The sequence below is a fragment of the Streptomyces sp. NPDC001902 genome (genome assembly GCF_042891295.1).
Classification (GTDB): Bacteria; Actinomycetota; Actinomycetes; order Streptomycetales; family Streptomycetaceae; genus Actinacidiphila.
Map to the genome: position 1 here is coordinate 15,690 of NZ_JBIATA010000022.1, position 56,378 is coordinate 72,067.

At 73.0% G+C, this 56,378-nt stretch carries 48 protein-coding genes and 3 pseudogenes (1 of these 51 only partly in view); 30 read left to right on the forward strand and 21 right to left on the reverse strand.

All coding sequences use genetic code 11. The features are described 5' to 3' along the window. Positions 1-291: 291 nt before the first annotated feature. From ACFYYN_RS29935 to ACFYYN_RS29970, 8 genes are all read right to left on the reverse strand, one after another. Positions 292-888 (reverse strand): class F sortase, encoded by a 597-nt coding sequence (locus ACFYYN_RS29935; RefSeq protein WP_500548222.1) that lies wholly within the window; start codon positions 886-888, stop codon positions 292-294. Positions 889-938: 50 nt separating this feature from the next. Further along, complete coding sequence (locus tag ACFYYN_RS29940; protein ID WP_500327456.1) at positions 939-1,619, reverse strand: DUF4142 domain-containing protein; 681 nt, start codon at positions 1,617-1,619, stop codon at positions 939-941. 363 nt (positions 1,620-1,982) lie between these two features. Next, the gene (locus tag ACFYYN_RS29945; protein ID WP_500548223.1) at positions 1,983-2,714 is read right to left on the reverse strand and encodes a helix-turn-helix domain-containing protein; all 732 of its coding nucleotides are present in this window, start codon (positions 2,712-2,714) and stop codon (positions 1,983-1,985) included. A gap of 113 nt (positions 2,715-2,827) precedes the next feature. After that, complete coding sequence (locus tag ACFYYN_RS29950; RefSeq protein ID WP_500548224.1) at positions 2,828-4,105, reverse strand: MDR family MFS transporter; 1,278 nt, start codon at positions 4,103-4,105, stop codon at positions 2,828-2,830. Further along, the gene (locus tag ACFYYN_RS29955; RefSeq protein WP_500548225.1) at positions 4,102-5,253 is read right to left on the reverse strand and encodes a PLP-dependent cysteine synthase family protein; all 1,152 of its coding nucleotides are present in this window, start codon (positions 5,251-5,253) and stop codon (positions 4,102-4,104) included. Before ACFYYN_RS29955 ends, ACFYYN_RS29950 begins: the two co-directional genes overlap by 4 nt. Positions 5,254-5,369: 116 nt before the next feature. After that, entirely contained in the window at positions 5,370-5,810 is a 441-nt protein-coding gene (locus tag ACFYYN_RS29960; RefSeq protein WP_500548226.1) for a hypothetical protein, read from the reverse strand. 61 nt (positions 5,811-5,871) lie between these two features. Then, complete coding sequence (locus ACFYYN_RS29965; RefSeq protein ID WP_500548227.1) at positions 5,872-8,271, reverse strand: glycoside hydrolase family 65 protein; 2,400 nt, start codon at positions 8,269-8,271, stop codon at positions 5,872-5,874. Between the two features lie 154 nt (positions 8,272-8,425). Beyond that, positions 8,426-9,304, reverse strand: a complete 879-nt coding sequence (locus ACFYYN_RS29970) for a universal stress protein (protein ID WP_500548228.1) — start codon at positions 9,302-9,304, stop codon at positions 8,426-8,428. Positions 9,305-9,529: 225 nt separating this feature from the next. Between ACFYYN_RS29970 and ACFYYN_RS29975 the strand changes: the two genes are divergently transcribed. The 7 genes from ACFYYN_RS29975 (at position 9,530) to ACFYYN_RS30005 (ending at position 18,377) form a co-directional block, all read left to right on the forward strand. Next, positions 9,530-10,207 carry a CBS domain-containing protein gene (locus ACFYYN_RS29975; RefSeq protein WP_500548229.1) on the forward strand — a complete coding sequence of 226 codons (678 nt, stop codon included), beginning with the start codon at positions 9,530-9,532 and terminating at the stop codon, positions 10,205-10,207. Between the two features lie 223 nt (positions 10,208-10,430). Beyond that, positions 10,431-13,130 (forward strand): bifunctional acetate--CoA ligase family protein/GNAT family N-acetyltransferase, encoded by a 2,700-nt coding sequence (locus ACFYYN_RS29980; protein WP_500548230.1) that lies wholly within the window; start codon positions 10,431-10,433, stop codon positions 13,128-13,130. A gap of 27 nt (positions 13,131-13,157) precedes the next feature. After that, on the forward strand, positions 13,158-13,880 hold the full coding sequence (locus ACFYYN_RS29985; RefSeq protein WP_500548231.1) for a CBS domain-containing protein: 723 nt from the start codon (positions 13,158-13,160) through the stop codon (positions 13,878-13,880). 10 nt (positions 13,881-13,890) lie between these two features. Then, a complete protein-coding gene (locus ACFYYN_RS29990; protein ID WP_500548232.1) occupies positions 13,891-14,160 on the forward strand; it encodes an SHOCT domain-containing protein in 270 nt (89 codons plus the stop codon). A 79-nt stretch (positions 14,161-14,239) separates the two neighbouring features. Then, complete coding sequence (locus ACFYYN_RS29995; protein WP_500548233.1) at positions 14,240-17,068, forward strand: cation-translocating P-type ATPase; 2,829 nt, start codon at positions 14,240-14,242, stop codon at positions 17,066-17,068. After that, complete coding sequence (locus ACFYYN_RS30000; RefSeq protein WP_500438995.1) at positions 17,065-17,724, forward strand: NAD-binding protein; 660 nt, start codon at positions 17,065-17,067, stop codon at positions 17,722-17,724. Before ACFYYN_RS29995 ends, ACFYYN_RS30000 begins: the two co-directional genes overlap by 4 nt. Further along, positions 17,721-18,377, forward strand: a complete 657-nt coding sequence (locus tag ACFYYN_RS30005; protein WP_500548234.1) for a potassium channel family protein — start codon at positions 17,721-17,723, stop codon at positions 18,375-18,377. Before ACFYYN_RS30000 ends, ACFYYN_RS30005 begins: the two co-directional genes overlap by 4 nt. Positions 18,378-18,405: 28 nt before the next feature. On the opposite strand, the gene ACFYYN_RS30010 is transcribed toward ACFYYN_RS30005, so the two are convergent. After that, the gene (locus ACFYYN_RS30010; protein WP_500548235.1) at positions 18,406-19,839 is read right to left on the reverse strand and encodes a sensor histidine kinase; all 1,434 of its coding nucleotides are present in this window, start codon (positions 19,837-19,839) and stop codon (positions 18,406-18,408) included. Beyond that, on the reverse strand, positions 19,836-20,573 hold the full coding sequence (locus tag ACFYYN_RS30015) for a response regulator transcription factor (protein WP_500357991.1): 738 nt from the start codon (positions 20,571-20,573) through the stop codon (positions 19,836-19,838). Before ACFYYN_RS30015 ends, ACFYYN_RS30010 begins: the two co-directional genes overlap by 4 nt. 156 nt (positions 20,574-20,729) lie before the next feature. Here ACFYYN_RS30015 and ACFYYN_RS30020 point away from each other — a divergent pair, with 156 nt between their 5' ends. From ACFYYN_RS30020 to ACFYYN_RS30030, 3 genes are read left to right on the forward strand one after another with little or no spacing between them, the layout of a single operon-like run. Further along, entirely contained in the window at positions 20,730-22,091 is a 1,362-nt protein-coding gene (locus ACFYYN_RS30020) for a ferredoxin reductase family protein (RefSeq protein ID WP_500548236.1), read from the forward strand. A 13-nt stretch (positions 22,092-22,104) separates the two neighbouring features. Next, positions 22,105-22,548, forward strand: a complete 444-nt coding sequence (locus ACFYYN_RS30025) for an FMN-binding protein (protein ID WP_499508988.1) — start codon at positions 22,105-22,107, stop codon at positions 22,546-22,548. Then, a complete protein-coding gene (locus ACFYYN_RS30030; RefSeq protein ID WP_500548237.1) occupies positions 22,541-23,308 on the forward strand; it encodes an FAD:protein FMN transferase in 768 nt (255 codons plus the stop codon). The genes ACFYYN_RS30025 and ACFYYN_RS30030 overlap by 8 nt, the downstream gene beginning before the upstream one ends. Here the strand turns inward: ACFYYN_RS30030 and ACFYYN_RS30035 are convergent. The 3 genes from ACFYYN_RS30035 to ACFYYN_RS30045 are packed head-to-tail and all read right to left on the reverse strand — an operon-like array spanning position 23,289 to position 27,129. Further along, positions 23,289-25,976, reverse strand: a complete 2,688-nt coding sequence (locus ACFYYN_RS30035; protein WP_500548238.1) for a cation-translocating P-type ATPase — start codon at positions 25,974-25,976, stop codon at positions 23,289-23,291. The two genes, ACFYYN_RS30030 and ACFYYN_RS30035, sit on opposite strands and share 20 nt — an antisense overlap. Then, positions 25,973-26,446, reverse strand: coding sequence for a CBS domain-containing protein (locus ACFYYN_RS30040; protein WP_500548239.1), 474 nt, complete (start codon positions 26,444-26,446; stop codon positions 25,973-25,975). Before ACFYYN_RS30040 ends, ACFYYN_RS30035 begins: the two co-directional genes overlap by 4 nt. Then, positions 26,443-27,129 (reverse strand): OsmC family protein, encoded by a 687-nt coding sequence (locus ACFYYN_RS30045; RefSeq protein ID WP_500548240.1) that lies wholly within the window; start codon positions 27,127-27,129, stop codon positions 26,443-26,445. Before ACFYYN_RS30045 ends, ACFYYN_RS30040 begins: the two co-directional genes overlap by 4 nt. A 172-nt stretch (positions 27,130-27,301) precedes the next feature. On the opposite strand from ACFYYN_RS30045, the gene ACFYYN_RS30050 reads away from it, so the two are divergent. The 6 genes and pseudogenes from ACFYYN_RS30050 to ACFYYN_RS30075 all read left to right on the forward strand — a co-directional run bounded on the left by ACFYYN_RS30050 (position 27,302) and on the right by ACFYYN_RS30075 (position 31,454). Then, entirely contained in the window at positions 27,302-27,943 is a 642-nt protein-coding gene (locus ACFYYN_RS30050; RefSeq protein WP_500548241.1) for a CBS domain-containing protein, read from the forward strand. Between the two features lie 260 nt (positions 27,944-28,203). Then, a pseudogene (locus ACFYYN_RS30055) lies at positions 28,204-28,500 on the forward strand (alcohol dehydrogenase); the annotation flags it as partial. Positions 28,501-28,524: 24 nt separating this feature from the next. Continuing rightward, a complete protein-coding gene (locus ACFYYN_RS30060; protein ID WP_500548242.1) occupies positions 28,525-29,187 on the forward strand; it encodes a helix-turn-helix domain-containing protein in 663 nt (220 codons plus the stop codon). A 24-nt stretch (positions 29,188-29,211) separates the two neighbouring features. Then, positions 29,212-30,132, forward strand: a complete 921-nt coding sequence (locus tag ACFYYN_RS30065) for a universal stress protein (RefSeq protein WP_500548243.1) — start codon at positions 29,212-29,214, stop codon at positions 30,130-30,132. 194 nt (positions 30,133-30,326) lie between these two features. Next, positions 30,327-30,791, forward strand: a complete 465-nt coding sequence (locus tag ACFYYN_RS30070; protein WP_499508996.1) for a Crp/Fnr family transcriptional regulator — start codon at positions 30,327-30,329, stop codon at positions 30,789-30,791. A gap of 30 nt (positions 30,792-30,821) precedes the next feature. Further along, positions 30,822-31,454 carry a CBS domain-containing protein gene (locus ACFYYN_RS30075; RefSeq protein ID WP_500327483.1) on the forward strand — a complete coding sequence of 211 codons (633 nt, stop codon included), beginning with the start codon at positions 30,822-30,824 and terminating at the stop codon, positions 31,452-31,454. Between the two features lie 34 nt (positions 31,455-31,488). Here ACFYYN_RS30075 and ACFYYN_RS30080 read toward each other — a convergent pair whose 3' ends face one another. Next, entirely contained in the window at positions 31,489-32,061 is a 573-nt protein-coding gene (locus ACFYYN_RS30080; RefSeq protein WP_500548244.1) for an Rv1733c family protein, read from the reverse strand. A 221-nt stretch (positions 32,062-32,282) separates the two neighbouring features. On the opposite strand from ACFYYN_RS30080, the gene ACFYYN_RS30085 reads away from it, so the two are divergent. From ACFYYN_RS30085 to ACFYYN_RS30095, 3 genes are all read left to right on the forward strand, one after another. Then, entirely contained in the window at positions 32,283-32,951 is a 669-nt protein-coding gene (locus ACFYYN_RS30085) for a helix-turn-helix domain-containing protein (RefSeq protein WP_500327487.1), read from the forward strand. Between the two features lie 112 nt (positions 32,952-33,063). After that, positions 33,064-33,768, forward strand: a complete 705-nt coding sequence (locus tag ACFYYN_RS30090) for a response regulator (RefSeq protein WP_500548245.1) — start codon at positions 33,064-33,066, stop codon at positions 33,766-33,768. 102 nt (positions 33,769-33,870) lie between these two features. Then, on the forward strand, positions 33,871-34,926 hold the full coding sequence (locus ACFYYN_RS30095; RefSeq protein ID WP_500548246.1) for an Acg family FMN-binding oxidoreductase: 1,056 nt from the start codon (positions 33,871-33,873) through the stop codon (positions 34,924-34,926). Here the strand turns inward: ACFYYN_RS30095 and ACFYYN_RS30100 are convergent. Continuing rightward, the gene (locus ACFYYN_RS30100; RefSeq protein WP_500548247.1) at positions 34,838-36,571 is read right to left on the reverse strand and encodes a sensor histidine kinase; all 1,734 of its coding nucleotides are present in this window, start codon (positions 36,569-36,571) and stop codon (positions 34,838-34,840) included. The genes ACFYYN_RS30095 and ACFYYN_RS30100 overlap by 89 nt on opposite strands. Positions 36,572-37,098: 527 nt before the next feature. Between ACFYYN_RS30100 and ACFYYN_RS30105 the strand changes: the two genes are divergently transcribed. Beyond that, entirely contained in the window at positions 37,099-37,734 is a 636-nt protein-coding gene (locus ACFYYN_RS30105; RefSeq protein WP_500438989.1) for a hypothetical protein, read from the forward strand. 102 nt (positions 37,735-37,836) lie between these two features. On the opposite strand, the gene ACFYYN_RS30110 is transcribed toward ACFYYN_RS30105, so the two are convergent. From ACFYYN_RS30110 to ACFYYN_RS30130, 5 genes and pseudogenes are all read right to left on the reverse strand, one after another. Further along, positions 37,837-38,997: an LLM class flavin-dependent oxidoreductase gene (locus ACFYYN_RS30110; RefSeq protein WP_500548248.1), complete on the reverse strand. Its 1,161-nt coding sequence runs from the start codon at positions 38,995-38,997 to the stop codon at positions 37,837-37,839. A gap of 26 nt (positions 38,998-39,023) precedes the next feature. Beyond that, a pseudogene (locus tag ACFYYN_RS30115) lies at positions 39,024-40,220 on the reverse strand (SfnB family sulfur acquisition oxidoreductase). After that, entirely contained in the window at positions 40,217-40,774 is a 558-nt protein-coding gene (ssuE, locus tag ACFYYN_RS30120; protein WP_500548249.1) for an NADPH-dependent FMN reductase, read from the reverse strand. Before ssuE ends, ACFYYN_RS30115 begins: the two are co-directional and overlap by 4 nt. A 107-nt stretch (positions 40,775-40,881) precedes the next feature. Next, a pseudogene (locus ACFYYN_RS30125) lies at positions 40,882-41,025 on the reverse strand (dimethylsulfone monooxygenase SfnG); the annotation flags it as partial. Between the two features lie 183 nt (positions 41,026-41,208). Then, a complete protein-coding gene (locus ACFYYN_RS30130; RefSeq protein WP_500327502.1) occupies positions 41,209-41,349 on the reverse strand; it encodes a putative leader peptide in 141 nt (46 codons plus the stop codon). A 76-nt stretch (positions 41,350-41,425) separates the two neighbouring features. On the opposite strand from ACFYYN_RS30130, the gene ACFYYN_RS30135 reads away from it, so the two are divergent. From ACFYYN_RS30135 to ACFYYN_RS30175, 9 genes are all read left to right on the forward strand, one after another. Continuing rightward, on the forward strand, positions 41,426-42,334 hold the full coding sequence (locus ACFYYN_RS30135) for a LysR family transcriptional regulator (RefSeq protein ID WP_500548250.1): 909 nt from the start codon (positions 41,426-41,428) through the stop codon (positions 42,332-42,334). 278 nt (positions 42,335-42,612) lie between these two features. Beyond that, positions 42,613-43,713 (forward strand): LLM class flavin-dependent oxidoreductase, encoded by a 1,101-nt coding sequence (locus ACFYYN_RS30140; RefSeq protein ID WP_500548251.1) that lies wholly within the window; start codon positions 42,613-42,615, stop codon positions 43,711-43,713. Further along, the gene (locus tag ACFYYN_RS30145) at positions 43,710-45,110 is read left to right on the forward strand and encodes an NtaA/DmoA family FMN-dependent monooxygenase (RefSeq protein WP_500548252.1); all 1,401 of its coding nucleotides are present in this window, start codon (positions 43,710-43,712) and stop codon (positions 45,108-45,110) included. Before ACFYYN_RS30140 ends, ACFYYN_RS30145 begins: the two co-directional genes overlap by 4 nt. A 12-nt stretch (positions 45,111-45,122) precedes the next feature. Beyond that, entirely contained in the window at positions 45,123-45,239 is a 117-nt protein-coding gene (locus ACFYYN_RS30150; protein ID WP_500548253.1) for a putative leader peptide, read from the forward strand. Between the two features lie 231 nt (positions 45,240-45,470). Continuing rightward, complete coding sequence (locus tag ACFYYN_RS30155; protein ID WP_500548254.1) at positions 45,471-47,090, forward strand: ABC transporter substrate-binding protein; 1,620 nt, start codon at positions 45,471-45,473, stop codon at positions 47,088-47,090. Positions 47,091-47,093: 3 nt separating this feature from the next. Beyond that, the gene (locus ACFYYN_RS30160; RefSeq protein ID WP_500548255.1) at positions 47,094-48,053 is read left to right on the forward strand and encodes an ABC transporter permease; all 960 of its coding nucleotides are present in this window, start codon (positions 47,094-47,096) and stop codon (positions 48,051-48,053) included. Then, on the forward strand, positions 48,050-48,988 hold the full coding sequence (locus ACFYYN_RS30165) for an ABC transporter permease (protein WP_500548256.1): 939 nt from the start codon (positions 48,050-48,052) through the stop codon (positions 48,986-48,988). Before ACFYYN_RS30160 ends, ACFYYN_RS30165 begins: the two co-directional genes overlap by 4 nt. 26 nt (positions 48,989-49,014) lie before the next feature. Continuing rightward, positions 49,015-50,694, forward strand: a complete 1,680-nt coding sequence (locus ACFYYN_RS30170; RefSeq protein ID WP_500548257.1) for a dipeptide ABC transporter ATP-binding protein — start codon at positions 49,015-49,017, stop codon at positions 50,692-50,694. A 10-nt stretch (positions 50,695-50,704) separates the two neighbouring features. Next, positions 50,705-51,769, forward strand: coding sequence for an LLM class flavin-dependent oxidoreductase (locus ACFYYN_RS30175; protein WP_500548258.1), 1,065 nt, complete (start codon positions 50,705-50,707; stop codon positions 51,767-51,769). Positions 51,770-51,810: 41 nt separating this feature from the next. On the opposite strand, the gene ACFYYN_RS30180 is transcribed toward ACFYYN_RS30175, so the two are convergent. Further along, positions 51,811-52,602: an SAM-dependent methyltransferase gene (locus ACFYYN_RS30180; protein WP_500548259.1), complete on the reverse strand. Its 792-nt coding sequence runs from the start codon at positions 52,600-52,602 to the stop codon at positions 51,811-51,813. Between the two features lie 494 nt (positions 52,603-53,096). Here ACFYYN_RS30180 and ACFYYN_RS30185 point away from each other — a divergent pair, with 494 nt between their 5' ends. Then, a protein-coding gene (locus ACFYYN_RS30185) for a S8 family serine peptidase (RefSeq protein ID WP_500548260.1) crosses the window boundary here: on the forward strand, positions 53,097-56,378 show its 5' portion. It continues 444 nt past the right edge of the window; only the first 3,282 of its 3,726 coding nucleotides appear in the window; it begins with the start codon at positions 53,097-53,099; its stop codon lies beyond the right edge, outside the window.

Consider the following 56,378-nt stretch of genomic DNA (forward strand, 5'->3'; position numbering starts at 1 on the left):
CCGCGGGCCCGCCGGGCCCCACCGCCCCCGCCCACCCGGCCGCCCCCGGGTGCCACGCCCGCGCGGGGGGGGGCCCCCCCCCCCCCCCGCGGGCGGGGGGGGGGGGGGGGGGCCCCCCCGCCCCCGCGCCCGTCCATGCCGGCCGACGTTGCTGACGAACCCGAGCTTGCCCTTGGCCGCCGCTCCGACCCTCATCGTGACGTCGCGAAGTCCCGGCGCTTGGTGTGGTGGGTGAAGCGCGTCGCCCGTGGGCCGGTACACCAGGGCCCGGCGCTCAGCCACCAGCTCCGGCTACCCCCACCGCATGCTCGGGCTCAGCGGGCCGGGGGTGCGTTCTTCGGTCGGCGTTGCGTACAGGACGAGGTTGCGTTCGTAGCGGCGTGCCGCGCGATCGTAGGGACCGGCGCAGGTGATCAAAGCCAGCCGGTGGGGGCCGGCGCGTGTGAAGAGGTCACGTGGCAGACGCTCCTGCTGGTACGTGCGCCGGGCGGTGACCCGGTAGGGACGTACCTTGGCGTCCGCTCCTGTCACGGTGATGGGGCCTCCCACCGGGATGTCGTACAGTGCGGCGAAGGTGCCCAGCCCGTCTTCGCGGCTGTCGACATGACCCGCTATCAAGACCGTGCCGGTCGCCGCGCCCAGCGGGGCCCCCAGTGCCCACCATCCGCCGGTGTGGAGGTCTTCCGGCAGGTCGAGAGCACCGTCGGCCCGGGCGGCGACGGGTACGACGACGGCGTCGAGACCGGCCGGGCCATGGATGCGGGTGGGTGGCGACGCCTCTTGGTCGTCGGAGGCGGGGCGGTGCACTCCGGCGGGCAGGGTGCCCGAGTCGGTGACGCCCAGTTGCGGCGTGGTCCACGTCAGCCAGCCGGCGGCCGCCGCGCCCACACCGCAAAGTGTCATCACAGCGGCGGCCGACCGGTGGCGTTCCACGGGTTCTAGCTCTTCCCGGCCGTTCGGCGGCGGATGCGCAGGAGCCAGGCCGCTCCACCGGCGGTGAGCAACGCGCCTCCGGCCACGCCGACCATGCCCGCGGTGGTGGCCGAGCCTTGCGCAGCGGCGAACTGGCCCCCGGATCCGGCGTGGACCATGCCGGTGCCCGAAGGGGCGTGGCAGGTGCCGCCGCGGACCATTTCCAGGTGCATCGCCACCACCGGACGGGCGCTGCGGGCGGCTGCCACCACTTCGGCGTTGCTCCCCGCCTTGATCTCCCGGTCGATCAACGCGAGGGTCTCGCGGTGCCCGACGTCCTCGGTGCTGAGCCATGCCGCGTCGTACGCCGGGCTGCCCGCCTTCGCCTGCACCTCGGCCAGCCCCTTGTCCTGCGCGCTGGACGGCGACGCAGGCAGCGTCACCTTCAGCTTGCCCGCGAGCATCTTCACATCCGCGTCGAGCTTGCTGTGGTCTTGGACGAGCACCTCGCCGACCTGCTTCACGCACTCGCTCGTCGCGTGGCTCTGTGCGTCGTTCCCAGCCGCGATCTCGGCGAGGTTCCCTTGGTGGACCTTCGCCAGGAACGTCGTGTCCTGGTCGGTCAGCCCCGCAGCGAACGCCTGGGGCGTTGCTATGCCGGACAATGCCGCCGCTGCCACGGCGGCAGCAAGCAGTCGTGTACGCATCGGTACTGCTCCCTTCGAGCCGGTGGGGCTGCCAAGGCGGCACCACACCGGTGGTCAGAACGGGGCGCATGGCACAGCGCCCCCGGACAGATGGCTGCCACCCCGGCGCCCCGCCGTACCGGTGAAGTCCGGTGGCTCACCCGTCGAGCCGATGTGCGCGTGCGCCGGCCGTGAAAGACCGCCCAGCCGCATGGCCGGATCTGTCCGTCGCACGGTTTCGCTGGGCGGCCGGCCCGTGCCGGCTACGGGAGGAGGACGCGGTGGAGCGGCCCTGGTCGTGCCCTCGGCGCGAACCGCGTCGGAGTGTGACTTCGGGCCCCGGGCCAGGGCTATGGGGTTCGCCCGGGGGCTGGCGCGCCCGTGTTACCCAGTGCGCTCCGGCCCCTCGTCCTCGGCCGCCGGCAGTGACCGGATGGCGCGGCCGCTCACCTCGCGCGGGACGACGCGGATCCACAGTTCCCGCGTCCCCCCGGCCCAGGGCTCGGCTCCGGGACGCCGGGCGAGGGACTCCACGACGGCGGCGTCGGTGATCCGGTCAGCGGTGCCCGCCACCAGGACGCTCCAGCCGACACGGCTGGTCTCGTCGACGTGGTCGGTCTCGAAGGCGAGCTTCGTGCCGGACGCGACCGCTGCCGCGCCGGCCGGATCCGTCCGGTAGACGACCGTTCGCCCGTCCACCAGGAAGTTGACCGGCACCAGCACGGGAGGCTCGTCCCGGGTGTCCGGCTCCGGCGCATGGGCCACCCGGCCGATGCCGTGCGTGCCCAGCCGTTCCCAGCACTCCTGCTCGGACAGCCGCTGCAGCACCGGACGGGCCGCCGGTCCGCCCCGTCCCGGCGGCGCCTCGCGCGAGCCGAGCGCCAGCTCCTCGTACGACACCCCCAGCACGGCGGCCAGCCGCATCAGCGAGGCGGGGTCGAAGTCGGTGCCCAGCTCCTCGACCTGCCGCAGGTACACGATCGACATCCCGGCCCTGGTGGCCAGCTCCTCGCGGGACATGCCCAGCTGCTCCCGCCGCACCGCGACGCGGCCGGCCACGCTCTCACCGTCGAAGGAGCCGCCGCCCGCCGAGCCGGGCCGGTCCGGACCACCCATCACTGCCGCTCACCACCTTCGTCCCGTCTCCTTTCAGCGCAACAGACCCATGGGCAGCCCGCCAGTCCAGGGAGCCGTCCCCGGCCGGAAACGCCCCGGGGGGCGACGTTCGGTCAGGCGAGGGCCGGTTCGCGTGTGACCGCGGCGAGCCCCCCGGCCCGGGACAGGAGCTGGACGCAACCGGCGCACAGCAGGCCGGTCGCGGTCAGCGTCAGCCAGACCAGCCACGGCCTGCCGCTGTGGTCGGCGAGGTCCCAGATGGCCCCGGTGGCGAGGTTGCCCAGGGTGATGCCCAGCCCGGAGACGGTGTTGTACCAGCCGTAGTGCGTGGCGACGAGGCGCTCTCCGGAGAGGGTGACGATGGTGTCCATCTCGAAGGGGTAGACCACCGCGCTGCCCACGGCCAGGACCGCGACGGCGATCACGAGCAGGGCCACCGCGAGGACGGCCTCGAACGTCCCGCCGGACGGGTCGGGGCTCACGGCCAGGGGCGTGAAGGCCAGGCCCATGAGGAGGATCCCGCCGACGATGGCCTGCGGCCCGGACCAGCGGGCACGCACCCAGTGGGTGATGCGGAGCTGGCCGAGGACGGAAACGACCGCCGAGACGATGAACAGGCCGCTGGTGACGGCCTGTCCGCCGGGGCCCAGGAGTGCGTGGGCCTGTAGGGGCAGGGCCAGGTAGAGCTGGAAGGACAGCACGTACGAGCCGATCATGGCCAGGGAGAACAGCATGAACGGCCGGTTGCCCAGCACCTGCCGCCAGGAGCCGAGGACACCCGCCGCCGCCCCGGGGCCCGTGCCGGTGCCGCGTTCCGGCCGCCGGTCGGGCAGGGCCCGGCACTGCAGGACGGTCAGCACGGCGAAGACGGCCGCGGCCGTCAGGCACACGGCGCGGAAGTCCAGGGCGAGCAGCGCCAGGCCGACCAGGGGGCCGATCAGGACGCCCGCCTGGTAGAAGACGTTGAAAAGGGCGAAGCCCTCCACCCGCCGCTCCCCGGCCTCCACGGCCAGATAGGCGCGGACCGCCGGGTTGAACAGCGCGCCGGCGAACCCGGCTGCGGCCGAGGCCGCGACCAGCGCGGGCAGGGAGTCGACCAGCCCGAGCAGCGCGAAGCCGAAGGTGCGCAGGGTGCAGCCCATCACGATGGGCGTCTTGTAGCCGAAGCGGTCCGCGATGGTGCCGCCGAACACGAACATGCCCTGCTGGGAGAAGTTCCGTACGCCCAGGACGAGGCCGACGGCCCAGGCGGCCAGGCCGAGACCGCCGGCCAGGTGGTCGGCGAGGTAGGGCATGAGCATGTAGAAGCCCAGGTTGATGGCGAACTGGTTGGCCATCAACAGCCGGGCCGGGGTGTCGAAGGAGCGGGCCTGCCGCCACAGCCCCCTCACCGGGCGGCCTCGAAGGACAGGCCGCCGAGTTCGCCGGCCGGCGCGTCGGCCGGCGGGTCCACCACGGTGGTGCAGCGGGTCCAGCGGTCGACCACGGTCTCGCCCGGGTGGGCGATCTCCTGCGGGTCCTCGGCCGGTTCGTGGTGGAGCAGGCCGTGGCCCCGGCAGTATGCGTCGTCGAAGACGGTGCCGACGTAGCGTTGCGGGCCGTCGGGGAAGATCGTCACGATCCGGGTCTCGGCCGGCAGCGTACGGGCCAGCCAGCGGGAGACCAGGGCGACCGCGCCGACGCTCCAGCCGCCGGTGGCGTAGTGGTAGCGGGCGAGGCGCCGGCAGGCCCACACCGCCTCGCCGGCGGCGACCCAGTGCACCTCGTCGAAGGCCCCGTGGTCGACGTTGCGGGGATGGATGCTGCTGCCAAGGCCCCGCATGAGCCGGGCGGCGGGCGGCTGGCCGAAGATCGTCGATCCCGTGGTGTCGACACCGACCAGCCGCAGGTTGGGGAAGAACGCGCGCAGTCGGCCGCTGACCCCGGCCGAGTGTCCTCCGGTGCCGACACTGGCGACCAGGACGTCGATGCGGCCGAGCTGGGCGACGAGTTCGTGGGCGAGGGCCGCGTAGGCGGCGACGTTGTCAGGGTTGTGGTACTGGTCCGGGCACCAGGCGGTCGGATCGGCGGCGAGGAGTTCCCGCACCCTGTCGCGGCGGGCCTGCTGCCAGCCGCCGACGGCGTGCGGTTCGGCGACGATGTCGACGGTCGCTCCGTAGGCGGTGAGCAGGGAGACCATGGGCGGTTCCATGCCGGGGTCGGTGACCGCCGTGACCGCGTGTCCGTGCACGGCCCCCGCGAGGGCGAGCCCGAGGCCGAGCGTGCCGCTGGTGGACTCCACGATGCGGGCACCGGGGAGGAGTTCACCGCGGGCGCGGGCCGCCTCGATCATGTACAGCGCGGAGCGGTCCTTGATGCCGCCGGGGTTGAAGCCCTCGAGTTTGGCCCAGAAGCCGCGGCCGTCGGGGACGAAGGGCGATCCGACCCACAGCACGGGCGTGTTGCCGACCAGTCCGGCCGGAGTGCGGCGCGGGGGCGCGGTGGCGGCGAGGAGTGCGGCCGGGGACGCGGGCGTGCCGGGGTGAGGGAGGGTGCTCATACGGGTTTCTCCTGCGGCCGTCGCCGTGGCGCGGCCGTTGGTCGTACGGATCCGGGGGCGCGTGCAGCCGTGCCCGCTGCGCGGTGCGCGGTGCGGCGGGCGGGGCTGGGGCCCTGTCAGGTCCGCGATACGCAGAGCAGGCTCAGTGTTCCGGGGCCGGAACGTGCGGGTGCGCAGGGCCGTCCGGCGCCTGCGGCCTCGGCCTTCGGGGGGTGGATGGCCGGCGCCGGTACGGCAGGCGCCGCCCCGATGCCGGAAACCGTGGGGGTGTCGGCCAGCCGGGGACGGGGATCGGGGAGCCGGTCGAGTGCGACTCCGCACAGGGCGTGGTGGTCGGCGGGAGGTCCGTCGCCGCGTGCGACGTCCTGGTCCGGGCGGGTCGCGGCGTCCTGCGGCTGGCACGGGGCCGCCGCGGCGGGACCGGCGGTGAGGGTGTCGCCACCCGTACGGTCCGGCCCGTGCGCGCAGGCCACCAGGTGGATGCTCGTGAACACGAGCACGCCCAGCAGCAGGAGCACTCCACGGAAGGAGATGCGCCGACCCGCTCGCCACGTCATGTCACGGATCGTAGTCGATCAGTTGCCTTGTGCAGTGAAGGGCCCGCGCCGCGGACCGATTTCATCGGGCCGGCAGGTCGAGTAGCCGGAAGCGGCCGGGCGGGACGGACCAGGTCCGGCCGCCGATGCGGATCCGGACCGGTGCCCCCGCGGAGGCGGGGACGGCGACGCTGATGCGGCCTCCGTCGACGTGGATCCGCACGCCCCAGTGACCCCGGTAGCGGACCGTGAAGGCGAAGCGCGACAGCTGCGGCAGCGGCGCCGGATCGAGCCACAGGGCGTCCTCACGGGCTTCCAGACCGGTCAGGCCGCGCTGGACGAGGTCGAGGGTGCCGGACATGGCACCCAGGTGTATGCCTTCCTCGGTGGTGCCGCCCTGGACGTCGGTGACGTCCCCTAGCAGTGCCTCCTGCGCGCAGGACCATGCGTCGGCCGGGTGGGCCCGGGTCAGCACCCAGGCGTGCACCACCCCGCTGAGGGTGGAGCCGTGGCTGGTGCGGCGCAGGTAGTAGTCGACCGTTGACTGCCATGTGCCGTCGTCCAGCCGGTACCCCAGGCGCCCGAACAGGCGGTGCAGTTCGGTGGGTGGGAACAGGTAGCCCAGCATGAGCACGTCGGCCTGCTTGGACGCCCGGTAGCGGTTGACCGAGTCCCCCTCGGCCTCCAGGATCCGGTCCAGCCGGCGGATGTCCCCGTACCGGGCCCGGTAGCCCGCCCAGTCGATCTCCTCCAGCCCGTCGTAGCCCGTGAACTGGCTGATCACGCCGGCATGCCAGGGGACGTACAGCTTGCGCGAGACGTCCTCCCAGCGGTCCGTCTCCTCCGGGCCGAGGCACGTCCGCTCGCGGAGTTCGTCGCGGCGCGGCGCGGGGAGGGTCCGCCACAGCTCCAGGGTCCGCTCCAGTACCCAGGCGGCGGTGACGTTGGTGTACGTGTTGTCGTCGACTCCGGGTGTCGCGGAGCCGGGGTAGGCGTCGTGGTACTCGTCGGGTCCGACGACGCCGCGGATGCGGTAGCGGCCGCCGGTGTCGCAGTCGGGGTCCCAGGTGGCGCGGCAGGCCCAGAAGCGGGCGATCTGCAACAGCATCTCGGCGCCCTTGGTGTACAGGAACTCCGTGTCGCCGGTGGCCTGGCCGTACCGCCAGATGTTGTAGGCCACGGCGGAGCCGACGTGGTGCTGGAGCCGGGTGTGGTCCGGCAGCCAGCGTCCCGAGCGCGGGTTGAGGTGGAGGGTCTGGGTCTCCTCGCGTCCGTCGCTGCCGCTCTGCCACGGGTACATCGCTCCCGTGCACCCCACCTGTTCCGCCGCCCGGCACGCCTCCTCCAGACGGCGGTGGCGGTACTCCAGCAGCGCCCGGGACACCTCGGGGAAGTGCAGGTCGAGGTAGGGCAGGACGAACAGTTCGTCCCAGAAGACGTGTCCTCGGTAGGCCTCTCCGTGCAGTCCCCTGGCGGGCACGCCCACGTCCAGCTCGGCGGTGTGCGGGGAGAGGGTCTGCAGGACGTGGAAGGCGTGCAGCCGCAGGATCCGTCCGGCTTCGCCGGGAATGTCCAGGCCGGCGCGGCGCCACAGCCGGGCCCAGGCGGCGGTGTGCGTGGCGAGGAGGCCGGCGAAGTCCGGGGCCCGTTCAACACGGTCGAGGGCGGCGTGCAGCGGGTCGCTGATCGCCGGGTCCCGGGAGGTGTGCAGGGCGACGGTCTTCTCGACGACGGCCGGCCGGTCCGGCGCGACCGGGACGGTCAGCCGGTGGACCACGGTGCGCTCCCCCGGCTCCAGTGTCCGTACGGCCGTCGGAGACGTCGTGGCGCGTGTCCGCGCGGCGAGCGCGATGCGGATGTCGGAGGCGGTGGTACGGCACCGCAGCCAGACGGTGTCCGGTTCGGAGGTTCCGGTGTGCATCCGGGTGAGGTGACGGCCGTTCAGGTCCCCGTAGCGGGCGACACCTGCGTTGCCGACGTCGCCGTCGAGCGCGGACTCGACCTCCAGGTCGGCGGACCAGTCGCCCTCCACGCGGAAGACGGTGCGCAGTGCGGCGAGGTGCGGGGCGTGCATGTGCACCAGCCGGGTCTGCTCGACGGCGAGGACCCGCCCGCGCGGGTCACGCAGCCGCAACGTCCGCGTCAGGGTGCCGCGTCGGAGGTCTAGGTCCTGCCGGTGCTCCAGCAGTGAGCCGTCGTCGGGGGCGAACCACGCCCCGCCGTCGCCGATCCTGAACCGCAGGGGCAGCCAGTTGGGCAGGTTGACCATGTCCTCGTTCTGCACCTTCCGCCCGGCGACGGTGGAGTGGAGCCGGTTGTAGCACCCGGCGGCGTAGGTGCCGGGGTAGTGGTGGGGGCCGGCCACGGTCTCCGGGGCGGCGCCGCGGGTGGCGAAGTAGCCGTTGCCAAGAGTGCACAGGGCCTCGCGCAACCGTTCCTGGGCTGGGTCGTAACCCTCGTACGACCAGGTCCACTCCCCCATCGTCGCCCCTCTCCAGGGAATCCGGCGGCCGGGCCGGGCCCGCCGCGCGGCCCCCTCCTGCGCCTCGGGGTCGTGCGACAGGCCTTCCTCTCCAGTCTCCCTTCGACCCCGCTGCCCCGCCCCGGGAGCGGGGCAGGGCCGGCTCAACCGCGGATCACGCGGGCTGGGGGACGAGGGCGACCGGGCACGGGGCGTGGTGGATCACCGCATGGTTGACGGGGCCGAGCTGGAGCCCGAAGGGGCTGTTGCGGCGACGGGCGCCGACGACCAGCAGGTCAGCGTCGTCCAGCGTCGCGAGCAGGACCTTGCGGGCATGGCCCTCCTGCACATACCGGTGGTGGCGCACGCCGGGGCGGGCGGTCGCCGCGGCCCGCAGGGCCTGGTCAAGGTGTTCCTCGGCACGACGTCGGTGGTTTTTGGCCGCCTCGTCCTCGTAGCCGTACTCGGCGCTCCCGCCCGGCGGCATCCGCCAAGCGTGAACGGCCCGCACACCGCATCCGCGCAGTTGGGCCTCGTGGAAGGCGAACTCCACGGCGGCGGCGGAGTTCTCGTCCGGCCCTACACCGAGCACGATCCAGCCCTGGCCGGAGCCGGCGTCCCGTTCCTCTCGGTCGCCCCTCACCACGACCACCGGGCACTCCGCACGGCCGGCCAGGGTCAGACCGACGGAGCCCAGCAGCAGGCCCGCCATGTCGCCGCGGCCACGGTGGCCCACCACCACGGCGGTGGCGCGGGTCGCTTCGCGCAGCAACGCGTACGTGGTGTCCTCGGCAAGGACCTCGGCCGACACCTCGAGGCCGGGGCGGCGCAGGCCGGCCCGCTCCCGTGCGGAACTCGCGATGTGCTGGGCCAGGATCTGCGCTTCGGGAGGTACCCGGCTGAAGGAAGGGGCCCGTCCCTCGTACCGCTCCCACAGGGAGGCGTGCACGATCCGCAGCGGCAGCCCGCGTACCTCGGCCTCGTCCGCGGCCCAGTCGACCGCCTTCAGGGCGGCATCCGAGCCGTCGGTGCCCACGACCAGGGGAAGCGTCATGGCTTCCACCGCCTCTCGATGTTGTGGTTCCCGTACCGACGACCCTGCCGGTCGGTGCCCCATGCGCACATGGGCCAGTCGGCCCGTCCCAGGGGACCCTCGGCCGTACCGGTGGCCCCACCGGCCCATGCGGGGCACGGTGGAAACGACCGACAGTGGACCTGACGAGGCGGGGCCCGTCCACGGCGGACCCGGCCTGAGACGACAGTGCAGGGAGGCGGGGAGATGTACCACCGCAACGTCGGCGATCTGATGACCAGGGCAGTCGTGTCGGCGCGGCCGGACACGCCGTTCAAGGAGATCGCGAAGCTGCTGGCGGAACACGACGTCACGGCCGTTCCCGTCGTGGACGAAGGGAACCGGCCGGTGGGCGTGGTGTCCGAGGCGGACCTCCTGCACAAGGAGGCGGGGCAGCCGGATCCGACCGGCCTGCTGCCGGCCCGGCATCCGCGGCCGGGCGAGCGTTCCGGCCTCGCCGCCACGACCGCGGAGGGGCTGATGAGCAGCCCGCCCGTCGTCGCGCGGCCCGAGTGGTCCGTGGTCGAGGCGGCCCGGGTGATGGAGCGTCGAGGGGTGAAGCGGCTGCCGGTGGTGGACGAGACGGGCCGACTGGTGGGGGTGGTCAGCCGCGCCGACCTGCTCCGGGTCTTCCTGCGCAGGGACCGCGCCATCCGTGAGGAGATAGCCGGTGACCTGCTGGTGAAGACGCTCGGGCTCGCCCCCAACGCCGTCACGGTCCAGGTGGTCGACGGGAAGGTCACCCTCGAGGGCGTGATGGATCGCCGCAGCCTCGTGCCGGTGGTCACCGAGCTGTGCCGCGGCGTCGACGGCGTCGTCGACGTCGAGGCCCGGCTGGGCTACAAGGCCGACGACACCGTCCGGCCCGCCCCGGCGCACCGCTGACCCTGCGGGAGCAGGCAGTGGACGGTGCCGTGTCCTCGCCCTCCACGAGCTCTCGTCTGACGCCGCGGCCGCGCGTTCCGGACGGGGCACCGCCTGACCCTCGTCCGCCCCGGCCGGCGCCGGATGAGGGGCCTTTCGGCCCCCGTCGGAGCCCCGGCCGACCCCTGGGAGCACCTCGGTCCCCGCCCGATGGTGGGAGGGAGCCGAGGAGAGGGGAACAGCGATGACGGACACCGCGTTGCGCCGGCCGCAGCCGACCCACGCGCTGCTGGCGGACGGCAGGACCGTGGAGATCCGCGCCGCGGGGCCGGACGACCACGACCGGGTCGAGCACCTGTACGCACGGATGTCGCCGGAGAACGTGCGGTTGCGGTTCTTCTGCGTGGGCCGGCGTTCGGGACAGCTCGCCGCCGACCGTCTCCACGAACCCGCCCGGCCTGGTCGGCTGACCTTGCTCGCGCTGCTCGGCGACCGGCTGGTGGGCCTCGCCGAGTACGTCACCGGACAGGACCCCGAGGCGGCCGACGTCGCTCTGGCCGTGGCCGACGACGTCCACCACACCGGCGTCGGAACCCTGCTGCTGGAGCACCTGGTGCACGCGGCCCGCTCCGACGGCATCAGGACCTTCGAAGCCGACGCCCTCGCGGACAACCACGCCGTGCTCAAGGTCTTCGCAGATCTGAGGCTGCGGACCGCCCGCCACTTCGACGGCCCCGAAGTGCAGTGCACCATCCGCCTCGATGCCGACGAGCGGTACCTGGCGGCCTGTGACGAACGAGGCCGTGGCGCCGACACCGCGAGCATGCGGCCGCTCCTGCGCCCGCGCTCGGTGGTGGTCGTCGGGGCCGGCACCAAGCCGTCGTCGGTGGGGCGGGCGGTCCTGCGCAACCTGCTGCGCGGCGGCTTCACCGGTCCTCTGTACGCGGTCAACCCGCACGCCGGCACCATCGCGGACGTTCCCGCGTACCCGTCCGTGGCCGAGCTGCCGCAGGTTCCCGAGCTGGCCGTGCTCGCCATCCCGGCCGCGGCGGTGCCGGAGGTCGCGCGCCAGTGTGGTGCCGTCGGGGTGCGCGCGCTGGTCGTCGTCACCTCCGGGCTGGACTCGGGCCAGGCCGTGGCGCTGCTCGGTGCCTGCCGCCACTACGGGATGCGCCTGGTCGGCCCGAACTGCCTCGGCATCGCGAACACCGAGGAGGACGTACGGCTGGAGGCCACCTTCGCCGCGCACCGGCCGCTGCCCGGTACCGCCGGTGTCGCCGTCCAGTCGGGCGGGGTGGGCATCGCGCTGCTCGGCGGCCTGGCCCGGCTGGGCATCGGGGTCTCGGAGTTCGTCTCGCTCGGCGACAAGTACGACGTCAGCGGCAACGACCTGTTGCAGTGGTGGGAGGGCGACGGCCGCACCGACATGGCGCTGCTCCACCTGGAGTCCTTCGGCAACCCGCGCGCATTCTCCCGCACCGCCCGCCGGGTGGCACGCGTCATGCCCGTGCTGACCGTCGACGCGGGCCGTTCCGAGGCCGGGCGGCGTGCCGCGGCCTCGCACACGGCTGCCGCCGCGACGCCGACGATGACCCGGCAGGCGCTGTTCACCCAGGCGGGGATCATCGCGACGCGCACGATCGGCGAACTCCTCGAGACCGCCGCTCTCCTGCACTCGCAGCCACTCCCCGACGGCACCCGTGTCGCCGTGGTGTCCAACGCGGGTGGCGCCGGGGTACTGGCGGCGGACGCCTGCCAGGAGGCCGGGCTCTCGGTGCCCGTCCTACCGGAAGCCGTGACCCGGGAACTGCTCGGTCTGCTGCCCTTGGGTGCGAGCGCCGCCAATCCGGTGGACACGACCGCCGCGGTGGGCGAGAGCGCACTGCGCGCCTGCGTGGACCGGCTCGCCGGCCACCCGTCCGTGGACGCCGTACTGCTCGTCCTGGTCCCCACCGCCCTGGCCGCGGCGACCGGTGACGACCCGGTGCGGGCCCTCACGCACGGCCTTGGCGACGGCCGGGCCGCAACCGTGGCCGCGGTCCTGCTCGACCAGCCCGAGGGCGTACGGCTGCTGCACACCGCAGGCGGTGGGGCAGTACCCGCCTACAACGACCCGCGGGCCGCGGCCCAGGCACTGGCCCACGCGGCGGCGCGGGCCCGCGGGCTGGCCCGGCCGCCGGGCACCGTGCCCGTCGTGAAGGGCACCGACGCGGCCGCCGCGAGGGCCTTGGTCGAGGGGTTCCTCGCCGCACACCCCGACGGAGGCTGGCTCGCCCCGTACGCCTGCGCCGAGTTGCTCGACCACTACGGCATCCCGCACGTGGCGCAGGCATGGGCGCAGGACGAGCAGCAGGCCGTCGAGGCGGCGGGGCGGCTCACCGGACCCGGTGGACGGGTGGCGCTCAAGGCCCACTGGCCGGGCCTGGTGCACAAGAGCGAGCACGGGGCGGTCTTGCTGGACCTCCAAGGCGAGGAGCAGGTCCGCGCCGGGTACCGCGAGCTGGCCGGACGTTTCGGCGAGGTGCTGACGGGCGTACTGGTGCAGCCGATGGCGGGCCGGGGCACCGAACTGTTCGCAGGTCTCGTCCAGGACGAGGTGTTCGGGCCGCTGGTCCTGTTCGGCCTGGGCGGCACCGCCACCGAGGTGCTGGCCGACCACGCGGCGCGGCTGGCCCCGCTCACCGACCTCGACGTCCACGACCTGATCACCGCGCCGCGGTGTGCCCCGCTCCTGTTCGGTCACCGCGGCAGCACGGCGGCCGACCTGGAGGGGCTCGAGCAACTGCTGCTGCGGCTGTCGGCGATGGCGTCCGACCTGCCGCAGCTCGCCGAGGCCGACCTCAATCCCGTGGTCGCCCGCCCGAGCGGCGTGGAGGCCCTCGACGTCCGCATCCGCGTGCTCCCGCGGCAAGCCCGGGACCCGTACCTGCGCCGGCTTCGGTGAGCCTGCCGCGGCCAGGAGGAGACGACGATGAAGCACCGCAAGACCGGTCACCTGATGACGGCGGACGTCGTCAGTGTCCGTGAGGGCACTCCGTTCAAGGACGTCGTCGCGTTGCTCGCACGGCACCGGATCAGCGGCCTGCCCGTGGTCGACGACGACGACAAGGTGCTCGGAGTCGTCTCCGAGAGCGACCTGATGCTGCGCCAGGCGGCCCGGCAGGAGGGCTGGCGCGGGCGGCGCCTGCAGGCGCTGTCCCCCTCCGCCCGGAGGAATGCCGTCCGTGGCCGCGCACGCACCGCCGGGCAGCTGATGTCCACTCCGGCGATCACCGTACGCGCGGGGGAGAGCATCGCCGTCGCCGCACGCACCATGGCGGACCACCGCGTCAACCGACTGCCCGTGGTCGACGACGAGGACCGTCTCGTCGGCATCGTCACCCGTGGCGACCTGCTCCAGGTCTTCCTCCGCCCGGACCGCGAGATCCGGACCGAGGTCGTCGACGAGGTCGTCGTCCGCGCCCTGTGGCTGGCCCCGCGCGCGATCGGGGTGAGCGTCCACCTCGGGGTGGTCACCCTCGAGGGCCGCTTGGAGCGCCGCAGTGAGGTGCCCCTGGCCGAGGCCATGACCCGGCACGTCGACGGCGTGGTCGCCGTGGTGAACCGGCTCACGTACCGGATCGACGACACGCACGGACGGCCCGCGGATCCCACGGTCCACGGCGTCACCGCCGAACGGCTACGCACTCCGTGAGGAGGACACGATGTTCGTCTACGACCACATGAACGGCTGGGGCTGGGCCCTGATGTCACTCGGCTGGCTCGTGCTGCTGGTGCTCGTCGGCCTGGCCGTGACGGTACTGGTGCGCCGCACCCACGACACCGGTCCGGCCCGGTCCGCCGAGCGGCAGCTCCCGAGCCCGCGGGAGCTACTGGCCGAGCGGTACGCCCGCGGCGAGATCGACGACGTGGAGTACCGGCAGAGGCTCGAGGTACTGGAACAGGCGACCGGTCACCGGCAGGACTCGAGGTGATCGGACACGGTGCACTCCTCGCGGGCCGCGACGGCACACCTCCCGCCGGTCCCGGCGGTCTTCCCGGGGACGGGCTCGGATGAAATCCGCCCCCGTCGTCCCCCGGAGGCTTGCGCTTGCCCCGGGCGCCCACGACGTCGACCCGGCGGACGTGCCCTGCCTGCCCCCGGAGCAGGTGTTCCCGGCACTGGGCAGCTCGCCGCGCGGTCTCACCCCCGCCGAGGCCGCAGCGCGCCTGGCACGTCACGGCTCCAACGAGTTGCCCGCAGCAGCCGGGCGGGGACCGTGGCCGCGGCTGCTGTCCCAGTTCACCGATCTGTTCGCAGTGGTGCTGCTGGTCGCCTCCGCCATCACGTTCCTCGCGTACGGGCTGCAGGAGCCCCGCGACGAAGGGACGCTCCAGCTCGCCTTCGCCATCGCCGCGGTGGTGCTGCTCAACGCCGTGATCGGCTTCGCCCAGGAGTACTCGGCCGAGCGCACCGCCGAGTCACTTCAGGCGATGGTGCCGCACACGTGCACCGTGCTGCGCGACGGGGAGCGGGTGCCGCTGCCCGTACGGGAACTCGTGCCGGGTGATCTGCTGGTCCTGGAGGCGGGCGACGCGGTGCCCGCCGACTGCCGGCTCGTCGAGGCACGGGCGGTCGAGCTGAACAACGCCGCACTCACCGGGGAGAGCGAGCCCGTGCGGCGGACCGCGGAGGCGGTACCGGCCGGCCCGCTGCTGCAGGCGCGTGACTGCCTGTTCATGGGTACCGACGTGGTGGCCGGCTCGGGCAAGGCCGTTGTCTTCGCGACCGGCGCGGCGACCGAGTTCGGCCGGATCTTCCGGCTGACGGCACGGGCGCCCCGTCAGCGGACCCCGTTGCAGGTACAGGTCGCGGCGATGGCCCGGCGGGTCGCGCTGGCGGCCCTGGTGATCGGAGCCCTGCTGTTCGCGATCCGGATCCCGTCGGGGCAGCCGGTGGTGGCCTCGTTCGTCTTCGCGCTCGGCGTCATGGTCGCCCTGGTCCCGGAGGGACTCCCGGCGACGTTGTCGGTGTCGCTGGCCATCGGCGTGCGGCGGATGGCCCGGCGCAACGCGCTGGTGAAGAAGCTGCTGGCGGTGGAGGCGCTCGGGTCGACGACGGTGATCTGCACCGACAAGACCGGCACCCTCACCCAGGCCGAGATGACCGTGACCCGGCTGTGGGCACGCGGGGCCTGGCACGAGGTGTCCGGTGTCGGATACGAGCCCGTCGGCACGCTCACCGATCCCGGCCCGGTACGGGAACTGCTGCGGGTGGCCGCCCTGTGCTGCGACGCACGCCTGTTGCCCCCGGGTGAGCGGGGCGGTACGCGCATCCTGGGCGACACCACGGAAGGCGCCCTGCTGGTGGCGGCCGCCAAGGCCGGAGTGGACACCGCCGGCGAGGAGCAGCGCACACCGCGGGTGACGGAGTTCCCCTTCGACTCCGACCGCAAAGTCATGAGCACGGTGAACGCGCTCCCGGACGGCGGCAGCCAGATCTGCGTGAAGGGTGCGGCGCAGGAACTGCTCGCGCGCTGCACGCATGCCGTCGGCGAGTCGGGGCCCGAGCCGCTGACCGCCCGGGCACGGGAAGCGATCACCGAGGCGAACGACGCGATGGCCGCGCAAGGACTGCGGGTACTGGGGGTGGCACAGCGGACGCTGCCGCCCGGGCAGCCGTCAGGATCACAGGAGGAAGCCGAGTCCCACCTGGTGTTCCTGGGGCTGGCCGGAATGCAGGATCCGCCGCGCCCGGAGGTCACCGACGCCGTCACGGCTTGCCGTCGGGCGGGGATCCGCATCGTGATGGTCACCGGCGACCATCCGCTGACCGCCGAGGCGGTCGCGCGGCGGGTGGGGATCGTCCGCGGGGCGGCACCCTTGGTGATGACGGGCGCGGACCTGGACTCCATGGACAGCGAGGCACTGCGCGAACTGCTGGGGCGCCCTGGCGAGTTGCTGCTGTGCCGGGTCAGCCCCGAGCACAAGATGCGGGCTGTCGCAGCCCTGCAGGGGACCGGCCACGTGGTGGCGGTCACCGGGGACGGCGCCAACGACGCTCCCGCGCTCAAACACGCCGACATCGGGGTGGCCATGGGAGCCGGGGGCACCGACGTGGCCCGCGAGGCCGCCGAGATGGTACTGCTGGACGACTCCTTCGCGTCGATCGCGGCGGCCGTCCGTCTGGGCCGCTCGGTCTACCGCAACATCCGCAAGTTCCTGGTCTACCTGTTCAGCCACAACGTCGCCGAGCTGGTCCCGATCCTCGTCGCGACCTTCGTGGGGTTCCCGCTCGTGCCGATCACCGCCGTGCAGATCCTCGCCATCGACCTGGGATCGGACGTGCTGCCCGCGCTCGCGCTCGGCGCCGAGCCCCCCGAGCCCGATGTGATGGACCGACCGCCGCGTTCCCGGCGCGAACCGCTGTTCTCCGCGGCAGTGGTCCGCCGCTTCCTGTTCCTCGGCAGCATCCAGGCGCTGGGGGTGTGCGCGGTCTTCTTCTGGCACGTCAACTCCGCGGGCGTCCCCTACGCGGACTTCACCGCCGGCAACCCCGTCTACCGGGAGGCGATCACCATGGTCCAGGCGGGCATCGTCGTCAGCCAGTTCTTCAACGCCCAGGCGGTGCGCACCGACCGCGAGAGCGTCTTCCGCATCGGCCTGTGGACCAACCCCGCGCTCATCGCCGCGGGCTTGCTGGGGGTCGCCATCATGGCGGCGATCTCCTATCTGCCCTTCCTGCAGGCCGTGTTCCACACCGCGCCGCTGGACGCCGCCGACTGGGCCGTGCTCGCCGCGTTCGGCGCACTGCCGCTGGCCGCCGAGGAACTGCGCAAGTGGTGGCTGCGGCGTTTCCGGCCACTGCCCGGCGCGGGGCGACGGGAAGGGGCGGGGGCATGAAGGTGATCATCGTGGGCTGCGGGCGGGTGGGTTCCGCGCTGGCCCTGCGCCTCACCGCCGAGGGCCACGACATCTGGGTGGTCGACCGTCGTCCGCAGGCCCGGAAAGCCCTTCGTGAAGGTTTCGCCGGGCACTTCCTCGAGGGCAACGGCTACAGCCGCGCGGTGCTGGACGCGGCGGGCGTCGGACACGCCGACGCGCTGCTGGCGGTGACCGGCCGGGACAACGGCAACATCGTCACCGCGCGAGTGGCGAGGCAGACGTACCGGGTGCCTGTCGTCCTTGCCAGGGTCGACGACCCGCGCAGGGCCGAGGTCCACCGGGGCCTGGGCATCCGCACCATCAGCAGCGTCAGCTGGACCGTCGACCGGCTGCACCGCCTTCTGCTGCACCGGCACCTCGCGCCGGAACTGGGGTTCGGCGACGGCGAGACACTGCTCGTCCGTTCCAGCCTGCCCGACTACCTCACCGGCCGCCCACTGTCGGTGTTCGAGGTCGACGGCGAGATCCGTGTCGCGGAGGTCACCCGCGGCGGGCACTCGCTCGTTCCCTCGCGCCACACGCTGGCCGAGCCCGGGGACGTGGTCACCTTCACCGTCGCCACCACGGCCCTCGGTCGCCTGCGCGGTTTCCTCGGCAAGGAGCTCGGGACATGAGAGCGATCGTCGCGGGCGCCGGACGGCTCGGCGCCCAGGTGGCCCAAGTGCTCGCCGCCGCACGGTACGACGTGACCGTCCTCGAACGGGACGAGGCACGCGCCGCCGAACTCGGCCCGCGACTCGCCGTCCGGATGCTGACCGGCGACGCGTGCGACCCGGACCTGCTCGAACACGCGGGCGCGCTCAACGCCGATCTGGTCATCGCCACCACCGGGGAGGACGAGGACAACCTGATCGTCAGCCTCCTGGCCAAACGCCACTTCGGCGTCCCGCGCGTGGCCGCCCGCGTCAACGACGAGGAGAACGCCTGGCTGTTCGACGGCACGTGGGGGGTGGACAGCGCGGTACCCGCCGCCACGCCGCTGATCTCGCTGATCGAGGAGGCGACGGGAGCCACCGACACCGTGGCCCTGCTGCGGCTGAGCAAGGCAGGGGTCAACGTCATCGAGACCGCCATCCGTGCCGCGTCCCGGGCCGCCGGCCGCCCGCTGGCCGAGGTGGTCCTGCCGGAGGGCAGCGTGATCGCCACCGTGGTCCGCGAGGGCCGGCCCAACGTGCCGACGCCGCAGATGGTGCTGCGGCCCGGCGACGAACTGCTCGTGGTCTCCCACTCTGCGACCGAACAGGAGATCCACACGGCCGTCCAGTGAGACGGGCGGCTCGTCGGCCGGCACGTGGTCAGCCGGAGCGAGCGGGGAGCGACACCCGGAACTCGGTGTGCCCGGGGCGGCTGGTGACCTCGACGGCGCCGTGGTGGGCGGTGACGATCGCGTGGACGATCGCGAGTCCGAGGCCGGTACTGCCCGTACTGCGCGAACGGGCCTGGTCGGCACGGACGAAGCGGGTGAAGACCTCGGGCTGGAGTTCCGCCGGGATCCCGGGCCCGTCGTCGCTGACGGTGAGACGTGCGCCGTCCGCGTCCGAGGAGAGGGCGACCGACACTTCCGTACCGGCCGGGGTGTGCGTGCGGGCGTTGGCCATGAGGTTCCCGAGGGCCTGCTGTAGACGATGGCCGTCTCCGGACACCACGACGGGCTCCTCGGGAAGGTCCAGGAACCAGCGGTGGCCCGGTCCCGCGGCGCGGGCGTCGTCGACGGCGTCGAGGACGAGCCGGGTCAGGTCGACCTCCTCGTGCTCGAGAGGGCGACCCGCATCGAGACGGGCCAGGAGCAGGAGGTCGTCGACGAGGTGCGTCATGCGCTGCGACTCGGACTGGATGCGATCGAGGGCGTGGCGGATCTCGGCGGGGACAGGGCCCCGATGGCGAAGGGCGAGTTCGGCGTGGCCCCTGATGTTCGCGACGGGGGTCCGCAGTTCGTGGCTGGCGTCGGCGGCGAAGTGCCGGAGTCGCTCCTCGCCGGCCTGACGCCGGACCAGGGCGTCCTCCACGTGCCCGAGCATGTGGTTGAGCGCGGCGGCGACCTGGCCGACCTCGGTGCGGGGGTCGGTGTCCGGCAGGGGCCGCGGCATGGCGACCTCGCCGGTGGCCAGGGGCAGGCGTGCGACACCGGACGCGTGCTCGGTGACCCGGTGCAGGGGTCGCAGGCTCACCCGTACCCACAACGTCCCCGCGACTCCGGTGGCGAGGAGGGCCGCGCCGAAGACCACGGCCTCCACGGCTTCGAGGCGGTGCAGCGTCGCTTCGACGGGGTGCAGTGGAAGTCCGGTGAGCAGGACGTCGCCGTCGTCGCCGCGGACCGCCGTGACGCGGTAGGCGCCGAGCGAGGCGATGCGGATGCTGTGCCCCCTCCCGTCGACCGGGACACCTCCCAGGGCGCGTCGGTCTCCGGCGGAGAGCGCCAGGGGGCGGTCGGCCGCGTCGTCGACCACGGCGGCGTGGGTGACGTCGCCGCCCAGCAGTCGGGCGCCGAAGGTCGCGTCGGCCTGCCCCCTGGTGTCGGGGCGGTTGTCCGCGTCGGGCGTCCTCTCGTGCTCCAGACTGGCCGCGAAGCGCCCCCCGGTCGCCGTCAACTGCTCGTCCAGTCGTCCCAGCAGGAATCCCTTGAGCGCGAGGACGGTGGTGACGCCCACGGCCGCGCAGGCCACCGCCAGCAGGACGAGGAGCCCGGCGGTGAGCTGACCCCGCAGGGTGCGGGGAGGGAGTCGTCTCATGGGGCCTCGGACCTCAGGACGTATCCGACGCCGCGGACCGTGTGGATCATCGGGGAACGTCCCGCGTCGATCTTCTTGCGGAGATAACTGATGTAGAGCTCGACGACATGGGCCTGGCCGCCGAAGTCGTACGCCCAGACCCGGTCGAGGATCTGGCTCTTGGACAGCACCCGGCGCGGGTTGCGCATGAGGAACCGCAGCAGCTCGAACTCCGTCCGGGACAGCTCGATCAGGGTCCCGGCACGGCGGACCTCCCGGGCCTCCTCGTCCATCGTGAGGTCGCCGACGACCAGCCGGTCCACGTCGGTGGCGGCGGTCATCCCGGCCCTGCGGAGCAGACCGCGCAGCCGCGCGATGACCTCCTCCAGGCTGTACGGCTTGGTCACGTAGTCGTCGCCGCCCGCCGTGATGCCGGCGACGCGGTCCTCGACCGCGTCGCGAGCCGTCAGGAACAGCACGCACACGCGGTCGGCGTCACGCCGCAGCTCGCGCAGGACGTGCAGGCCGTCGACGTCGGGCAGCATCCAGTCCAGGACGACCGCGTCAGGGCGGAAGTCGCGGGCGGTCGCGAGCGCGGACGCCCCGTCTGCGGCCGTCCGTACCCGGCAGCCCTCTCCGGCCAGGGCGGCGGAGAGCACGTCGGTGACATCGGGCTCGTCGTCGACGACCAGGATGCGCACCGGGCTCCCGTCGGGACGGTGCATGCCGGGGGGTGGTGTGCGGCTCTCTTCCATGGTGAGTACAGCATCCCTCGCACACGTCCCCACGGCGGCCCCGGAAACCTCTGCGTTTCCTCTGAGTTCCCGCTGGGCTGCCCGGATCAGAGGAAACGCAGAGGTTCGATGCCGATGCTGGGGGCGCCCGACGACGATCACGCTCCTGGGAGCCTCATGGCCGCCACCTCCACCACCGCCCACGCCGGTCGCGGACTGCGCCACCGGCGGCCGCGCCGCAGCCTCGTCCCGGTGCTCGCGCCGCTCGCGATCTGGGCGGGCGCCGCGGGAGTGCTGGCGTTGTGGTGGTCCGACACCACCTCCGTCGTCGGTCCGGCGGGGTGGCTGACCGGTGCGGGCCGCATCACGGGCCTCCTCGCCGGATACGCCTGCGCGGTCCTGCTCGTGCTGATGGCTCGCGTGCCCCTCCTCGACCACAGTGTCGGAACCGACCGGCTCGCCCGCTGGCACGCCTGGGGCGGGCGCTGCACCGTCTCCCTGGCCCTGGCCCACACGCTGCTGATCATCTGGGGTTACGCCGCCGCCTCGCACGCCTCCTTCGTGGGACAGACCATGACACTCGTCCTGGACTATCCGGACCTCCTCAAGGGCACCGCCGGATTCCTGCTGTTCGTCGCCACGGGTGCGGTCTCCGCGCGTGCGGCCCGCCGGAAGATGAGCTACGAGACCTGGCACTACCTGCACTTCGCCACCTACCTCGCGGTCTTCCTCGCCTTCGGGCACCAGCTGTCCAACGGAGCGGACTTCGTCGGGAACCGGGCAGCCCAGACCGCCTGGTACGCGCTCTACCTCGGCGCCGCCGTCCTGGTCGCCTGGTACCGATTCGCCGTCCCGCTCCGGCGCGGCCTCCGCCACGGGCTCACGGTCGTCGCCGTCCACCCGGAGGCACCCGGGATCGTGTCCGTCCACCTCACCGGTGAGCACCTGGACGAGCTGGCGGGTGCGCCGGGACAGTTCCTGCGCTGGCGCTTCCTGACCCGCGGGCTGTGGTGGACCGCCAACCCGTACTCCCTGTCCGCCCCGCCCCACCCTCGGCACCTGCGCATCACCGTGAAGTCCGCGGGCGGCCACAGCGGCGCCCTGGCCCAGCTGACCCCGGGCACCCGCGTGTGGGCGGAAGGCCCCTACGGCGCGTTCACCGCGGACCGTCGCACCGCGTCGAAGGTCCTCCTGCTGGCGGGAGGTGTCGGCATCACCCCGCTGCGGACTCTCTTCGAGACCCTGCCCGGCCCGGTGACCCTCGTCTACCGGGCACGCCGTCCGGAAGACCTCGCCCTGCGCGGCGAACTCGACGCGATAGCGCACAGGCGCGGCGCCACGGTCCATTACGTGGTGGACGACCCCGCTCGCCACCACTCCCCCCTGACCGCGCAGGCACTGTCCGCCCTCGTCCCCGGGCTGGCCGGTCACGACGTCTACCTCTGCGGCCCGCCGCCCATGACGGAAGCCGCGGTGCGGGCCTTGCGCGAGGCGGGAGTGCCCGCCCGCCGCATCCACCACGAGTCGTTCGCGTTCTGAGGAGAACCACCGCATGCGTCGCGCCGTGCTCACCACCACCGGGACCAGTGCCCTCATCGCCGGGATGCTCTTCCTCAAACCCCACCAGCCGTCCGTCGTGGCGGGCGGTCCGGATCCCTCGGCTGCCTCGCCCACGCCCCAGCGGTCGGAGCAGGCGTCCCCAGGCGGCCACGGCGCCGCCAACGGCACCTTCACCGGTGCGCCCGTGGACACTCCCTACGGGACGGTGCAGGTGGCGGCCACGCTCGCCGACGGAAGGATCACCGCCGTCCGGGTCCTCCAGGCGCCGGACGAGAACGGCAGGGACCGGCAGATCGCCGCCTACGCCCTGCCCCGCCTGACGCAGGAGGCCCTCGGCGCCCAGAGTGCCCGCATCGACGCCGTGTCCGGGGCGAGCTACACCAGCCAGGGGTACGTCCGGTCCCTGCAGAGCGCTCTGGACCAGGCCCGTGCGTGACCCCGCCCGCGGGCTGCACCACGTCGAACACGTGATGGGCACCGTCTTCTCCTTCGACGTCCGGGACCGGGCCACCTGCGCCGTCCGCGATGCCCTCGACCGTGCCGTCCGCCATCTGCACACCGTGGACGCCGTGTTCTCCACGTACCGTCCCGACAGCGCCGTCAGCAGGCTCGGCCGCGGCGAGATCGGCCTCGATGACTGTCCGGGCGAGGTGCGCGACGTGCTGGAGCTGTGCGCCCGGGCGAGCCACGAGACGGACGGCTGGTTCAGCATCACGGCCGGCGGCACCCTCGACCCCTCGGGTCTCGTCAAGGGGTGGGCCACCGAGAACGCCTCCCGGATGCTCCACGAGGCCGGGGCACACCACACCTGCGTGAACGGGGGCGGCGACGTCCGCCTCCGGGGCCAGGCGGCCCCGGGCACCCCTTGGCGCATCGGCATCGCCGACCCGCTTCACCCGGGAGCGCCGGCCGTCGTCGTGTCCGCGAGCGGCGACCTGGCCATCGCGACCTCGGGCACCGCGGAACGCGGCGCCCACATCCTCGACCCGCACGGCGGCACCCCCGCCGCCGCCCTGGCGTCCATCACCGTCATCGGGCCGGGCCTGACGATGACCGACGCCTACGCCACCGCGGCCTTCGCACGTGGCAACGGATCCCGCGCCTGGCTGGAGACGCTGGACGGGTACGAGGCGCTGGCCATCCTGCCCGACGGCCGTACCTGGCGAACGCCGGGATTCAGCGCCCACGTCGCCTGAGCGGCGAGCCCGCGGACCCACGCGCGCCCGACGGCATCCGCGGGTCCTTCGACGACGCGGGAAAGAGCCGTGCCTGCAGGCGCATCGCCAGGTAGCCGAGGGCCGACAGACCGCACGCGATGCCGAGGTCTCCGGCCGAGAGCGGTTCCGTGCCCAGCAGCGCGCGCAGCGGGGGCAGACAGACGCCCGCGATCTGCAGGGCAAGTGCTGTCGCGACGGCGACCAGCAGGAAGGGGTTGGCCCAACTGCCGTGGCGGGCCCGGGATGCGAGGGCGATTCCGAGCTGGGTGGCCCCGAGGACGAGGAAGACCATGCTCTGCCACGGACGCCCGGTGTCGTGCGCCCACATGCCCGTGAGCAGCGTGAGGACGGTGACGAAGCAGCCCATCAGCAGGATCCGCGGCCACAGCCCGGCGCCGAGCACGCTTTCGCCCGGCGGGCGGGGCGGTCGGCGCATGACCGCGGGGTCGGCCGGCTCGGCGCCCAGTGCCACCCCGGGAAGGCCGTGGGTGAGCAGGTTGATCCACAGGATCTGGGCCGGGAGCAGCGGCAGTGGCATGCCCAGGAAGGGGCCGAGGAGCATGACCAGGATCTCGGCCGTTCCCCCGCACAGGGCGTAGAGCAGAAAGCGGCGGACGTTGGCGTAGACCCGGCGGCCCTCCTCCACGGCGGAGACCACCGTGCCCAGGTCGTCGTCGGCCAGGACGAGATCGGCGGCCTGCCGTGCCACCTCTGTGCCGCGGCGTCCCATGGCGACGCCGATGTCGGCGTGGTGCAGAGCCGGGCCGTCGTTGACGCCGTCGCCGGTCATCGCGACGACGTGACCGCTGCGGCGCCATGCCTGGACGATGTCGAGTTTCTGCTCGGGGGTGGTACGGGCGTACACCCGGGTGCCGGTGGGATCGCCCACGAGGCCGTGGTCGATCCGGTCTCCGGTCGTCACGCGGCTGCCGTCGAGGATGCCGAGGCGACCCGCGACGGCGCCCGCGGTCAGCGGATGGTCCCCGGTGATCATGACGGGGACGACCCCCGCGGTGCGGCAGGCTGCCACGGTGTCCGCGGCTGTGGGCCGTGGCGGGTCGAGGACGGCGACGAGACCGAGCAGCGACAGCCCGACGGACTCCCAGTCGCCAGGGGTGCCGGTCGAGGACGGCGGGCAGTGGTCGGCAGCCGCCACGGCGAGCACACGGTACCCCTGGCGCGCCAACTCCTCGGCACGACCGGCGGCCGCAGCGAGCACGGGAAGCGGGTCGTCGAGGACTTCGGCCCGCAGCATGACCTCCGGTGCGCCCTTGGACACCACGAGGCAACCGTCGACTGGTCCACGGTGAACGGTGGTCATGCGTTTGCGGCCGCTGTCGAACGGAACCTCGTCCACGCGTGGCAGCTCCCGTAGGAGTGCCTCGCGGTCCAGGCCCAGCCGTGCCCCGGCGACGAGGAGGGCGGCCTCGGTGGGGTCGCCCAGGGCATGCCAGGTCGTCGCACCGTCCGCGCCGGCCGAGGGCTCCAGCCCGGCGTCGTTGCACAGTACGGCGGCGCGCAGCAGTCGGGCCAGATCAGGCGCATCGTCGGGAATGACGGCCCGGCCGTCCCGCACCAGGCTCCCCTGCGGTTCGTAGCCCTTGCCACGAGCCTCGGCCTCGCCCTCAGGGGTCCAGAACCGTTCGGCGACCATGCGGCCCTCGGTGAGGGTGCCGGTCTTGTCCGTGGCGAGGACGGTGACGGAACCCAGCGTCTCCACCGCCGGCAGGTGGCGCACGATGGCGTTCCGGGCGGCCATCCGCCGGGCGCCGAGGGCCAGCCCGAGCGTCACGACGGCGGGCAGGGACTCGGGTACGGCCGCGACGGCCAGGCTGATCGCCGCCACGACCATCAGCTCCACCGGCTGCCCTCGCAGCAGCCCGATGGTCAGCACCACGGCGCACAGCACCACAGTGACGGCGGCGAGGACCCGTCCGAAACCGGCGAGCCTGCGCTGCAGCGGGGTCAGCGCGGGCGCCGTACCGATGAGCGAGGCGATGCGGCCGGTCGCGCTCGCGGCTCCCGTCGCGGTCACGACGACCGTGCCCCGGCCGCGGACGACGACAGTGCCCGACGCCGTCGAGGCACCGGCGTCCTTGTCCACCGGAACGGACTCGCCCGTGATCGACGACTCGTCCACCAGCAGCGCCGCGGCCTCCGTCACCTCGCCGTCCGCGGGAACGATGTCGCCCTCCCCCAGCAGCACCACGTCGCCCGGCACCACCTCCACCGCCGGCACCCGACGCTCCTCACCGTCGCGGACCACACGGGCGGCGGGTGCGCTGAGAGCCGTCAGGGCGGCCACGGCCTGTTCGGCACGGACCTCCTGCGCCACGCCGACGGCCGTGTTGACGGTGATGACGAGCAAGATGACGCACGCGTCGGGGAAGTCGCCCGTGGCGAGGGTGAGGACGGCGGCCACGACCAGGACCAGGATCAGCGGGTCCTTCATCTGCTGCGCCACGCGACGCCACAGCGGGGTCGGCGGGCGCGGCGCCACCTCGTTCCCGCCGTAGCGGGCGAGTCGTCGTTCCGCATCTTCTTGTGAGAGCCCTTGTCGGGCCACAGCCGTGTCGTGGTGGGTTGCGGGTCCCACGGGATCACCTCTCCGCCGTCGGCGCTTCCCCGGTCGCGGTGGTGCGATCACCCCGGCCAGGCCGGGGGTCCGGACGCCACCAGCCCTGCCGTGCCGTCCTCGGGCGGTTCCTTCAGTACCGTCCAGGCCACGGGTCCCAGGAGATCGGCCAGGTGCTGGAAGACGTCGAGGAAGAGATCGTCGACGGTGAGCACCCCTGCGAGCCGGTGCCCGTCCAGCACGGGCAGGCGCCGCACGCCGCAGCGGCGGAACGTCCGGTAGGCGTCCGCGAGGTCGTCGGTGACGTCCAGCGTGGTCACGGGGGCCGACATCAGTTCGGACACCGGCATGTCCGGGTCGCCACCCTGCGCCAGGCAGCGTATGACCAGATCACGGTCGGTGACGATACCCAGCAGGCGATCCGCGCGGGCGACCAGTACGGATCCGACCCCGGCGTCCTCCATCCGCAGGGCGGCCTGCCGCGCCGAGGTGCCGGGCTGCACGGTGACGACGGGCGCGTTCATGAACTCGGAGACCTTCACGGTGCGCTCCCGACGGCGGTCGTGAGGTCGAGGGTCACCTCGGGTGGTGCCGACAAGGTGTTGTGGATCGTGCAGTGCCGCGCCACGGCCAGCAGTCCGGCGGCGCGTTCGGGCGGCAGAGGGGGGACCGTCAGCCGAAGGGCGACCGCACTGATCCGCGCGCCGGGTGCCTTGGTGAAGCGGGCGCCGACCCGCAGTTCATCGCCGGGCAGGTGGTGCCGGTCCAGGTAGCGCCCGGCGTAGTGGGCGACGCATGACGCGAGGGACGCCACGAACAGCTCCACCGGGGTGGGTCCCCGGTCCGTCCCCGGGCCGCCGAGCGGCTGGTCGGTGTCGATCCGGTGCCCGCGTACGACGGTGGCGTAGTGATCGCCTTCCACCCGGCGTACCTCCACGGGAAGGTCGCCCCGGTCATCCGCGTCGCCCCGGTCATCCGCGTCGCGCAGGGCTTCCCGCTCGACGGCGCGGGCCTGGGCCGTCAGCATCGCGGCCAGGTGGCGGGCCTCGGCAGGGGTGAGGCCCGCCCGGCCGCGCCATCGGTCGCAGGACGACCGTGCAACGTCCAGGCCGATCCGCCCCGTCCCGACAGGGCGCTCGACGGGATCGACTCGGGACACGGTGATCTCGCAGCCGCTTCGGGTACGCATCGGGCCCGGGCGGGTGAACTGCCGGTCTCGCAGCATGTCGGCCTCCCTCGGTCGGGCTTTCCCTTCGTCCAGCAGACCGCCGCGGCTCTGTACGACGGCAGGGGGCGTTGGGCCCGTCCACGGGGCCGGGTGGCCCAATGGCGGCGGTTACCGGCGGGTCCCAGACTGGGTGCGGGAGGTTTTCCGTCCCTCGTCGAAGGAGGCGGCCATGAACGCCAACCTGCAACCGGCGACGGTGAGCGACGTGATGACACGCAAGGTCGTCGCGGTGGCCCTGGGCACGTCCTTCAAGGAGATCGTGCGGACCCTGGAACAGTGGAAGGTCAGCGCGCTGCCCGTGGTGGCCGACGGCACCCGGGTCGTCGGCGTGGTCTCCGAGGCGGATCTGCTGCGCAAGGAGGAACACCGCGAGGACGTCGCCCCGCCGATCGGCGCGGGCCCGGACAAGGCGGCCGCCGTCACCTCCGAGCAGCTGATGACGGCCCCGGCGGTCACCGTGCGCGAGGACGCCCCCCTGGCGCAGGCGGCACGGACGATGGCGCTGCACCACGTGAAACGGCTGCCCGTGGTCGACGCCGACGGAACGTTGCGCGGCGTGGTGAGCCGCGGCGACCTGCTCAAGGTGTTCCTGCGGACGGACGAGTACATCGCCCGTGACGTGCAGAACGTCCTCGCGGGCGAAGTCCTGCCGGGCGCGTGGCAGTTGGTGGACGTCGAAGTCACCGACGGAATCGTGACGGTGAGCGGCCTGCTCGCCGACAGGTCGCTGGTCCCGGTCGTGGCACGGATGGTGCGCTCCGTCGAGGGTGTCGTGGACGTGCGCTTCGACCTCACGTCGAGTCGCGTGTGAGGCTCCCCTGAGGCAACCGGTCGGCCCCCTCGACGGGCCCGGCCGGCCCAAGCGGACGCCTGGCGCCGCGCAACACCCTGACGGCAGGACACGACTCCGTCCGAAGGAGGGAAGGCCGTGAAGGCGTGGGTTTTCCAGGGGCCCGGACAGGCCCGCCGGCAGGAGGTGCCGGATCCGCAGGTCAAGGACCCCGGCGACGCGATCGTGCGCGTCGGCGCGGTCACCGTCTGCGGAACCGATCTGCACATCCTCAAGGGTGGCCGGGCGGCCATACGGCCAACGTCGGCGTCCACGGCGCGCCGGTCACCCTTCACCTGGAGGACCTGTGGAGGAGGAACGTGACCATCACCACGCGGCTGGTGGACACGTACTCGACCCCGGTGCTGTTGCGCATGATGGCTTCCGGACGCCTTCCGGCCGCTTCCCTCGTCACCCACACCTTCGAACTCCACGACATGGAGGAGGCCTACGGCGTGTTCGGCCGGGCGGCCGACACCGCGGCGCTCAAGGTCGTGCTCGGCGGCCCGCACCACTCGGCGGTGGCGCTCACCGACTGAGCTCTGAGGAAAGGACCGACGGTCATGACGAAGCACTCCTCAGCCACCGCGCCCGGGGACATGGGCCGGCGCATCACGATGCGCCGTGAGGAATTGGGCCTGTCGCGGGAGGAAGTGGCGGCCCGTACGGGCATTGCCCCTGGCTATCTGCGGTACGTGGAGGAGGATTCCACCGCAGCTCCCGGCATCGCGACACTGCGCGGCCTGGCCATGGCGCTGGACACCAGCGTCTCCGCGCTCAGCGGAGGCGAGGCCGATCTGCCGCCGGGCCGCGGACAGGCCGCAGGCCGCGCCGAACTGGTGGAACTGGGCGGTGAGGAGTGCTGGAGACTGCTGTCCTCTCACGGGGTGGGAAGGCTCGCCCTGTCCATGCCCGAGGGACTCACCGTCGTACCGGTCAACTACAGCATCGACCAGGGCACGATCGCCTTCCGCACCTCGCCGGCCGCCACCCCCGCGGAGGCCTCCGACACCAAATGCGCCTTCGAGGTCGACGAGGTGGACGACGCCCTGAGCCAGGGCTGGAGCGTCCTCGTCCGTGGGATGGCGCACACCGTCACCGACCCCGCGGGCGTCCGGCGGCTCAACGAACAGGCGTACACCGGGCCGTGGGCCGGCGGGGACCGCGACCTGTGGGTGCGCATCACACCGGCGAACGTGACGGGCCGCCGCATCGTGGTGGGCTGACATGACGACCAAGGGAGGCAGGGCATGACGGACAGCGGATACGCAGCGGGGCCGCCCCGCGCACCGCACGGGGAGGTCGTCGTGGGGGTCGACGGATCGGACCCTGCCGTGCGCGCCCTGGACCGGGCGGCCGACGAGGCACACCGGCGGGACGCCGCCCTGCGGATCGTGCTCGGTCTGCCGTGGCCCGATCCGGGCGAGGTCGGATTCGGCCTGGAGGCCGATGGCGAGCGCCCGCCGGGCGAAGCGGCCCGTACGGTACTGGACTTGGCCGCCAGACGCGTGGAGGACCGGCACCCGGGGCTGTCCGTCGCACTGGAGCAGGCAGCCGAGCCGGCGGCCTCGGCGCTGGTGCGCCTGGGCCGGACCGCGACCCTGACCGTGGTCGGCACAAGAGGCCGTGGCGGTTTCGCCGGCCTGCTCCTGGGCTCCGTCAGCCTGCGGGTGGCCGCCCACACCGTTGGCCCGCTGATGGTCGTCCGCGGCGAGGACGCGGCCGTCCGACGGGGGCTGCTGCACGACAAGGTGCTGCTCGGCCTGGAGGACGAAAGCGACGCCGAGGCCGCCCTGTTCGCGTTCGAGGAGGCCGAACGACGCGCCGCACGGCTGAGGGTCCTCCATGCCTGGGCCCACCCGCACATCTCCATGGGAGAGTGGCCCACGTCCCACCGCCAGGACCTGGCCTCCCAGGCACGGCAGCACAAGGAACTGGCCCGGTTCGCCGTCTCAAAGCTGACCGAACGCTTTCCGGATGTCGCCGTGCGGGTGGACTCCGTTCCGGGACACGCCGCCGCCGCACTTGTGGAGGCGAGCCGCGCGGCGGACGTGGTGGTGGTCGGCGCCCATCGCCGCGAGGACCGCCCGCTCGGCATGCGCCTGGGACCGGTCACCCACGCGGTGCTCCAGCACGCGCACTGCCCCGTCGTCCTGGTCCCCATCGGCTGAGCGCCGGACCCCCTGGTCAGCGGTGGCTCCGACGTGCACCCGCCTTCGGTACCGGGCGGGCCAGGACAAGGGGCCGGTAGGCCCCTGCGGCCGGAGGGTGCCGGGGTGCAGGCTGAGGACGAGGCCGCCGCCAGGGCTGCCCGGTCGTCCCCCGTCACATCGTGTGGACGGTCCTCAGGACGGAGGTGCCGGTGATGACCACCGCCACGACGAACGGCCTGCTCGACGTACTGCCGGCCCAGGCCCGACAGCGCCTGACGGAACTCGGCCGCGAGGTGTCCTTCCCGGCCGGGACCCGGATCTTCGAGGAGGGGCAACGAGCCGACAGGTTCTGGATCATCCACACCGGATCTGTCGCACTCGACCTCCACGTCCCCGGGCGCCGCCCCGCCGTGCTGGAGACTCTCGGACACGGCGACCTTCTCGGCTGGTCGTGGCTGTTCCCTCCGTACAGCTGGCATCTGGGCGCCCAGGCGCAGAGCCCGGTGCGGGCGACGGAGTACGACGCCACGATCGTGCGGGCGCTGTGCGAGGCCGACCCTGCCTTCGGCCGGGCCGTGTCCCGCCGGGTGGCGGAGATCGTCGCCCACCGCCTGCTGCAGACCCGCACCCGTCTGCTGGACCTCTACGGTCCTGCCGGCAGCGGCACCGCGCACTGACGCTTCCGCCCGCCAGGAGGAGAGGGACCGATGCACGGCAGCCCGCACATCGTCAGCGACGTGATGACCCGTTCCGTCGTCGCCGTCGGCCGGGACGCCTCGTTCAAGGAGATCGTCACGACCATGGAGCGGTGGAAGGTCAGTGCACTCCCCGTGCTGGAGGGCGAGGGGCGGGTAGTCGGCCTGGTGTCCGAGGCCGACCTGCTGCCCAAGGAGGAGTACCGCGACAGCGCTCCCTCCCGCAACGAGCAGATGCGGCGCCTGCCGGATCTGTGCAAGGCCGGCGCCACCACCGCCGACGAGCTGATGAGCGCCCCCGCCGTGTGCGTGCACGCCGACGCCACGCTGGCCCAGGCGGCGCGCGCCATGGCGTTCCGGAACGTCAAGCGGCTGCCGGTCATCGACGCCGAGGGCATGCTGTGCGGCATCGTCAGCCGCGGCGACCTGCTGAAGGTCTTCCTGCGTCCGGACGAGGAGATCGCCGAGGAGGTCAACCGCGAGATCGCCGGGTACCTCTTCCCCGGCGAGCCCTCACCGGTACGGGCACGCGTCGAGGAGGGCGTCGTCCACTTCTCCGGCGCGCCGGGAGACCCGTCGCTGGTCCCTGTGGCGTCACGGTTCGCCCGAGCCGTGGAGGGCGTCGTCGACGCCGTGTGGGACTGAAGCACACCGGAAGCACCCCGGGCGTTGGGGGTGATCATGCCCGCCGGTGGCCCCACGAGGGTTCCACTTCGGCCCACTCCCGCTCCCACGCCGCCGCCCGATGACGGTCGATCCGCAGCCGGACGGCCCAGCGTCCTGCCAGGACCAGCCCGCACGCGCCGGTGGCGGCGAAGACACCGAACACCTGGCCCTGCACCTGTGCCTGCACCGGTGTGAGCGGTGGTTCCCTGATCTCGTCGTGCCGGTCCACCCAGACGGGTGTGGTGGACCCTGTCCGGCTGTTCGCCTCCACGCGAGCGCTGCCGACGTGCGCGACGCCGTCCGGGGCGGTCCACCGCACGGTGGCCCGCACCGTACCGGAGGACCCCGTGTAGGAGTTCTCCACCGCGTCCGCCGCGTCCTCGGTGAGGATCGCCGTCACCTGGCGCATGCCGTCACCTTGGTGCAGCGCGTCGTGCTCCACGGCGACCGCGGAGGCGACCCCCGCGGCGGGACCACCGACGGCCATCAGGACCGCCGCCACCACTCCCGTCCACGCCTCCGCGACATCCGTTCCGCGTCGCATCGAATTGCGCCGCCACCGCCAGAACATCACCCGACCGCTCATGGCCACGCCCCCTTTCCCTGCGGCGACGGTCGCACGGAGGCGGGGTTGAGGAGCAGGGGCCGAAGAGGCCGCCCGGGTGGGCCGGGCAGGCCGTTCTCACCGGCTGCCGGGTCCGTTCGGCCCTGTCTCAGGAGCCGCCGGTGGGGGACGATCGTAAGGGTCCGACCCGCACGCGGCAGTGCGCGGTCTCTCAGATCCTCGGGACCAAGGACGTGAGCAGCATGGCACCGAATCCGTATCCGGCCGCCCCTGGTGACATGGGGCGCCGTGTGGCGAAGCGGCGCGACGAGTTGGGTCTGACCCGTGAGGAAGTCGCGGCCCGGGCCGGCATGGCCACCAGTTACCTGCGGTTCATCGAGGAGCAGTCCACAGCCGCTCCCGGTCCGGGAACGCTGGGAACGCTCGCGGCCGCCCTGGACACCACGGTCGTGGCGCTCAACGGAGGGGAGGCCGACCTTCCGCCCGGCCGCCTCGGGCGCGCCTCATCGCACGCACGCCTGGTGGAGCTCTCCCCCGAGGAATGCTGGTCGCGCCTGGACGGCCACGGCGTGGGCCGGATCGCAGTGACCGCTCCCGGCCGCGAGGCCATCCTGCCCGTGAACTACAGCGTGGTCGACGGTTCCGTCGTCTTCAGGACCGCCCCCGGTTCCGGGCCGGCCGAGGTCACCGGAACGGAGGTCGTCTTCGAGGTGGACCACGTGGACGAGGCGCTCAGCCAGGGCTGGAGCGTCCTGGTACGGGGCCCGGCCAGGCGCGTCGAGGACCCGGAGGCCGTGCGGCACCTCGCCCGGCGGGCGTACAGCGGCCCGTGGCCGGGCGACGACGACCGCAGCGAGTGGGTGCGGATCGACGCGGCCGCGATCACCGGCAGGCGCATCGACGTCCCCTGACGGGCCCGCCCCGTTCCGATGGGTCCGTTCGGCCCTGGCGCGCCCGGCCCTGGTGGGTGAGGATCACCGGGACACGGGAAGTCAGGGCAGCGACACACGGCAGGGGGCCGGCATGACCGGTGCAGAGGAGTTCTCACCGCGGGCGCCGATCAGGGTGTTCCTGGTCGACGACCACGAGGTGGTACGGCGGGGCGTGCACGACCTCCTCGACGCCGAACCCGACATCGAGGTCGTCGGGGAGGCCGGCACGGTCGGCCACGCACTGGCGCGGGGACCGGCCCTGCGGCCGGACGTGGCGATCCTCGACGTGCGTCTCCCGGACGGCGACGGCATCGGTGTCTGCCGGGAGCTGCGCTCGCGCATGCCGGAACTGGCCTGTCTGATGCTGACGTCCTTCGACGACGACGACGCCCTGCTGGACGCGATCATGGCGGGCGCCGCCGGCTACGTGCTGAAGCAGATCAAGGGCTCCGACCTGATCTCCGCCGTCAGGACCGTGGCCTCGGGCCAGTCGATGCTCGACCCGGCGACCACCGCCCGGTTGATGAGCAGCCTGCGCCACCAGGAAGAACCGGCGAGTCCGCAGGACGAGACCCTCGCCACGCTCACTCCGCGCGAGCGGGAGATCCTGGAACTCATCGGAGAGGGCCTGACGAACCGGCAGATCGGCAAGCGGCTGTTCCTGTCGGAGAAGACGGTCAAGAACCACATCTCCCGGATGCTGGCCAAGCTCGGCGTGGAACGCCGCATCCAGGCCGCCGTGCTCGCCACCCAGCACCAGACCGGGGGCGGCGGGGACGCCGAGTCACGACGCTGAGATGGTGCCGCGTGGCTCCTGCCTCAGGGACGAGCGGCCCCTCCCCCGCGAGCACGGCGGGGCGGAACCTGGAGCCAGGTTCCGGGCCGGGAGGAGACCACCATGATGCCGACGACCCTCGACGGCGCGACGTTGGAGAAGCTCATTTCCGCCGCCGTCGCCGCGCCGTCCTTCCACAACAGCCAGCCGTGGCGTTTCCGCCTGGAGCCGGACACCGCCACGGTCCTGGTCCGTGCCGCGGGTGAGCGCGGGCTGCGTGAGGCCGACCCGCTGGGCCGGGCGCTGCACGTGTCCGTCGGAGCGGCGGTGTTCAACCTGCGGGTCGCGGTGGCCCACTTCGGCTGGGAGCCCGTCGTCCGGCTGCTGCCGGTCCCGGCGCAGCCGGACCTGCTGGCTTCGGTACGGCTGGCCGGACCGTCCCGCAGCGGTGGGGAGCACCGTGCGGACCTGTACCAGGCGTTGTGGCGCCGGCACAGCAGCCACGCTCCCTTCTCGGCGCACCGGCCCCCGGGGCCGGTCCTCGCCGAACTGGCGGACGCCGCCCACTCGGAGGGGGCGAAACTGTACGTGCCGGACGTCGGCGAGACCCAGCGGATACTGCGGCTGACCTCGGAGGCGGAGCAGCGGGGTGTGACCGACCCCGCGCGCCGTACCGAGAGCCGGGGCTGGATCCGCGAAGGTGCTCGGGACGGCCTGACGCCGCTGGCCCTGGGCCCGCGGGACGCCGCAGGGCGGCTGCCGATGCGGGACTTCTCCGCGCTGGGTCCGCAGAATCAGCTGCCGGCCGCGGTATTCGAGCAGCAGCCGCTGATCGCGGTGCTGTCGACCGCCCACGACCGGCGTGCGGACTGGCTGCGGGCCGGCCAGGCGTTGGAGCACGTCCTTCTGGTGGCCACCGCGCACCGGGTGCGGGCGTCGCTGCTGCACCAGGCACTGGAGTGGCCCGACCTGCGTTGGGCGCTGCGCAGCGCGGAAAGCGGGCCGGGACACGTCCAGATGCTCGTCCGGCTCGGGTACGGCCCGCAGGGCCCGGCAAGCCCGCGCATGTCGGCGACGGAGGTCGTGGAGGTCATGGAGGGACATCACGCGCCGGCTCCGGGCCGAGCGGCACCTTCCACTCCAGGTGCGTCCCCCCGGACGGCCTCGTCCGGACGGTGAACGACCCACCGAGCTTCTCGGCCCGCCTGGCGAGATTCGTCAGACCGCTGCGGCGGCCGCCTTCGGGCAGTCCCACCCCGTCGTCGGTCACGGCAAGTGCCAGGATGCCGGAGCCGACCACCAGGGCGACCTCAGCCGAACCGGCGTGTGCGTGCCGTGCCATATTCGACAGTGCCTCACCCAGCACCGCGACGACCTCGTCGGCCACCGGGGCCGGAACATCGGTGTCGATGAGGCCCTCCATCCGCAGTGACGGGGTGAACCCGAGCGCGGGCACGGCCTCCTCGACCCCCTTCGCGGTGCGCACCCGCAGACCGTGCCGGGTCGGGGTCGTTTCGTGGACACGGAGGCCGAAGATCGTCGAGCGGATGATCTTGATGGTTTCGTCCAGGTCGTCCACTGCGCGCAGCAGGCGCTCGCTCGCCTGGGGATGGTCGACGAAACGCGCCGCGCTCTGCAGGGTCATGCCGGTGGCGAACAACCGCTGGATGGCCAGGTCGTGCAGGTCCCGGGCGATACGGTCGCGGTCCTCGAGCTGTGCCATCTGCTCTGCGGCACGGCGTCGCTCGGCGAGTTCCATGGCGAGGGCGGCCGATCCGGCGAACGCCAGCAGCAGCTCCGTCTCGGTCTCGGTGAACACCGGCTGCCCTTCTGCGCGGGCCAGCAACAGCGCGCCGCGCACCCCCTGCGGGGCGCTCATCGGGACGGCCACCGCAGGGCCGAGCCCGGCGAACCGGGGCGGGCCGGCCGTGATGCGCGGATCGTGCTCCACGTCCGGGCTGGTGATCGGTTCGGTGGCCTCCATGGCGGCGCCCGCGAACGACCCCTGCCGGGGGAGGGTGAGTCCACGGTGGAGGTCCGCGTCGGTGCCGGTGGCGATCGCCACCTCCACGTCCGTCGTGCCGTCGACCGGCAGGGCGACCACCCCGAGATCCGCGCCGGTGATGCTGCGTGCGCGCTCCACGATCAGCTCCAGGATGCGGGACTCGTCCACCCCCGACAGGAGACTGGCGGTGACCTCCGCGTTCGCCTCCAGCCACCGCTGCTTCGACCGGGCTTCCTGGTAGAGACGTGCGTTGTCGACGGCGACGCCCGCGGCGACGGCGAGGGTGGACAACACGGTCTCGTCCTCGTCGTCGAACTCCTTGGCGCCGCGCTTCTCCGTCAGGTACAGGTTGCCGAACACTTCGTCACGGACGCGGATCGGCACCCCGAGGAACGAGTGCATCGGCGGGTGGTCGACCGGGAATCCGTACGAGGCCGGATGGTGGGAGAGCTCGCGCAGGCGCAGCGGTTCGGGGTGCCGGATCAGTTCGCCGAGGATGCCGTGGCCGGACGGCAGGGGGCCGATCGCCTCGATCTGCTCGTCCGAGACCCCGACGGTCAGGAACTGCGCGAGCTTCGCGTCGTCGCCGATCACGCCCAGCGCCCCGTACTCGGCGTCCACCAGCACCACTGCCGCCTCCACGATCCGCCGCAGCACCTGCGGCAGGTCCAGCTCCCGCCCGACCGACAGCACCGCCTCCAGCAGGCTGTGCACGCGGTCCCGCGTCCCCCGGACCGCGTCGATGCGTGTCTGCAGTTCGTCCAGCAGCTCGTCGAGCCTCAGCCGGGGCAGGCGCTCGGCGCCCTCGCTGCCGTCCATCCCCACGGATCCTCCATCCGGCACAGCAGGCAGGTGACCAGCTTCAAGATAGCCGGATCGGGGCGACTTCGAACGTCCCTCCACCGGCGTTCCGCCGTTGCGACCGGCACGGTGGCCGGGGGGCGTCGCCCACGGCCCCGGCTCCCGCAGGGGACCTGTCGCGCCCACTCGGTCCTCGACCGACGAGCCGGCCGCCGTCGACGGCTCGGCCGCCTCGCCGCGGGGCCCGGCACGTCAAGCGCGTGGGCGTGCTGCGCCTCCATGATCCGGGGGCGGCCAACTGAGGCGCTCGGCATCGTTTCCCGCTGCGCGGCATTCGCGCGCCGGACCCGGCGCTGACTGCCCATGTCCGCGAACCGTTCAGCGCACACGGTCCGGTGCACCAACTGGTCGCTGCAGAAGGGACGTTCGGCCCCATGCCCACGGGCCTTCGGCCCACGGCGTCGCACCTCCGCCACGCAGGACAGTGAACACGCAACGAAATCCACCAGGTTCACGCTCCGCCCGGATCGGAAGGGATCAGCACCATGGCCATCCAAGGACACCCCCAGCGGCACACCGGGTTCCGCCTCCCCGCACGGCGCAGGACCGGCACAGGCACCGCCCCGTCCGGCGAGGCTGCTGCCACGTCCGCAACGTCCGCCACGTCCGCCCGCGTGTACGTTCTCGCCGGACTGCGCGTCCTGACCGGGTTCGTCTTCCTGTGGGCCTTCCTCGACAAGACCTTCGGTCTCGGCTACGCCACCGGCTCCGGCAAGGGCTGGATCGACGGCGGCTCGCCGACCAAGGGGTTCCTCAGCGGCGTCGCCGCGGGTCCCTTGCAGTCCACCTTCCACGCCTGGGCCGGCGCCGCCTGGGCGGACTGGCTGTTCATGCTGGGCCTGCTGGGCGTCGGCGTCGCGGTCATGAGCGGTGTGGCGCTGCGGATCTCCGCCGTGGCCGGCACCGCGATGATGGCCCTGATGTGGGTCGCCGAGTGGCCTCCGGCCCGGCACCTGGCCGACGGGTCGCCCAGCATGTCGACCAACCCCTTCGCCGACTACCACCTCGTGTACGCGGTCGTGCTGATCGCCCTTGCCGCCGCCTCCGCGGGCACCACCTGGGGCCTGGGCCGCGTCTGGGCCCGGCTGCCCGTCGTCCGCGACCACGCCTGGCTGCGCTGACGCCCGGCGCGACGCCCGGCGCGACGCCCAGCACCGGCCCGGGGAGCTCGGCTCCCCGGGCCCTGACGGCGTGCGAGAAGGAGCCCGGCGCTCAGGTGCGGATCACGGTGTTCCTCCCGCGCCCGCGAAGGGGATCTGCGCCGAGTCGGCCGCCTGACTGCCCAAGGGGTGCCGCCACAGGCGCTGTGCCTGGAGTCTCGGCAGGACCCCCTCTCCGAACCAGTACGCCTCCTCCAGGTGCGGATAGCCGGAGAGGATGAACTCCTCGATGCCGAGGGCGTGGTACTCCTTGATCCGCTCGGCGACCTCGTCGTGACTACCGACCAGCGCGGTACCCGCGCCACCGCGGACCAGGCCGATGCCCGCCCACAGGTTGGGGTGGACCACCAGGCGGTCGCGGCTGCCGCCGCGGTGCAGATCGAGCATGCGCCGCTGGCCCTCGGACTCGCTGCGGGACAGTCCGGCCTGGACGGCCGCGACGGTCTGCGGGTCGAATCCGTCCAGGAGCCGGTCGGCCTCGGCCCAGGCCTGCTCGGAGGTGTCGCGCGTGATGACGTGCAACCGGATGCCGAAGCGCAGGGTGCGTCCCTGTCCGGCCGCCAGGCCCCTGATCCAGGCGATCTTCTCCGCGACCTGCGCGGGCGGCTCGCCCCAGGTGAGGTAGACGTCCGCGTGCCGGGCGGCGACCTCGCCGGCCACCGGTGAGGAACCCCCGAAGTACACCTCGGGAACCGGGTCGGGCACCCGGGCGAGCTTCGCGTCCTCGACCTGGAGGTGCTCACCGCGAAGGTCGACGGACTTGCCCTCCCACAGTCCCTTCACGACCTCCAGGAACTCGCCGGTGCGGCGGTACCGCGCGTCCTTGTCCAGGAAGTCGCCGTACGCCCGCTGCTCATGGCCCTCTCCCCCCGTGACGACGTTGAGGAGCAGCCGTCCGCCGGTCTGGCGCTGGAAGGTGGACGCCATCTGCGCGGCGAGCGTCGGCGAGACGAAGCCGGGCCGGAAGGCCACCAGGAACTTCAGCCGTTCCGTGTGCTGGCTGACCATGGCGGTGGTCAGCCATGCGTCCTCGCACCACGCGCCCGTGGGGGTGAGCGCGCCGGCGAAGCCGAGGTCCTCCGCGGCGCGGGCGATCTGGCTCAGGTAGGCGACCGTCGGCGGCCGGTCGCGGCCGGACCGCGTGGCCGGGGTGCCGTGGCCGCCTCCGACGACGTGGCGGCTGTCGCCGTTGGTGGGCAGGAACCAGTGGAAGGTGAGGGACACGTGGGCTCTCCGATCGGGGTGGTCCGTCACAGCAGGCCGTGGCGGGGCGGACTGGTGCCGTTGAGCACGTACCGGCCGATGTGCTGGACCTTCCAGCGGGACGGGTCGTGCAGGGTGTGGGTGCGGGCGTCGCGCCAGTGACGGTGCAGGCCCAGGGAGTCGAGTGCCGACCGGGTGCCGGAGACCTCGAAGAGGGCGCTGGCTACCTCCACCGCGGTTTCGGCCGCCGTCACCTTGGCCGCGGCCACCGCGATCGAGGCCTCGGCGGCCGAGGTCTCGGTCAGGTCGGCACGCGCCGCGTCCACGGCTTTCGCCGCGGCGGCCAGGAGCGCGTCGGCGGCCCGCACCCGGATGGCCAGTTCCCCGAACCGCTGGATGAGCAGGGGGTCCTCGGCGGCGGTCTCGTGCCCTTCCTCGACGCTCTCGAACCAGGGGCGGCTCTTGGTGCGGACGAACTCCACGGCCTCCGCCAGCGCGCCGGCGGCGATCCCCGCGTCGATGGCGGCGTGCAGCAGCTGGGCCACGGCGCCGTGCAGTTGCGGGCCCCGGAAGGTGAGGTGGTGGGGCACGACCCGTTCGGCGGGAACGGGCACCGACTCCAGGCGTACGGTGCCGCTGGCGGTCGTGCGCTGCCCCATGCCGTCCCAGTCGTCCACGACGGTGAGGCCGGGCGCGTCACGCGGCACGTACGCCACGTGGAGGTTCCCGTCGTCGGCGCGGGCGAGGACCGGGATCCAGTCGGCGAACAGGGCGCCGGTGGAGTAGTGCTTGACGCCGTCGAGCGCGTACGTGCCGTCCGGCAGCCGGGTGAGCCGGGTCCGGATGTCCTGCACGTGCCGGGTGCCCGCTTCGGACTGGGCGTTGCCGAACCGCTACCCCCGCAGCACCTCACGGAAGAAGAACTCCTTCTGCTCGCGGGTGCCCTGCCGGCGCAGCACGTTGACGTACACGAAGTGGCTCTGCGGGATCTGGGCGAGACTGAGATCGGCGGCGGCCAGCAGATGGAAGATGCCGGCGAGCGTCGCGGTGCTGACGTCCGCGCCGCCGAACTCGGCGGGCACGGTCACCGCGAGGAGACCGGAGGCGGACAACCGTTCCAGCTCCGGGCGCGGGAGCCTGCGCCGTGCGTCCCGCTCGGCGGCGCCCTTGCGGAAGTCGGCGGCGAGTGCGGCGGCGACGGCGAGCGCCTCGGCGTCGTCGGCGATGGTGGTCGCGGCGCTCATCCGGTGGCCGCCAGGAAGGCGGGGTGGCCGCCGAGCGCACGTGAGAACTGGTCCGTGACCTGACGCAGTGCCTCGGCCGATGCGGGGGCCACGGTCAGCGTGCCGTCGTCGCCCACGGTGATGTCCTTGTCGAGGGTGAACCAGCCCGGCGTGATGTGCGCCGGGTTCATGGAGCTCAGTACGGGGCGCAGGGCGTAGTCGATGGCCAGGACGTGGGCGGTGGTGCCGCCGGTCGCCAGCGGGAGGACGGTCTTGCCCGCGAGCGCGTACTGCGGGAGCAGGTCGAGCAGCGACTTCAGCAGCCCGGAGTAGGCGGCCTTGTAGACGGGGGTGCCGATCACGACGCCGTCCGCCCGGGCGAAGAGGGCCACGGCCTCGACGATCGCCGGATGGCCGAAGTCGGCGTGCAGCAGGGCCTCGGGCGGGAGTGTGCGGACGTCCAGCGGGATCACTTCGTGCCCCTGGGCGGTGAGCCGGTCGTCCAGGTGGCGCAGCAGCCGCGCGGTACGGGACGTTGCGGAGGGGCTTCCGGAGACGGACAGGACGGTGGCCATACCGGGACCTTCCAGGTGTCGGGGCGGGGTCAGTGAGCGGTGCGGGTGAGGGCGGGGGCGTCGCCGGCGGGCCGGGCGGCCTCCATCTCGCGGACGAGGGGCAACGGCCCGTTGTCCTCGGCGCGCACGGCCAGTTCGCGGTTGTCGTCGTAGTCCCAGCGCTGTTCGATGCTGCTCGTGACCAGTCCGCCGCTGACGTTCGGCACCCGGTAGGCGAAACGGACGGGGTCGGTCGCGGGTGGTGCGGGCATGGGGGTCTCCTGGCGAAGATGCGCACGGATCGGCGCGCGCGAGGGCGGGGAGGAGGTTCGTCGACCGGAATTCAGGCGCGCGGGACGGAGGTTCCCGGGCAGGCGGCGGTCACGGCAGAAGGCGGCCGCAGAAGGAATTCACGGGGAGATCGACGTGCGTGCGAGGGTTTCCCTCGGGCGCGTTCAGGCCCGGCGGCGACAGAAGGAGCTGGAGACACGCTCGAGGTCGACGTGGCGTCGCCGCGTGAGGTCCTGTCGCTTCATGTCTTCGATGGAACAGCAGGAAGTCCGGCCGGTCAAGAACGCCCGGACGCGATTCCACATGCTGAGAGACGGTATTCACGAGCTTGTGACAGGGATTCCCTTGAACCCGGCTCGCTGCCGGCGGCACTCTCCTGCCGTGCGCATCGAACAGCTCGAGTACATCGCCGCCGTCACACGGTCCGGCTCGCTGCGGCGTGCCGCCGAGGAACTGCACCTGTCCCAGCCGGCGCTCAGCGAGACCGTACGGAACCTCGAGCGCGAGCTCGGGGTGGACCTGCTGGAACGCAAGCGGTCGGGGGCGAAGATCAGCGACGAGGGCAGGGAACTGCTGCCCCACATCCTGAGCGTGCTGGACGCGGTCGACCGGCTCCGTGGCGCGGCCGGGGAGCAGCACCGCGTCAGCCGCATGGTGCGGCTCGGCACGGTCAACAGCGCCACCGTCCCGTTGCTCATCCCGACCGTGCGCGAGTTCCGGGCCTCGCACCCGGTCACCCAGGTCGAGGTGGTCGGCGCGCAGCAGGCGGACATCCACCGCGGGCTGCTGGAGGGTGGCTTCGACCTGGGGCTGGTGAACTACCTGCGGGGCGATGACATGCCACCTGGCATCGAGTCCACCGAGCTCCTGCGCGGCCGTCCCGTGGTGTGCATCCGTCCCGACAGTCCGCTGGCGGCCCTGGACACGGTCGACACCGAGAGCCTCCTGGGCGAGCCCCTGGTCGTGATGCGGTCCGGGTACGTCATGCACCGTTTCGTGCACCGTCTGCTCGGCGGGCGGACGCCGTCCTTCTCGTACTCCACCGACGGTGCGGAGATGGGAAAGCTGATGGTCGCCGAGGGTCTGGGCGCCGCCGTGCTGCCGGACTTCAGCGTCGTCGGCGACCCCCTGGAGCGCAGCGGCGCGATCACGACGCGCCCTCTCGCGGGGGACGCGACGGAGGTGCTGCTGGTGCTGCAGCGCCGCCACTCCGGCTCCGTCCCGCGCGCCGTCCGCGATCTCCACGGGATGTTCGTGCGCAACGCCCGGGCGTGCGGTGCCTCCTCGTGACGTCTCCCGGGGCGGCCTTGACAGTCCCGGGGCCCGACGACGTACGTTGAACCGACATCGACCGGACGGGTGGAGGCCCTCGATGCGTGCATCCGGCGCGGCACCGCGGAGTGCCGGCGACGCGCGCCTGATCACCCGGCGGCATGTCGACTACTGCCGGACCTCCTCCGCGGTCTGTCCTTCCCCGCAGCTCTGAGCCCTGCCGGCCCGTTCCGCCGGCCGTTCCCACGTGGCCCAACGGCCGCGGGTTCCCGTGCTCCCGGAAGGACCGCCCGCCCATGTCCCGTCCCCCTTTGCACCTCGCCATCGAGATCGACGGCGAGGGCGCCCACCCCGCGGCTTGGCGCCGCGCGGACCACTCCCCCGACCGGCTCCTGACCCCGCGCCGCGTGGCCGGTGTGGCCGCCGTGGCGGAGAACGCCGGGTTCACCCTCCTCACCCTGGACGACGGCGTGCTGCCGCCGGGGGCAGCGCCGGATCCGGTGGGCCGCATCGGCGCGGTGGAACGGGCTGCTTTCATCGCCGCGTCCACGAGCACCATCGGGATCGCGCCGGTCCTGCCGGTCACCTACGCCGAACCCTTCCACGTGTCCAGCCAGCTGGCGTCCCTGGACCACGTCTCCGCCGGGCGCGGGGCGTGGGTCGTCACCGAGGAGGACCATCCCGGGGCGGCTCGTGCGTGGGGGCGGCCGCCGGTCACCGACTCCCGCGCACGGGCGGCGGAGACCCGTGACGCCGTGGAGGTGGTGCGGGCGCTGTGGGACTCCTGGGAGGACGACGCCGTCATCCGTTCGGTGGCCACCAGCCGCTACCTTGACCGTGACCGGCTCCATTACGTCGACTTCACCGGGGAGTCGTACGCCGTGAAGGGCCCGGCGATCGTGCCGCGCCCGCCGCAGGGGCAGCTCGTCGTCCTGGGCCGGCCGCATCTCGTCCCCGCCGCGCACCTGGACGTCGCGCTGGTCGCCGGCCGCGACGTCAGGACGGTCGCGGCGGCGGCCGCTGCCGCGGGCACACCTCGCGTCTTCGCGGAGGTCGAGGTCGCGCTCGACACCCCGGCGGCCGGTGGTGCCGAGCGCGTCGCCGACCTGGAGCGCCACGCGCCGTGGACCGACCGGGGCCGGCTGCGGCACGTCGGATCCGCCGGGCGGCTGGTCGCGTTGCTGGACGACCTGAGCGGTGCCGTCGACGGCGTACGTCTGCATCCGCTGGTGCTGGACGAGGACCTCTGCGTCCTCTCCCGGCTCGTCCTGCCCGCCCTCGCCGAGCGGCGGATCACCGCCCGCCCGCTACCTGGCACGTCGCTGCGCTCGGCCCTGGGTCTCCAGCGCCCCGCCAACCGTTTCGCCACCGCGGCCGCCCAGGAGGACGCCCGATGACCCGCACCGATCCTCTCGATGTCCCCCGGCCCCATGCCCAGCTGCACTTCGGGGTGTTCTTCCAGGGCGTGAACCACTGGACCATCTGGTCCGCCCCGGAAAGCGGCTCCCAGATCGATCCCGCTTCGTTCCGCCGGGTCGCCCGGACCGCCGAACGGGGCCTGTTCGACGCCTTCTTCCTCGGCGAGGGGCTCCGGCTGCGCGAGGTCGACGGCCGCATCCACGACCTCGACGTGGCCGGACGGCCGGACGCGATCACCCAGCTCGCCGCGCTGGCCGCCGTCACCCGCCGCATCGGCCTGGTCAGCACCTCCAACTCCACCTTCAACGAGCCCGCCGACCTCGCCCGCCGCCTGTCCGGGCTCGACCTGCTCTCCGAAGGCCGCGCCGGGTGGAACGTGGTGACCACGGACAACGCCTGGACCGGCGCGAACTTCCGCCGCGGCGGCTACCTCGACCACGGCGACCGCTACCGGCGCGCCGAGGAGTTCCTCACCGTGGCCCGTGCGCTGTGGGACGGCTGGCAGGACGGTGCCGTCGCGGGCTCCGCGTCCGCGCCGGCCTGGGCGGTACCGGGCGCCGTGGGCCGCGTACGCCACCAAGGGCCGCAGTTCGACGTCGACCTCGCTCCGACCCTGCCGCGCAGCCCCCAGGGCCACCCCGTCATCTTCCAGGCGGGGGACTCCGGTGAGGGCCGCGACTTCGCCGCCCGCAACGCCGACGTCATCTTCTCGGCGCACGGCGACGACTTCGACGACGCGCTGGCCTTCGCCGCGGACATCCGGCGGCGGCTGCGCGCGGCCGGACGGCCCGAGGACGACCTGCGCATCCTGCCCGGCACGGAGATCATCATCGGCGCCACGGAGGAGGAGGCGCGGGAGAAGAAGCGCTGGATACGGTCGCAGCAGGTCACACCTGCCACGGCGCTGGGAATCGCCGGGCTGCTGTGGGGCACCGACCTGTCGGAGCGTGACGCCGACGGGCCGTTGCCGAAGGAGGACCCGGTGGTCGGCGAGAACGACGGCTCCTTCGGTGCCCGGCGCGTGACCGATCCCCGCACCGTGGTCGCCGAGTGGCGGGCCAAGGCGGAGGCGCACGGCTGGTCGCTGCGCGAGACCGTCATCGCGCTCGGCCCCCAGCGCGGCCACGTCGGCACGCCCTCCGGCCTCGCGGACAGGTTCGCCCGCTTCGTACGGCACGGGGCGGTCGACGGCTTCAACGTCACGCCCTACCTGATCCCGGACGGTCTCGACGACATCGTCGACCTGCTCGTCCCGGAGCTACAGGAACGTGGCGTCTACCGCACCGGGTACACCGGCACCACGCTCCGCTCCCACCTCGGCCTGCGAGAACCGCTCGCCCACCGTTCGGCGTCCGCACAGCGTGCGGCGGGCTGACCGGGCCGCGGCATGCGCCACACCAGCGACCTGAGTGCCTCCCTCGCGGCGGCGACACTGTTCTCCGGCCTCTCCCGCCGCCGCCACATCGATCTGCAGCGCTTCACCAGCTGTCTGTGTCAGGGCTGATCCGGATCCGCCCGGCCGGCTGACCTCCCCGCCGGCCGCGGCTCCTGCCTTCCGCACCTCCCGGCAGGTGTGTCCGGTGCGTCGTCCCGCGCCACCGGGCTCCCTCCGGCTTCCCAGGCCCACTGAACACAGTCACTCCGTCGCGGCGTCGTGCCCGGCGGGGCGGCACGTCCGTGCACGGCCAGCGCTCGCGTGGCCCGGTGCGTGGTGACACGAGTAGGAGAAACCTCCGTGACAGCTCATCAGCGTTCCCGATCCACCCGGTGGGCGGCGCTGTCCGTCCTCCTGACCGCCGGCGTCCTGCTGACCGCATGCGGGTCGAGCGGCGGCGATCCCGGCAGCGGTACCGGCCGGGCCCGGCCCGGTGGCACCCTGACCTTCGCCGTGGGTTCCGACGCGGGATGCGTCGATCCCCAGCAGGTCGGCAGCAACGACACCATCTACTCGCTGCGCCAGGTCGTGGACTCCCTGACCGACCAGGACCCGGAGACCGGGAAGATCGTGCCGTGGCTGGCCGAGAGCTGGGAGGTCAGCCCGGACGCAACGACGTTCACCTTCCACCTCAGACCGGGCGTCACCTTCAGCGACGGATCACCGCTGACCGCGCAGGTGGTCAAGGACAACTTCGACGCCGTCCCCAAGCTCGGCGCCCTCGCGATCCTCGCCCAGGGATACCTGAGCGGCGTCGAGGGCACGACCGCGGTCGACACGCTCACGGTCCGGGTGAGGTTCAGGAAGCCCAACGCCCAGTTCCTCCAGGCCACGTCGACGCACTCGCTCGGCATCGAGTCGTCGGCGACCGTGAAGAAGACCCCGCAGCGCCGGTGCAGCCAGGGCGTGGTCGGCTCCGGGCCCTTCGTACTCGAGCGCTACGTGCAGAACCAGTCGACCACCCTGGCCAAGCGCACGGGGTACGACTGGGGTTCCTCGCGCTGGCTCAAGACGGGCGAGGCGTACCTGGACCGGCTCGTGTTCAAAGTGGTGCCCGAGGCAGGCGTGCGGGCCGGCAGTCTGCAGTCCGGCCAGGTGGACGCGATCGGCAGCGTCGGCCGGGCGGACGAGGCGACGCTCAAGGGCGGTCAGGTGACGCTGCAGCGCCGGGCCAACCCCGGCGTCGTGTTCGGTCTGGGGCTCAACAACTCCCGGCCGGTCCTGAAGGACGCCGGCGTACGGCAGGCGATCCGGTACGCCATCGACCGCGAGCAGATCGCCGACACCGTGTTCCCCACCGGCACCCGGCCGGCGACCAGCGTCCTGGCGCACACCACGCCGGGCTATCAGGACCAGGGCCCCGACCTGGCCCACGACCCCGCGAAGGCGGCGTCCCTGCTGGACGCGGCCGGCTGGAAGCGCGGACAGGACGGCATCCGCTCCAAGAACGGCACCAGACTGAGCCTGACCGTCAAGTGGTTCGCGAACGCGGCCACGAACCAGCCGGCCCTGGAACTGATCCAGCAGCAGCTCAAGTCCGCCGGTGTCGACGTGGTGCTCAAGGAACTGCAGATCTCCCAGATCGCCCAGGTGCAGCAGTCCGGTGACTTCGACGGGCTGTGGGGGAACGTGACCCGCGCCGACCCCGACATCCTGCGCAGCTCGTACTCCACCGAGCTGGCCAACTCGTACCGCCTGCCGCCGAGCCCGCTGGACTCGGTGCTGGACCGGCAGGCGGCGACCACCGACCCGGCCGAGCGGACCCGGCTGGTGGGCGAGGCACAGCGGTTGCTCGTGCGGAACGCCTACTCCGTGCCAGTGGTCGAACTGCAGACCCAGCTGGGTGTGTCGAGGAAGGTCCACGACCTCGACTTCGACGCCTCCAGCAGGATCCAGCTGCACGACACCTGGATCGGCTAGCGCATGTACCGCTACGTGATCGCGCGACTCGCGCAGGCGGCCGGGGTGCTGTGGGCGGCGTACACCGTGTCGTTCCTCGTGCTCGACTTCCTGCCGGGCGATCCGGTGTCGGCGATGGCGGGCGCCGGATCGGACTCGGCCGAGATCGATCCGGCGCAGCTCGCCGCGCTCCGGCACCAGTACGGATTCGACAAACCGGTACTGGCGCAGTACGCCGACCACCTCGGCCGGGCCGTGCGCGGCGACTTCGGCGACTCGGTCACCACCGGCCGGCCGGTGTCCGCGACCCTGGCCGACGCGCTGCCGCAGACCCTGCAGCTCACCGGGGCGGCGCTGCTGCTCGCGGTGGTCCTCGGCGGCGGTGTGGCGGTGCTGGCGGCGTCCACCGGGCACCGGTGGCTGCGGCAGGTGCTCCTGTCGCTGCCGCCTCTCGGGGTGTCGGTACCGACGTTCTGGGTCGGGCTGGTCCTGGTCGAGGCGTTCTCCTTCCGGCTGCGCTGGTTCCCGGCCTTCGGCAACGACGGGCTGCGCGGGCTGGTGCTGCCCGCGGTGACACTGGCCGTCCCCACCGGCGCACTGGTCGCGCAGGTACTGGCCAAGAGCCTGCTCACGGCGCTGGACCAGGCCTACGTGGAGACCGCCCGTGCCAAGGGCGCCGGCCGGTGGCGCGTCCTCCTCCGGCACGCGCTGCGCAACGCGTCCCTGCCGGCCCTCACGGTCGTCGGGCTGCTGGTCGGGCAGCTCGTCGCCGGTTCCGTGGTCGTGGAGACGGTGTTCTCCCGCGACGGCCTGGGCCGTGTGACGGCCGCCGCGGTCACCGCCCAGGACATCCCGCTCGTCCAGGGGGTCGTGGTGTTCGGGGCACTGGTCTTCGTGCTGTCGAACCTGGTCGTCGACCTCGTCTATCCGCTGCTGGACCCGCGGGTCGTGGTGGCCTCGAGCAGGAAGGCGCGTTTCGCATGAGCCAGAGCCTTGTCGAGGACTCGACCGACGCCGGCCCGGGCCCGGCACGACCGGGCGGCCCAGGACACGGCACGGACCCGGGACCCCGCCGCCGCGCCCGGGCACGGCAGGTCCTGCGGTTCTTGCGGTTCCTGCTGCGCCGCCCGGGACTGGCGGCCTCGGCCCTCGTCGTCGTCCTGGTGGTCCTGGCCTCGTTCCGTCCGGGGCTGTTCACCTCGCGCGACCCGTTGGAGGGGGTGCCGTCGCAGAACTTCCGCGGCCCGAGCGGCGAGCACTGGTTCGGCACGGACGAGCTGGGACGTGACCTGTTCTCCCGTGTCGTCCACGGGGCGCAGCTCTCCCTCAAGGCGACGCTGATCGCGGTGGCGGTCGCCTTCGTGGTCGGCGGCCTGCTCGGTCTGCTCGCCGGTTTCACGGGCCGCTGGGTCGACGACGTCCTGATGCGCATCGTGGACGTGCTGCTGTCCATCCCGGCGCTGTTCCTGTCCCTGGCCCTGGTCACCGCGCTGGGGTACGGGACGGTGAAGGTGGCGGTCGCGGTCGGGATCGCCAGCGTCGCCGGGTTCGCCCGGGTGGCGCGCTCGGAGGTGCTGCGGGTGCGGCAGGCGGTGTTCGTCGAGGCGTCACGCTCCTGCGGGGCCCGCTGGTACTCGGTGCTGGGCCGGCACGTGCTGCCAGGCGCCGCGGGCCCGGTCGTCGTGCTGGCGACCCTCGAACTCGGCACCGCGATCCTGTCCGTGTCCGCGCTGAGCTTCCTGGGCTACGGCGCTCCCCCGCCGGCCCCCGAGTGGGGCACGCTGATCTCCCACGGCCGCAACTACCTGGGCAACGCCTGGTGGCTCACCGCGCTGCCCGGCCTGGTCATCGCCGCGACGGTCCTGGCCACCAACCGCATCGCACGCGCGCTGGACGGCGAAACGTCCCGGCAGCGATGAACGCTCCCCTGACCGACGCGACCCGAATGGATGAGGACGTGGCCACACCGCTGTTGGAGATACGCGGCCTGACGGTGTCGTACGACACCCGCGGCGGCCCTGTGCCGGCGGTGCGGGGCGTGGACCTCGACGTGCTGCCGGGTGAAGTGGTCGCCGTGGTCGGCGAGTCGGGGTCCGGCAAGAGCACGACCGCGCACGCGATCACGCGGCTGCTGGCCGCGAACGGCAGGATCGAGGCCGGTGCGGTCCGCTTCGGCAGGCACGACCTCACCACACTGCCGGAGGCGGAACTGCGGAGGGTGCGCGGTGCACGGATAGGACTCGTGCCCCAGGACCCGTCGGTGTCGCTCAACCCGGTCAAGCGCATCGGCGAACAGGTCGCCGAGGTCCTGCGCATCCACGGGTTGGCGACCCGTCGCACCGCACCCTCGGAGGCGATCGCCGTCCTGGGCCGGGCCGGGCTGCCGGATCCGGCGGTCCGCGCACGTCAGTATCCGCACGAGCTCTCCGGCGGCATGCGCCAGCGGGCGCTGATCGCCGTGGCCGTCGCCGCGAATCCGCAACTGGTCGTCGCCGACGAGCCCACCAGCGCGCTCGACGTCACCGTGCAGCGGGTGATCCTCGACCGGCTCCAGGCCCTCACCGCGGAGTACGGCACCGCGGTCCTGCTCGTGACCCACGATCTCGGGGTCGCCGCCGACCGGGCACAGCGCGTGGTCGTGATGTCGCAGGGACGTGTGGTCGAGTCCGGCCCGACCCGCGCCGTCCTGGAGGACCCGCAACACCCCTACACCCGCCGGCTCCTGGCGAGCGCCGCCGGCCTGAACGCGGCTCGTCCCGTGGCCGCGGCCGGCCCGCGCACCGCAGGCGCGCGCACCGCGGGCGCGCAGACACCGCCGTTGGTCGACGTCCACCGTGCCGTCAAGGAGTTCCGGCTGCCGCGTGCCGCGGGCGGCGCCCGGACGCTGCGCGCGGTCGACGACGTCAGCTTCACCATCCACCGCGGCCGGACCCTGGCCCTGGTCGGCGAATCCGGCTCCGGGAAGTCGACCACCGCCCGCCTGGTGCTGCGCCTGACCGATCCGACCGGGGGACGCATCCTGTTCGACGGCGCCGACGTCACGACCGTCCGCGGCGAAGGGACGAGGCAACTGCGCCGCCGGGCCCAACTCGTCTACCAGAACCCGTACGCCTCGCTGGACCCGAGGTTCTCCATCGGCGAGGTGATCACCGAACCGCTGCGCGCCTTCAGGGTCGGCGACCGGCGCTCCCGGCTGGCCAGGGCGCGCGAACTCCTCGACCGGGTGGCGCTGCCCGCCTCGACCCTGGACCGACGCCCCGCCGAGCTGTCCGGCGGGCAGCGGCAGCGCGTGGCGATCGCGCGCGCCCTCGCCCTCTCCCCTGACCTGGTGGTGTGCGACGAGCCGGTGTCCGCGCTCGACGTGTCCGTCCAGGCCCAGGTGCTCGATCTGCTCGCCGAGCTCCAGGCCGACACGGCGGTGGCCTACCTGTTCATCTCGCACGACCTGGCAGTGGTGCGGCAGATCGCGCACGAGGTGGCCGTGATGCGGTCCGGGCGCATCGTCGAGACCGGGACGGCCGAGGAGTTGTTCGCCCGCCCCCGCCACCCGTACACCCGCGAACTGCTCGCGGCGATCCCGGGCGGGCCTCGCCCCTCCGCTGCCGCCGGGCCCACCACGCCGTGAGGAGGCACCCATGACCAACCCCGGGATCACCTCCCTGGCGTTCCTCACTCCGGGGAACTTCGAGGACGACGATCCGTACACCGGTCTGGAGCACACGCTGCAGCTGTTCGAGTACGGCGAACGGCTCGGTTTCGACGGCGCCTGGATCCGGCAGCGCCACCTCGAACACGGGGTGGGCTCGGCCGCGGTGTTCCTCGCCGCGGCCGGGCAGCGCACCCGGCGGGTCGAGCTCGGGACCGCGGTCATCCCGATCGGGTACGAGAGCCCGTTCCGGCTGGCCGAGGACCTGTCGCTGGCCGACGTGCTGTCCCGGGGACGGCTCCAGGCCGGTTTCAGCACCGGCATGCCCCACGCCGAGCTGCTCGGCGACCTGGTGCACGACGGCGACTGGCGCAGCCTGGACCTGTCGTACGGCAGGATCGCCCGGCTCGTCGACAACCTGCGCGGCCACTACCTCGGCGGCCCTGACACGGTGATCCAGTCGCCCGGGAACACCCAGCGGCCGCGGCTGCAACCGCACGACCCCGCGCTGGTGGACCGGATCTGGTACGGCGCCGGCAGCGTGCGTTCGGTCCGCTGGGCCGCCGGGAACGGCCTGAACCTGTTGTCCGGCAACATCGTCAGCAGCGAGGGCACCGACGACTTCACGACGGCCCAGTCGAACCTGCTCTCCGAGTACCGGCGCGCCCTCGACGAGGCCCGGCCGGCGCCGCGCGTGGCCGTGGGGCGTGTGATCGTGCCCTTGGACAGCGCCGACGCGGTCACCCGGGCCCGCTACGAGCGCTACGCGGCCGGCCGGCGCGAGCGCACCCTTGCCCCGCGGGCCTTCGGCCCGAAGCAGGTCCTGTTCGCTCCCGATGTGGTCGGGACCGCAGAGCAGATCCTGGAACGGTTGACGGCGGACCCCGTCCTCGCCTCGGTGACCGAGCTGCGGCTGGAGCTGCCGTACGAGTTCCACCGGGAGGAGTACGAGCAGATCCTGCACGACCTACGGCACCTGGTCGCGCCCGAGCTGGGGTGGCGGCCCGCCGAGGACGACCTGCCCGCCGGACGGCCGCTCCCCGCCGGACGGTGACGCTGCGACCCGGCCGGAGCGCGTCTCGCACCGTTGCGGCGTCACGGGACGCGGGCGACTCCTGCGTAGATCCCACTGTCCTCGGGGGACGGCGCCGGGGAGGTCCTGAACCACTCCGGGGCCGTCACCAGGCCGGGGGCGACCAGGTCCAGGCCGTCGAAGAAGCGGGCGACTTCCGGGCGCGAACGGAAGCCGAGGCGGATGCCGCCCTTGGCGTACTCGGCGGTGACCTGTTCGGCGAGCTCCGGGAAGAGATCGGACGCGGCGTGGGACAGGACGAGGTAACTGCCCGGCGGCAGCGCGGCCAGCAGGGGGCGCACGATGCCGTGGGCGTCCTGCTCGTCGGGGACGAAGTGCAGCAGGGCGATGAGCGAGAGCGCGACGGGGCGTGTGAAGTCCAGGACGCCCCGCGCGTGCTCGACGATCTCCTCCGGCCGCCGGACGTCGGCCTCGAGGAAGTCCGTGACGCCCTCGGGGCGGCCCGCCAGCAGCGCCTGCGCGTGGTGCAGCACGAGGGGGTCGTTGTCCGTGTAGACGACCTTCGCCGCCGGTGTCACGCGCTGGACGATCTGGTGCAGGTTGGGTTCGGTGGGGATGCCCGAGCCGATGTCGAGGAACTGGTCGACGCCCTGCGCGGCGAGCCAGGCGGCGGCCCGTTGCATGAACTGCCGGTTCTGCCGGGCCGCGTCACGCGCCTCGGGCGGCAGCTTCTCGCCGACGGCCTCGTCGACGGGGTAGTTGTCCTTGCCGCCCAGCAGCCAGTCGTACACGCGCGCCGGGTGGGCCCTGCTGGTGTCGATCCGCGGTGAGTGGGGGGTGGTGCCGGTCGTCATGACGGACTCCATCGCCGAGGGGGGGTCGGTCGTGCTGTCGATCACGGCAGTCTCGCACACCATGTCCCAGGCCAGCATGGGGAGTTGGCTGAGGTCACGGCCGCGTCCCCACGGCTTTGGTGTCACAAATGGCGACATCTTCGGGCGCTCCCGAATTCACGGCAAAACGGTGGGAGCATTCATTCCCCTCCTCGAAACTTTCGGGGAAAGCGGGGCCCCGGCCGCATCGCCGGTGGAGTTCTTTGGTTTCCGGTCGGTAAATTTCGCGGACCCTCCCCCGGGCTCTTAACCCGCAGGTCATCGGGGCCTCCTGAGGGCACCTCACCCGGCCGCCACGACCAGGTCCATCCGACCCGAAAACAGAGAACGCTACATTCCGATAGCCTCAGGTTCAAGCTCTTTACACGTCCTCTTCAGTGGTGATCGAATTCGTGCAATCATCCACGCTGGAGGGCAATGTGAGACCCCCTTCTACCCGAAGATATGCGGCGGCCGTGGCTGCCGCCGTTGTCGTCGCTCTCGTCACCCCTGGAGCGGCGAACAGCGTTCCCCCCTCCCCGTCGGCCCCGGCGACACCCGCGACCGCCGAGGCACAACGCACGCCCGCACGGGTCACGTTGGTCACCGGTGACAAGGTGACGGTGACCCAGGGGCCGAAAGGCACCGCGCCCGCGGTGGAGGTCGAGCGCGCGCCGGGGGCCACGGGCTCGGTGCGCGTCGCGACCGAGGGCGGGGACACCTACGTGTTCCCCGACGAGGCGGTGGCGTACATCGCGAAGGGGCTGCTCGACAAGCAACTCTTCAACGTCACGCAGCTGATCGCCCAGGGCTACGACGACGCGCACCTCAGCGCGCTCCCCCTGATCGTCACCCGCACCGAGGGCTCCGCCACCCTCACGTCCCGCTCCTCGGCGCTGCCGGGGGCCGAGACCACGCGCAGCCTTCCCTCGGTCCGCGGCGAGGCGGTCCGCACCCGGCGGTCGAAGACGGCGGCTTTCTGGTCGTCCCTCACCGGCACCGCGCGGGCCGACGCCGAACGGGCCGCGGCCGCACCGCGGTTCACCGCCGGCGTCGACAAGGTGTGGCTCGACGGCAAGGCGAAGGCGACGCTCGCCGACACCACGGCGCAGGTCGGGGCGCCCGCCGCCTGGGCCGCGGGAGGCACGGGAGCCGGGGTGCGGGTGGCCGTCCTCGACACCGGGGTGGACGCCACCCATCCGGACCTGGTGGACCGCGTCGTGGCGTCCCGCAGCTTCGTCCCGGACGGGAACGTCGTCGACCGGAACGGGCACGGCACCCACACGGCGTCCACCGTCGCCGGGACGGGCGCCGCCTCCGGCGGCAAGGAGCAGGGGGTCGCCCCCGGCGCCGACCTGCTGGTGGGCAAGGTCCTGGACGACACCGGATCCGGGACCATTTCGGGGATCATCGCCGGTATGGAGTGGGCGGCGCGGACCGAGCACGCCAAGGTGGTCAGCATGAGCCTGGGCGTCAGCGGCTGGCACACCCAGGACGATCCGCTGAGCCAGGCCGTCAACCGGCTGAGCGCCGAGACGGGTGCGCTCTTCGTCATCGCCGCGGGCAACGACGGGCCCGGCGCGTACAGCGTGGCAGCGCCCGGGACGGCGGACGCCGCGCTCACCGTCGGCGCGGTGGACGCGTCCGACCACGTCGCCGAGTTCTCCAGCGCGGGACCCCGGATGAACGACGACGCCATCAAGCCCGACATGACCGCCCCCGGCGTGGACGTGCTGGCGGCGCGCTCGCAGTACATGGAGTGGGGCGAGGGCTTCTACCGGGTCGACAGCGGCACTTCCATGGCCACGCCCCATGTGGCCGGGGCGGCGGTCCTCCTGGCGCAGAAGCACCCGCGGTGGACGGGCCGGCAGATCAAGGACGCCCTGATGGGCACCACCGTGCCGACCCCCGACTACAGCCCCTACCGGGCGGGCACCGGCCGGCTGAACGTGGCCGCCGCCTACAACCAGGACCAGGTCATCGCGACCGGATCGGTCGACGCGGGGCTGGTGCGGTGGTCGCCCGGTGCGCAGCGCCAGCCGGTCAAGCGGCAGATCACCTACACCAACACCACCGACCGCCCGATCACGTTGCAGCTCTCCGTCGACCGCGGCGACTCCCCGGCGCAGGTGTTCGCGTTGTCCGGCGACCGGGTGACGGTTCCGGCGAACGGCACCGCCACCGCCGAGGTCGTGGTGAATCCGAAGGGCCTCGCGGCGGGCCAGTACGGCGCCCGGGTCACGGCACGCCACGCGGGCGGTGACGTCCACACGGCGGTCGGGGTCTCCGTGGAGTCCGAGAAGTACGACCTCACCATCCGCCTGAAGGACCGCTCCGGCCGGCCCGCGAGCGGCGAGGTCGAGGTCCGGAGCGCGGACGGCGGTTCCACCTACCTGTGGGTTCCCGACGGGTCGCTGACCAGCCGCTGGGCGCCCGGTTCCTACATGGTCGCGTCGCTGGCGGACGTGCAGGGACTCCACGGGCCCCACTCCCTCGGGCTCGCGGTGCTGACGGCACCCGAGATCGAGCTCACCGGCGACCGCTCCGTGGTGCTCGACGCCTCCCGGGCCCGCCAGGTCAAGGTGGCGACACCGCAGCCGACCAGCGTGGTGAGCAGCAGGATCGACCTGTACCGCTCCTTCACCTCCGGCACTCCGACCCCCGGCGACGGGAGCGCCCTGCGCGAGCGGATCTGGCCCTCGGCGACGTACGACAGCCTGTGGGCGCTGCCGACCAAGGACAAGGTGCGCAAGGGAAGCTTCGTCTTCACCACCAGGATCCGTGCCGAGCAGCGGCCCCTGGAGATCACCTACCGGGGCCACCGCCTCGACGACCCCCTCGTGCAGCCCGGTTCCCGGCCGCTGCGGGACGGCACCTCGCGCCTGGACGCCGTCTTCGCCGGTACCGGCACGCGGGCCGAGTACGCCGGCGTGTCCGCCCGCGGCCGGGCCGTGGTGGTCCGCGACAGCGACGCCGTGACGCCGGCCGATCAGGCCGCGGCGGCGCGCGCCGCCGGTGCGGCACTGCTCCTGGTGGTCAACGACCGCGAGGGCCGCGGCAGCGACTGGTACGGCGACCCCGACAAGGTGACGACCGGGCAGCTCCCGGTCGCCTCGCTGTCCCTGGACGAAGGGGAGGCGCTGATCAAGGAGGCCACCGCCGCGGGCAGGAAGGGCGTGCGGCTGGCGGTCGAGGCGCATCCCGCGCCGAAGTACCTGTACGACCTGGTCGACCAGCACCTCGGACGGATCCCCGCGGATCCCTCCGCCAGGACGGACGCCCGCAGCCTCGCGCGCGTCGACGTCGACTTCACTCCGCCTCCGGGGCGGCAGGTCACCGAGTCGCGGCTGGACTTCCCGTCGTACGACTACCCGCCGTACAACGGGTTCTCGCCCAACGCGCTCCCCGCCGAGGTGGCCGCCCCCGGGCGCCGGACCGAGTGGGTCACGGCCGGGGTCACGTGGCAGCAGAACGCCACGCTGGACGGCTGGGGAAGTTCGTCGACGGACCTGTTGACCTACCGGGCCGGAAGTGTGCACAAGGACCGCTGGTTCGGGCCCATCACCCGGCCCCGCATGGTCACCTCCGACCTCCCGTACCGGGGCGAGAACGCGATGAGCGCCTACATCCAGGGGTTCGGCGACGCAGGCTCCGCGCACAGCGGCGGGTCGGGCATGTACCAGGCGATCTCGTTCTACCAGGGCGACCGCCAACTGACCCACATGGAGGGCTTCCCCTGGTTCGGCGCGGGTGACCTG

Excerpts from the sequence above, each read along its gene's own strand:
- ssuE (WP_500548249.1), bottom strand. The coding sequence starts at position 40,774 with ATGGCCACCGTCCTGTCCGTCTCCGGAAGCCCCTCCGCAACGTCCCGT.
- ACFYYN_RS30050 (WP_500548241.1), top strand. The coding sequence starts at position 27,302 with ATGAACGCCAACCTGCAACCGGCGACGGTGAGCGACGTGATGACACGC.
- ACFYYN_RS30025 (WP_499508988.1), top strand. The coding sequence starts at position 22,105 with ATGCGTCGCGCCGTGCTCACCACCACCGGGACCAGTGCCCTCATCGCC.
- ACFYYN_RS30165 (WP_500548256.1), top strand. The coding sequence starts at position 48,050 with ATGAGCCAGAGCCTTGTCGAGGACTCGACCGACGCCGGCCCGGGCCCG.
- ACFYYN_RS30105 (WP_500438989.1), top strand. The coding sequence starts at position 37,099 with ATGGCCATCCAAGGACACCCCCAGCGGCACACCGGGTTCCGCCTCCCC.
- ACFYYN_RS29980 (WP_500548230.1), top strand. The coding sequence starts at position 10,431 with ATGACGGACACCGCGTTGCGCCGGCCGCAGCCGACCCACGCGCTGCTG.
- ACFYYN_RS29990 (WP_500548232.1), top strand. The coding sequence starts at position 13,891 with ATGTTCGTCTACGACCACATGAACGGCTGGGGCTGGGCCCTGATGTCA.
- ACFYYN_RS30170 (WP_500548257.1), top strand. The coding sequence starts at position 49,015 with ATGGATGAGGACGTGGCCACACCGCTGTTGGAGATACGCGGCCTGACG.
- ACFYYN_RS30075 (WP_500327483.1), top strand. The coding sequence starts at position 30,822 with ATGCACGGCAGCCCGCACATCGTCAGCGACGTGATGACCCGTTCCGTC.
- ACFYYN_RS30145 (WP_500548252.1), top strand. The coding sequence starts at position 43,710 with ATGACCCGCACCGATCCTCTCGATGTCCCCCGGCCCCATGCCCAGCTG.
- ACFYYN_RS29995 (WP_500548233.1), top strand. The coding sequence starts at position 14,240 with ATGAAATCCGCCCCCGTCGTCCCCCGGAGGCTTGCGCTTGCCCCGGGC.
- ACFYYN_RS30160 (WP_500548255.1), top strand. The coding sequence starts at position 47,094 with ATGTACCGCTACGTGATCGCGCGACTCGCGCAGGCGGCCGGGGTGCTG.
- ACFYYN_RS29985 (WP_500548231.1), top strand. The coding sequence starts at position 13,158 with ATGAAGCACCGCAAGACCGGTCACCTGATGACGGCGGACGTCGTCAGT.
- ACFYYN_RS30140 (WP_500548251.1), top strand. The coding sequence starts at position 42,613 with ATGTCCCGTCCCCCTTTGCACCTCGCCATCGAGATCGACGGCGAGGGC.
- ACFYYN_RS29960 (WP_500548226.1), bottom strand. The coding sequence starts at position 5,810 with ATGACGTGGCGAGCGGGTCGGCGCATCTCCTTCCGTGGAGTGCTCCTG.
- ACFYYN_RS30180 (WP_500548259.1), bottom strand. The coding sequence starts at position 52,602 with ATGACGACCGGCACCACCCCCCACTCACCGCGGATCGACACCAGCAGG.
- ACFYYN_RS30100 (WP_500548247.1), bottom strand. The coding sequence starts at position 36,571 with ATGGACGGCAGCGAGGGCGCCGAGCGCCTGCCCCGGCTGAGGCTCGAC.
- ACFYYN_RS30065 (WP_500548243.1), top strand. The coding sequence starts at position 29,212 with ATGACGGACAGCGGATACGCAGCGGGGCCGCCCCGCGCACCGCACGGG.
- ACFYYN_RS30080 (WP_500548244.1), bottom strand. The coding sequence starts at position 32,061 with ATGAGCGGTCGGGTGATGTTCTGGCGGTGGCGGCGCAATTCGATGCGA.
- ACFYYN_RS30150 (WP_500548253.1), top strand. The coding sequence starts at position 45,123 with ATGCGCCACACCAGCGACCTGAGTGCCTCCCTCGCGGCGGCGACACTG.
- ACFYYN_RS29940 (WP_500327456.1), bottom strand. The coding sequence starts at position 1,619 with ATGCGTACACGACTGCTTGCTGCCGCCGTGGCAGCGGCGGCATTGTCC.
- ACFYYN_RS30060 (WP_500548242.1), top strand. The coding sequence starts at position 28,525 with ATGACGAAGCACTCCTCAGCCACCGCGCCCGGGGACATGGGCCGGCGC.
- ACFYYN_RS30010 (WP_500548235.1), bottom strand. The coding sequence starts at position 19,839 with ATGAGACGACTCCCTCCCCGCACCCTGCGGGGTCAGCTCACCGCCGGG.
- ACFYYN_RS29955 (WP_500548225.1), bottom strand. The coding sequence starts at position 5,253 with ATGAGCACCCTCCCTCACCCCGGCACGCCCGCGTCCCCGGCCGCACTC.
- ACFYYN_RS30005 (WP_500548234.1), top strand. The coding sequence starts at position 17,721 with ATGAGAGCGATCGTCGCGGGCGCCGGACGGCTCGGCGCCCAGGTGGCC.
- ACFYYN_RS30085 (WP_500327487.1), top strand. The coding sequence starts at position 32,283 with ATGGCACCGAATCCGTATCCGGCCGCCCCTGGTGACATGGGGCGCCGT.
- ACFYYN_RS30000 (WP_500438995.1), top strand. The coding sequence starts at position 17,065 with ATGAAGGTGATCATCGTGGGCTGCGGGCGGGTGGGTTCCGCGCTGGCC.
- ACFYYN_RS29975 (WP_500548229.1), top strand. The coding sequence starts at position 9,530 with ATGTACCACCGCAACGTCGGCGATCTGATGACCAGGGCAGTCGTGTCG.
- ACFYYN_RS30090 (WP_500548245.1), top strand. The coding sequence starts at position 33,064 with ATGACCGGTGCAGAGGAGTTCTCACCGCGGGCGCCGATCAGGGTGTTC.
- ACFYYN_RS30015 (WP_500357991.1), bottom strand. The coding sequence starts at position 20,573 with ATGGAAGAGAGCCGCACACCACCCCCCGGCATGCACCGTCCCGACGGG.
- ACFYYN_RS30020 (WP_500548236.1), top strand. The coding sequence starts at position 20,730 with ATGGCCGCCACCTCCACCACCGCCCACGCCGGTCGCGGACTGCGCCAC.
- ACFYYN_RS30070 (WP_499508996.1), top strand. The coding sequence starts at position 30,327 with ATGACCACCGCCACGACGAACGGCCTGCTCGACGTACTGCCGGCCCAG.
- ACFYYN_RS30175 (WP_500548258.1), top strand. The coding sequence starts at position 50,705 with ATGACCAACCCCGGGATCACCTCCCTGGCGTTCCTCACTCCGGGGAAC.
- ACFYYN_RS29965 (WP_500548227.1), bottom strand. The coding sequence starts at position 8,271 with ATGGGGGAGTGGACCTGGTCGTACGAGGGTTACGACCCAGCCCAGGAA.
- ACFYYN_RS30130 (WP_500327502.1), bottom strand. The coding sequence starts at position 41,349 with ATGTGGAATCGCGTCCGGGCGTTCTTGACCGGCCGGACTTCCTGCTGT.
- ACFYYN_RS30045 (WP_500548240.1), bottom strand. The coding sequence starts at position 27,129 with ATGCTGCGAGACCGGCAGTTCACCCGCCCGGGCCCGATGCGTACCCGA.
- ACFYYN_RS29945 (WP_500548223.1), bottom strand. The coding sequence starts at position 2,714 with ATGGGTGGTCCGGACCGGCCCGGCTCGGCGGGCGGCGGCTCCTTCGAC.
- ACFYYN_RS30095 (WP_500548246.1), top strand. The coding sequence starts at position 33,871 with ATGATGCCGACGACCCTCGACGGCGCGACGTTGGAGAAGCTCATTTCC.
- ACFYYN_RS29970 (WP_500548228.1), bottom strand. The coding sequence starts at position 9,304 with ATGACGCTTCCCCTGGTCGTGGGCACCGACGGCTCGGATGCCGCCCTG.